Source organism: Flavobacterium sp. (genome assembly GCF_036759525.1).
Classification (GTDB): domain Bacteria; phylum Bacteroidota; class Bacteroidia; order Flavobacteriales; family Flavobacteriaceae; genus Flavobacterium.
In genome coordinates this window covers 115,344-173,014 of record NZ_DAIOUN010000002.1, presented here as the reverse complement: position 1 = coordinate 173,014, position 57,671 = coordinate 115,344, and the positions used below count along the sequence as shown (strand labels likewise).

General features: G+C 34.9%; 47 protein-coding genes and 1 tRNA gene (2 of these 48 cut by a window edge). 19 read left to right on the top strand and 29 right to left on the bottom strand.

Going from position 1 to position 57,671, the window contains the following annotated elements; translation table 11 throughout:
* The 3 genes in view from V7M80_RS02545 to V7M80_RS02535 are tightly spaced (at most 33 nt apart) and all read right to left on the bottom strand, a layout consistent with a single transcriptional unit that may run on beyond the window.
* A protein-coding gene (locus V7M80_RS02545) for a chloride channel protein (RefSeq protein ID WP_333693800.1) crosses the window boundary here: on the bottom strand, positions 1 to 439 show its 5' portion. 1,376 nt of this gene lie to the left of the window's left edge; the window shows 439 of its 1,815 coding nt (coding positions 1–439); it begins with the start codon at positions 437 to 439; the stop codon falls past the left edge of the window.
* Positions 440 to 472: 33 nt separating this feature from the next.
* On the bottom strand, positions 473 to 2,155 hold the full coding sequence (gene ggt, locus V7M80_RS02540; RefSeq protein WP_333693799.1) for a gamma-glutamyltransferase: 1,683 nt from the start codon (positions 2,153 to 2,155) through the stop codon (positions 473 to 475).
* On the bottom strand, positions 2,152 to 2,736 hold the full coding sequence (locus tag V7M80_RS02535; RefSeq protein WP_333693798.1) for an acyl carrier protein phosphodiesterase: 585 nt from the start codon (positions 2,734 to 2,736) through the stop codon (positions 2,152 to 2,154). Before V7M80_RS02535 ends, ggt begins: the two co-directional genes overlap by 4 nt.
* A 105-nt stretch (positions 2,737 to 2,841) precedes the next feature.
* Here V7M80_RS02535 and glmM point away from each other — a divergent pair, with 105 nt between their 5' ends.
* On the top strand, positions 2,842 to 4,242 hold the full coding sequence (gene glmM / locus V7M80_RS02530) for a phosphoglucosamine mutase (RefSeq protein ID WP_333693797.1): 1,401 nt from the start codon (positions 2,842 to 2,844) through the stop codon (positions 4,240 to 4,242).
* Positions 4,243 to 4,278: 36 nt separating this feature from the next.
* Positions 4,279 to 5,763, top strand: a complete 1,485-nt coding sequence (locus tag V7M80_RS02525; protein ID WP_333693796.1) for an aminotransferase class V-fold PLP-dependent enzyme — start codon at positions 4,279 to 4,281, stop codon at positions 5,761 to 5,763.
* Here the strand turns inward: V7M80_RS02525 and V7M80_RS02520 are convergent.
* Complete coding sequence (locus V7M80_RS02520; protein ID WP_333693795.1) at positions 5,760 to 6,638, bottom strand: lysophospholipid acyltransferase family protein; 879 nt, start codon at positions 6,636 to 6,638, stop codon at positions 5,760 to 5,762. The genes V7M80_RS02525 and V7M80_RS02520 overlap by 4 nt on opposite strands.
* Positions 6,639 to 6,741: 103 nt before the next feature.
* Here V7M80_RS02520 and V7M80_RS02515 point away from each other — a divergent pair, with 103 nt between their 5' ends.
* Together V7M80_RS02515 and V7M80_RS02510 are read left to right on the top strand one after the other, a co-directional pair.
* The gene (locus V7M80_RS02515) at positions 6,742 to 7,383 is read left to right on the top strand and encodes a rhomboid family intramembrane serine protease (RefSeq protein ID WP_333693794.1); all 642 of its coding nucleotides are present in this window, start codon (positions 6,742 to 6,744) and stop codon (positions 7,381 to 7,383) included.
* 72 nt (positions 7,384 to 7,455) lie between these two features.
* The gene (locus V7M80_RS02510; protein ID WP_333693792.1) at positions 7,456 to 8,142 is read left to right on the top strand and encodes an SIMPL domain-containing protein; all 687 of its coding nucleotides are present in this window, start codon (positions 7,456 to 7,458) and stop codon (positions 8,140 to 8,142) included.
* Positions 8,143 to 8,173: 31 nt separating this feature from the next.
* On the opposite strand, the gene V7M80_RS02505 is transcribed toward V7M80_RS02510, so the two are convergent.
* From V7M80_RS02505 to V7M80_RS02480, 6 genes are all read right to left on the bottom strand, one after another.
* A complete protein-coding gene (locus V7M80_RS02505; RefSeq protein ID WP_333693790.1) occupies positions 8,174 to 10,048 on the bottom strand; it encodes a monovalent cation:proton antiporter-2 (CPA2) family protein in 1,875 nt (624 codons plus the stop codon).
* Positions 10,041 to 10,655, bottom strand: a complete 615-nt coding sequence (gene kefF / locus V7M80_RS02500) for a glutathione-regulated potassium-efflux system oxidoreductase KefF (protein WP_333693789.1) — start codon at positions 10,653 to 10,655, stop codon at positions 10,041 to 10,043. Before kefF ends, V7M80_RS02505 begins: the two co-directional genes overlap by 8 nt.
* Positions 10,656 to 10,685: 30 nt before the next feature.
* Positions 10,686 to 12,032 carry an adenylosuccinate lyase gene (gene purB / locus V7M80_RS02495; protein ID WP_333693787.1) on the bottom strand — a complete coding sequence of 449 codons (1,347 nt, stop codon included), beginning with the start codon at positions 12,030 to 12,032 and terminating at the stop codon, positions 10,686 to 10,688.
* Between the two features lie 97 nt (positions 12,033 to 12,129).
* Positions 12,130 to 12,825 (bottom strand): SIR2 family NAD-dependent protein deacylase, encoded by a 696-nt coding sequence (locus V7M80_RS02490; protein ID WP_333693785.1) that lies wholly within the window; start codon positions 12,823 to 12,825, stop codon positions 12,130 to 12,132.
* A gap of 42 nt (positions 12,826 to 12,867) precedes the next feature.
* Positions 12,868 to 13,662, bottom strand: coding sequence for an anti-sigma factor (locus V7M80_RS02485; RefSeq protein WP_333693784.1), 795 nt, complete (start codon positions 13,660 to 13,662; stop codon positions 12,868 to 12,870).
* Positions 13,659 to 14,192 carry an RNA polymerase sigma factor gene (locus V7M80_RS02480; RefSeq protein ID WP_333693783.1) on the bottom strand — a complete coding sequence of 178 codons (534 nt, stop codon included), beginning with the start codon at positions 14,190 to 14,192 and terminating at the stop codon, positions 13,659 to 13,661. Before V7M80_RS02480 ends, V7M80_RS02485 begins: the two co-directional genes overlap by 4 nt.
* A 56-nt stretch (positions 14,193 to 14,248) precedes the next feature.
* On the opposite strand from V7M80_RS02480, the gene V7M80_RS02475 reads away from it, so the two are divergent.
* Positions 14,249 to 14,920: a TrmH family RNA methyltransferase gene (locus tag V7M80_RS02475; protein WP_333693782.1), complete on the top strand. Its 672-nt coding sequence runs from the start codon at positions 14,249 to 14,251 to the stop codon at positions 14,918 to 14,920.
* Here V7M80_RS02475 and V7M80_RS02470 read toward each other — a convergent pair whose 3' ends face one another.
* From V7M80_RS02470 to V7M80_RS02460, 3 genes are all read right to left on the bottom strand, one after another.
* On the bottom strand, positions 14,921 to 15,685 hold the full coding sequence (locus V7M80_RS02470; protein ID WP_333693781.1) for a carboxypeptidase-like regulatory domain-containing protein: 765 nt from the start codon (positions 15,683 to 15,685) through the stop codon (positions 14,921 to 14,923). It abuts the gene before it with no gap.
* 86 nt (positions 15,686 to 15,771) lie between these two features.
* Entirely contained in the window at positions 15,772 to 17,610 is a 1,839-nt protein-coding gene (locus V7M80_RS02465; RefSeq protein ID WP_333693780.1) for a DEAD/DEAH box helicase, read from the bottom strand.
* A gap of 146 nt (positions 17,611 to 17,756) precedes the next feature.
* Positions 17,757 to 18,332: a non-canonical purine NTP diphosphatase gene (locus V7M80_RS02460; RefSeq protein WP_333693779.1), complete on the bottom strand. Its 576-nt coding sequence runs from the start codon at positions 18,330 to 18,332 to the stop codon at positions 17,757 to 17,759.
* A 267-nt stretch (positions 18,333 to 18,599) separates the two neighbouring features.
* Here V7M80_RS02460 and rpsA point away from each other — a divergent pair, with 267 nt between their 5' ends.
* On the top strand, positions 18,600 to 20,366 hold the full coding sequence (rpsA, locus tag V7M80_RS02455; RefSeq protein ID WP_333693778.1) for a 30S ribosomal protein S1: 1,767 nt from the start codon (positions 18,600 to 18,602) through the stop codon (positions 20,364 to 20,366).
* Positions 20,367 to 20,440: 74 nt separating this feature from the next.
* On the opposite strand, the gene V7M80_RS02450 is transcribed toward rpsA, so the two are convergent.
* Entirely contained in the window at positions 20,441 to 21,160 is a 720-nt protein-coding gene (locus V7M80_RS02450) for a hypothetical protein (protein WP_333693777.1), read from the bottom strand.
* 195 nt (positions 21,161 to 21,355) lie between these two features.
* Between V7M80_RS02450 and V7M80_RS02445 the strand changes: the two genes are divergently transcribed.
* On the top strand, positions 21,356 to 21,919 hold the full coding sequence (locus V7M80_RS02445; RefSeq protein ID WP_333693776.1) for a fasciclin domain-containing protein: 564 nt from the start codon (positions 21,356 to 21,358) through the stop codon (positions 21,917 to 21,919).
* A gap of 57 nt (positions 21,920 to 21,976) precedes the next feature.
* On the opposite strand, the gene pheT is transcribed toward V7M80_RS02445, so the two are convergent.
* The 4 genes from pheT to recG form a co-directional block, all read right to left on the bottom strand.
* Positions 21,977 to 24,400: a phenylalanine--tRNA ligase subunit beta gene (gene pheT / locus V7M80_RS02440; protein WP_333693775.1), complete on the bottom strand. Its 2,424-nt coding sequence runs from the start codon at positions 24,398 to 24,400 to the stop codon at positions 21,977 to 21,979.
* 115 nt (positions 24,401 to 24,515) lie between these two features.
* Positions 24,516 to 25,421 (bottom strand): hypothetical protein, encoded by a 906-nt coding sequence (locus V7M80_RS02435; RefSeq protein ID WP_333693774.1) that lies wholly within the window; start codon positions 25,419 to 25,421, stop codon positions 24,516 to 24,518.
* Positions 25,422 to 25,792: 371 nt separating this feature from the next.
* Positions 25,793 to 26,659 carry a bestrophin family protein gene (locus tag V7M80_RS02430; protein WP_333693773.1) on the bottom strand — a complete coding sequence of 289 codons (867 nt, stop codon included), beginning with the start codon at positions 26,657 to 26,659 and terminating at the stop codon, positions 25,793 to 25,795.
* Between the two features lie 106 nt (positions 26,660 to 26,765).
* Positions 26,766 to 28,871, bottom strand: coding sequence for an ATP-dependent DNA helicase RecG (gene recG, locus V7M80_RS02425; RefSeq protein WP_333693772.1), 2,106 nt, complete (start codon positions 28,869 to 28,871; stop codon positions 26,766 to 26,768).
* Positions 28,872 to 29,138: 267 nt separating this feature from the next.
* Between recG and V7M80_RS02420 the strand changes: the two genes are divergently transcribed.
* Positions 29,139 to 31,205, top strand: coding sequence for a M1 family metallopeptidase (locus V7M80_RS02420; protein WP_333693771.1), 2,067 nt, complete (start codon positions 29,139 to 29,141; stop codon positions 31,203 to 31,205).
* On the opposite strand, the gene V7M80_RS02415 is transcribed toward V7M80_RS02420, so the two are convergent.
* A complete protein-coding gene (locus V7M80_RS02415) occupies positions 31,202 to 31,726 on the bottom strand; it encodes a DUF7935 family protein (RefSeq protein WP_333693770.1) in 525 nt (174 codons plus the stop codon). The two genes, V7M80_RS02420 and V7M80_RS02415, sit on opposite strands and share 4 nt — an antisense overlap.
* Positions 31,727 to 32,110: 384 nt before the next feature.
* Here V7M80_RS02415 and V7M80_RS02410 point away from each other — a divergent pair, with 384 nt between their 5' ends.
* The 5 genes from V7M80_RS02410 (at position 32,111) to V7M80_RS02390 (ending at position 39,033) form a co-directional block, all read left to right on the top strand.
* Positions 32,111 to 34,435 carry an ATP-dependent helicase gene (locus tag V7M80_RS02410; RefSeq protein ID WP_333693769.1) on the top strand — a complete coding sequence of 775 codons (2,325 nt, stop codon included), beginning with the start codon at positions 32,111 to 32,113 and terminating at the stop codon, positions 34,433 to 34,435.
* A gap of 200 nt (positions 34,436 to 34,635) precedes the next feature.
* Positions 34,636 to 35,112: a DUF6495 family protein gene (locus tag V7M80_RS02405; protein WP_333693768.1), complete on the top strand. Its 477-nt coding sequence runs from the start codon at positions 34,636 to 34,638 to the stop codon at positions 35,110 to 35,112.
* Positions 35,113 to 35,154: 42 nt separating this feature from the next.
* The gene (gene ligA, locus V7M80_RS02400) at positions 35,155 to 37,146 is read left to right on the top strand and encodes an NAD-dependent DNA ligase LigA (protein ID WP_333693767.1); all 1,992 of its coding nucleotides are present in this window, start codon (positions 35,155 to 35,157) and stop codon (positions 37,144 to 37,146) included.
* A 192-nt stretch (positions 37,147 to 37,338) separates the two neighbouring features.
* Positions 37,339 to 38,811, top strand: a complete 1,473-nt coding sequence (gene guaB, locus V7M80_RS02395) for an IMP dehydrogenase (protein WP_333693766.1) — start codon at positions 37,339 to 37,341, stop codon at positions 38,809 to 38,811.
* A gap of 141 nt (positions 38,812 to 38,952) precedes the next feature.
* Positions 38,953 to 39,033, top strand: a tRNA-Tyr gene (locus tag V7M80_RS02390).
* 57 nt (positions 39,034 to 39,090) lie between these two features.
* Here the strand turns inward: V7M80_RS02390 and V7M80_RS02385 are convergent.
* The 4 genes from V7M80_RS02385 to mnmE all read right to left on the bottom strand — a co-directional run bounded on the left by V7M80_RS02385 (position 39,091) and on the right by mnmE (position 45,818).
* Positions 39,091 to 40,227 carry a TlpA disulfide reductase family protein gene (locus tag V7M80_RS02385; protein ID WP_333693765.1) on the bottom strand — a complete coding sequence of 379 codons (1,137 nt, stop codon included), beginning with the start codon at positions 40,225 to 40,227 and terminating at the stop codon, positions 39,091 to 39,093.
* A gap of 106 nt (positions 40,228 to 40,333) precedes the next feature.
* Complete coding sequence (locus V7M80_RS02380; RefSeq protein WP_333693764.1) at positions 40,334 to 40,723, bottom strand: response regulator; 390 nt, start codon at positions 40,721 to 40,723, stop codon at positions 40,334 to 40,336.
* A complete protein-coding gene (locus tag V7M80_RS02375; protein ID WP_333693763.1) occupies positions 40,720 to 43,572 on the bottom strand; it encodes a PAS domain S-box protein in 2,853 nt (950 codons plus the stop codon). The genes V7M80_RS02380 and V7M80_RS02375 overlap by 4 nt, the downstream gene beginning before the upstream one ends.
* 845 nt (positions 43,573 to 44,417) lie before the next feature.
* Positions 44,418 to 45,818, bottom strand: coding sequence for a tRNA uridine-5-carboxymethylaminomethyl(34) synthesis GTPase MnmE (gene mnmE / locus V7M80_RS02370; RefSeq protein ID WP_333693762.1), 1,401 nt, complete (start codon positions 45,816 to 45,818; stop codon positions 44,418 to 44,420).
* A 140-nt stretch (positions 45,819 to 45,958) separates the two neighbouring features.
* Between mnmE and V7M80_RS02365 the strand changes: the two genes are divergently transcribed.
* Positions 45,959 to 46,798, top strand: coding sequence for a universal stress protein (locus V7M80_RS02365; protein WP_333693761.1), 840 nt, complete (start codon positions 45,959 to 45,961; stop codon positions 46,796 to 46,798).
* Between the two features lie 196 nt (positions 46,799 to 46,994).
* Positions 46,995 to 48,542, top strand: coding sequence for an AbgT family transporter (locus V7M80_RS02360; RefSeq protein ID WP_333693760.1), 1,548 nt, complete (start codon positions 46,995 to 46,997; stop codon positions 48,540 to 48,542).
* Positions 48,543 to 48,599: 57 nt separating this feature from the next.
* Here the strand turns inward: V7M80_RS02360 and dnaN are convergent, their stop codons facing one another.
* The 5 genes from dnaN to V7M80_RS02335 form a co-directional block, all read right to left on the bottom strand.
* Positions 48,600 to 49,718: a DNA polymerase III subunit beta gene (gene dnaN, locus V7M80_RS02355; RefSeq protein WP_333693759.1), complete on the bottom strand. Its 1,119-nt coding sequence runs from the start codon at positions 49,716 to 49,718 to the stop codon at positions 48,600 to 48,602.
* Positions 49,719 to 49,789: 71 nt separating this feature from the next.
* Complete coding sequence (gldG, locus tag V7M80_RS02350; RefSeq protein WP_333693758.1) at positions 49,790 to 51,454, bottom strand: gliding motility-associated ABC transporter substrate-binding protein GldG; 1,665 nt, start codon at positions 51,452 to 51,454, stop codon at positions 49,790 to 49,792.
* A complete protein-coding gene (gene gldF / locus V7M80_RS02345; protein ID WP_333693757.1) occupies positions 51,454 to 52,179 on the bottom strand; it encodes a gliding motility-associated ABC transporter permease subunit GldF in 726 nt (241 codons plus the stop codon). The genes gldG and gldF overlap by 1 nt, the downstream gene beginning before the upstream one ends.
* 45 nt (positions 52,180 to 52,224) lie before the next feature.
* On the bottom strand, positions 52,225 to 52,521 hold the full coding sequence (locus V7M80_RS02340) for a putative quinol monooxygenase (RefSeq protein WP_333693756.1): 297 nt from the start codon (positions 52,519 to 52,521) through the stop codon (positions 52,225 to 52,227).
* A complete protein-coding gene (locus V7M80_RS02335; RefSeq protein WP_333693755.1) occupies positions 52,521 to 53,354 on the bottom strand; it encodes an SAM hydrolase/SAM-dependent halogenase family protein in 834 nt (277 codons plus the stop codon). The genes V7M80_RS02340 and V7M80_RS02335 overlap by 1 nt, the downstream gene beginning before the upstream one ends.
* 106 nt (positions 53,355 to 53,460) lie before the next feature.
* Here V7M80_RS02335 and V7M80_RS02330 point away from each other — a divergent pair, with 106 nt between their 5' ends.
* The 4 genes from V7M80_RS02330 (at position 53,461) to V7M80_RS02315 (ending at position 56,619) form a co-directional block, all read left to right on the top strand.
* Positions 53,461 to 54,411 (top strand): PhoH family protein, encoded by a 951-nt coding sequence (locus V7M80_RS02330; RefSeq protein WP_333693754.1) that lies wholly within the window; start codon positions 53,461 to 53,463, stop codon positions 54,409 to 54,411.
* Between the two features lie 66 nt (positions 54,412 to 54,477).
* On the top strand, positions 54,478 to 54,981 hold the full coding sequence (locus V7M80_RS02325) for a hypothetical protein (RefSeq protein WP_333693753.1): 504 nt from the start codon (positions 54,478 to 54,480) through the stop codon (positions 54,979 to 54,981).
* Positions 54,982 to 55,098: 117 nt separating this feature from the next.
* Positions 55,099 to 56,049: a phosphoribosylaminoimidazolesuccinocarboxamide synthase gene (locus V7M80_RS02320; RefSeq protein ID WP_333693752.1), complete on the top strand. Its 951-nt coding sequence runs from the start codon at positions 55,099 to 55,101 to the stop codon at positions 56,047 to 56,049.
* A gap of 180 nt (positions 56,050 to 56,229) precedes the next feature.
* Positions 56,230 to 56,619, top strand: coding sequence for an ankyrin repeat domain-containing protein (locus tag V7M80_RS02315; RefSeq protein WP_333693751.1), 390 nt, complete (start codon positions 56,230 to 56,232; stop codon positions 56,617 to 56,619).
* 52 nt (positions 56,620 to 56,671) lie between these two features.
* Here the strand turns inward: V7M80_RS02315 and V7M80_RS02310 are convergent, their stop codons facing one another.
* A protein-coding gene (locus tag V7M80_RS02310) for an adenylosuccinate synthase (protein ID WP_333693750.1) crosses the window boundary here: on the bottom strand, positions 56,672 to 57,671 show its 3' portion. It continues 275 nt past the right edge of the window; 1,000 of the gene's 1,275 nt are visible here — the last part of the coding sequence; its start codon lies beyond the right edge, outside the window; the stop codon is at positions 56,672 to 56,674.

The window sequence follows — 57,671 nt, the reverse complement described above, 5'->3', positions numbered from 1 at the left end:
GCGACTCCAATCCAGCCGAACCACCCATCCCGACGGTTAATGAACTCGTAACAATTTGAGCATACATTTGTTTTTTAGGTAGGATACCTGACTTTTTTGCTACCGCGTACATGATTTGCGAAGTCCCTTTTTCAATGGAACCGTCTAATACTTTTTTAACTACAATTGCAGTAAGTACAATTCCAATAATGGGTAATGTACTGTTACTGTATGGCAAATGCAAAATGGAATCAATGTATTGTGCAAAAATATACACCCAGTGGGCAAATGTTTTCAATACAATTACAGCAATTGCAGCAGAAATACCTACTAAAAAACAAGCCAAATAAATAAATTGGCGAGGAGTAAGAAATGATTTTAAGTAAAAAATAAATCCTTCCAGTCTTCTGAAATTTTTTCGGATAGCGTTTTTAAAAGGTGATTTTTTACTGTTCGGCATAGACTTATTTTTCGAAACAAAATTAAAATTTAATTAGAAACCAACGGCTTTATCATCACCTCTTTTATCGGCACCGCCTTCATATTTTCCATCCGGCAAGACTAAAATAGCATCCACTTTTCCGAGAATAGGTGTGCCTTTTTCATTGATGAGATATTTTTTCATTTTTAACGATTCTAACAAATCGGATGAAAAGCTTTCCGGTTCAAAAATGACTTCATCGGGCAACCATTGGTGATGAAAGCGAGGAGCATTTACGGCTTCTTGCATACTCATATTAAATTCGGCCACATTTAAAAACGTCTGCAAAACCGAAGTGATGATGGTTGAACCTCCCGGAGTTCCTACCACCATAAAAAGCTTTCCTTCTTTTTCAATAATGGTTGGTGTCATCGAACTCAACATTCTTTTCTGAGGAGCAATGCTATTGGTTTCGGAACCCGTTAGTCCAAACATATTAGGTTCACCGGGTTTTGCTGAGAAATCATCCATTTCATTGTTTAAAAAGAATCCTAATTCGTCACAATATAATTTTGAACCATAGGCATCATTTATAGTGGTAGTAGCAGAAACAGCATTCCCAAATGGATCTACAATTGAATAATGTGTAGTTTCCGTACTTTCGGAAAATTGAACGTTTCCATGTGAAATTTCATTAGATTTGGTAGCTTCTTCAAACGAAAAAGTTGACATTCTGTTTTTTAAATAAACATCATCCAATAGTTCTTTACTCGGAATTTTTACAAAATCAGGATCGCCTAAATAGTGATTTCTGTCGGCATAAGCTCTACGTTCTACTTCCACCAAAAGTTGAATGTATTTTTCTGAATTGTGTTGCAAAGTTTGAACATTATAAGGCTCAATCATTTTTAAAATTTGACCCAGTGTAATTCCACCACTGCTAGGTGGAGCCATTGAAATGAGTTTATAATCTTTGTATTGAAAGGTAATGGGTTGCCGCCAAACGGCTTCGTATTTTTCTAAATCTTCAAGTGTAATTATTCCACCTTTCGATTGAATATAATTGACTAAAGTTTTTGCCGTTTCACCTTTATAAAATTCATCTTTTCCGTTTTTGGCTATTTGGTCTAACGTATTGGCTAAAGCAAAATAGCGAATCGTATCTTTTTCTTTAAAAACTTTGGCAAACAAGGTTTTATCACCGTTTGCTTTAACAATAGCTTCACGATATTTGTGCAATCGTTCTTCTTGTTTTTGGGTTACTACAACTCCTTTTCGGGCCAATTCAATTACCGGTTTTAAAATGGTTTCTATGGGAAGTGTCCCAAATTTTTCATGCACGGCAAAAACGCCGGCAATCGTTCCCGGAACTCCCACACTTTTAGCAGATTCGGTACTTAAACCTTTAATTACATTTCCGTTTTCATCCAAAAACATAGTTGAAGTAGCGGCCAATGGAGCTTTTTCACGGTAATCTAAACTTCCAACTTCGCCATTATTTTTTCGATACACCATAAATCCGCCACCGCCAATATTTCCGGCATAAGGATAGGCTACGGCCAATGCTAATTCGGTGGCAATCATCGCATCAAAAGCATTTCCGCCTTCTTTTAGAATTTCTATTCCAATTTTAGAGGCTTCTTCTCTTGCAGAAACCACCATAGCTTTTTTGGCAACTAATCCGGTTGGGATAATAGTTTGCTCCGATTTGCATCCCAATAAAAGCAATATGAAAAGACAATAAATAATTCTCATGTAGAAGCTAATTTTTCGTTGCAATGGATTTGTAATTCATCAAAAAAAGTGGTGAATTCTTCTTCAAATTCGGTATAAAATGCTTTAAGTTCATTTATAGATTCATGCATAGCAACTCGGTTTTTGGTTCGATGATCCATTTGAAATAAAATCATCGATAATCCTTCGATTGAAGCATAACTTACCAACCAATTTCGGGCTATCATGTAGGGCATCATTCCTTTGGTTCGATCGGTTAAGATGTCATAATGTTTGCGTAAATTTTCATAAAAATCATGAGCTACTTTTTCTAAGGATTCATTAGAATAAAGCTGCCAATTCTTTGCCAAAAAATGGTCATAAAAAATATCGATGATGACACCGGAATAGTGTCCGTATTTTTCATGCAATCGGTGTTTGCTTTTTCTAAAAATGGGATGAGCATCGGTAAAGGTATCAATAGCTCTATGTAAAATAATTCCTTTTTGAACTTCCGGGGGATAATTCAAATAATCGTTACCACGAATGCCGTCGGCCATAAAGTTGCCAAGTTGTATCAGTTCGTTTTTACCGGAAAGATAGATGTGTGCCAGAAAATTCATTTGCCTAAATTAAGAAAATATACTGTATTTTTTAAATTTTAAATCCGAAATAGAAATTTGCAATTCTTTATCTTTGTAACCCTAACATAAAATTTGAGTAGAGTAATGACACTTATAAAATCGATATCCGGAATTAGAGGTACCATTGGAGGTACTGTTGGTGATAACTTAACCCCGGTTGATGCAGTAAAGTTTGCCTCGGCATATGGAACATTTTTAAAAAACTCGCAACCCGAAAACCGTGATTCGAAACTTAAAGTTGTAATTGGTCGTGATGCCCGAATTTCCGGTCCGATGATTCATAATTTAGTAGTGAATACGCTGGTTGGATTAGGAATAGATGTAATCGATTTAGGACTTTCAACTACGCCTACAGTAGAAATTGCGGTACCGTTGGAACAGGCAGATGGTGGAATTATTTTAACCGCTTCGCACAATCCAAAACAATGGAATGCGTTGAAATTATTGAATGCAAAAGGTGAATTTTTAAGCGGTGCTGAAGGAGCTATGATTTTAGAAATTGCTGAAAATGAAGCATTTGATTTTTCGGATGTAGATAGTTTAGGAGAAATTACCGTGAATGATGCTTATATGGATATTCACATTGATGAGGTTTTAAATTTACCTTTGGTGGATGCCGAAGCAGTTGCAAAACGAAAATTTAAGGTGGTGGTTGATGGAGTCAATTCTTCGGGTGGAATTATAATTCCCAAATTATTGGAGCAAATGGGCGTAGAAGTTGTAAAATTATACTGCGAACCCAATGGACATTTCCCACACAATCCAGAACCCTTAAAAGAACATTTAGGCGATATTTGCGAATTGGTGGTAAAAGAAAATGCCGATTTTGGTATTGTAGTGGACCCGGATGTCGATCGTTTGGCTTTTATTTCAAATGATGGCGAAATGTTTGGAGAAGAATATACTTTGGTTGCCGTAGCCGATTATGTGTTAAGTAAAACCCCCGGAAATACGGTTTCCAATATGTCATCTTCTAGAGCTTTACGTGATATTACCATAAAACACAACGGAAAATATCAAGCTAGTGCTGTTGGTGAAGTAAATGTGGTAGAATTAATGAAAGCAACAAACGCTATTATTGGTGGCGAAGGTAATGGTGGAATCATCTATCCGGAGTCGCACTATGGTCGGGATAGTTTGGTGGGAGTGGCTTTGTTTTTAACGCATTTAGCCAATTTGGATGTAACGGTGGCCGAACTTCGTGCTTCGTATCCACACTATTACATGAGCAAAAACAAAATTGAATTGACTCCAGAAATTGATGTGGATGCTATTCTGATAGCAATGACCAATAAATATACAAACGAACAAATTTCCACAATTGATGGGGTGAAAATTGATTTTCCAACAGAATGGATTCATTTGCGAAAATCAAATACAGAGCCCATTATTCGCATTTACACTGAAGCCCCAACACAAAATGAAGCCGATGCCTTGGCGGTTCGATTTATTGAAGAAATCAATCAAATTGTTGCCAGAAATTAAAACATTAATATTTGTACTTTTACCAAAAAATAAATCATGGTCTCTACAGTTACAAAAACACAACTTGAACAGTATTTTGATGCTTTTCGGTCAGAAATAATTGGGATTAATCAAGAGTTTGTTTCCCCATTTGGAAAGCAAAAAATTATTTATACCGATTGGACGGCAAGTGGAAGATTATATCGTTCAATAGAGGAAAAGTTAATGCAACAGTTTGGACCCTTTGTAGCCAATACTCATACCGAGACTACCATAACGGGAACTGCTATGACTTTAGCCTATCACGAAGCCCGTAGTATCATAAAGAAACATGTTAATGCTAATTCTAAAGATGTATTAATAACCGATGGTACGGGAATGACTGGAGTGGTAAATAAGTTTCAGCGTATATTAGGTTTGCGAATTCCAGAAAATTTAAAGGAGTTTACTACCATTCCCCAAGCTTTAAAACCTATAGTCTTTATTTCACATATGGAACACCATTCCAACCAAACCTCTTGGTTGGAAACTATAGCAGATGTAGAAGTAATTCCAGCCAATTCTGAAGGATTGTTTTGCCTTAATGAATTACAAAAATTACTCGAAAAATACCAAGATCGGGTTTTTAAAATAGCCTCCATAACCTCATGTTCCAACGTAACGGGTATCCAAACCCCTTACCATGAAGTGGCTAAGCTGATGCATCAAAATAACGGTGTTTGCTTTGTAGATTTTGCCTGTTCCGGACCTTATGTAACTATTAACATGCATCCGGAAGATTCGGAGAGTTATTTGGACGCTATTTTCTTTTCTCCACATAAGTTTTTAGGAGGACCCGGAACTTCCGGGGTTTTAATTTTCAATCAAAATTTGTACAAAAACAATGTTCCTGATTGTCCGGGTGGGGGAACCGTTAGCTGGACAAATCCTTGGGGCGAACATAAGTATATTGACAATATTGAAGATAGGGAAGATGGAGGAACTCCCGGATTTTTGCAAGTAATTAAAACAGCACTAGCAATTCAGTTGAAAGAAAAAATGGGAGTTCAAAATATTTTAGATCGTGAACATGAGTTGGTTGATTATATTTTTGAGACATTGAGTTCTATTGAAAATATCAAAATATTAGCAGGGCAACACCGCAACAGATTGGGCGTTATTTCTTTTTATATAGATGATTTACATTACAATTTAGGTGTAAAAATGCTAAATGACCGTTTTGGAATTCAAACTCGTGGCGGTTGCAGCTGTGCCGGAACCTATGGTCATTTTTTATTGCATGTAGATCAACAAACTTCTAAGGATTTGGTTTGTCAGATTACTTCAGGAGATTTGATAAAAAAGCCGGGTTGGATTAGAATGTCTATACACCCAACTACAACTACAGAGGAAATTGCTCTTGTTTGTGAAAGTATTAAGCAAGTAGCCCTTCATCACAAAGAATGGAGTAAAGATTATTTTTATGATGCTAAAACCAATAATTTTCATCATAAAAATGATACTATTTGCGAAAAAGAAATGGTTAAAGCATGGTTTAACTAAAGGGATGACCTTTTGTGTTTCCACCTTTTGTGTGTCCATAAATAAAATTCGGGGGCTTCAAGAATTTGATTTTCAACTTTTTTCATGAAAAGTTCTGTAATTTTGAAATCAGGAACAGTTTTGGGATCTTCAGAAAGCCATTCAAATTCAACTTCGTAAAAACCTCTTTTAACTTTTCGAATGTGCATGAAAACCATACACATATCAAATTTTTTGGCTAACATTTCTGCTCCGGTTTGAAGCGGTGTCGATTCGCCAAAAAAGTTTCCCCAATGGAAAGCTCTAGATATTTTAGGCGACTGATCACTGGCAAATCCGTAAATACCAAGTTTGTTGTTTTTATAATTCTCTTCTATTGTTGGAATTGTTTCTTTGGTTGTAATGAGTTGGGCACCAAACTTAGCTCGTATTTTTTTTACCAATTTATCAAAATGGGGATTGGCAATTTTTTTATATATCGCAAAAGAATCATAGGCCAAATGCTTGTTAATGGAAATTGACCATTCATAACTGGCATAATGACTTGTTAATAGAGCTATGCTTTTACCTTTTGCTTCGGCTTCTTTCATTATGTCCAAATTACGAATTACAAATCGTTTATCCATTTCCGATTCTGATATGGATAAAGTTTTTATCATTTCCATGAATAAATCACAGAGATGGCTGTAAAATTTTTTTTCAATTATTAGGCGTTCAGAATGGCTATGGTGTGGGAGTGCCAATGCCAAGTTTTTCCGAACGGTTTTTTTACGATACCCAATAATTCGATACATAAAAAAGCAAATACAGTCAGAAATAAAGTAAAACACCGGAAATGGTAGTATGGAAATAAACCACAAAAGGGGGTATATTAAAACATATACTAGGAATTGCATGCTTAAAAATTTTAGCAAAGATAGGTTTTTTATCAATTCTCACTTTGTTTTAACAGGGTAGTGCCAAAGTATTCTCTATTTTTACAACACAAATTTTGATTTTATGAGTGTAGCCCTTTTAACCTTAATCGTTTCAAACTGTTTGGTAAGTTTTAAAGCTTTTGAAGATATAACTTTCTTTAGAAAATATGAGTTTCACATAGGGAGTATAAGAGCAGGAGAGCATTTACGCATGATAACTTCTGCTTTTTTACATGTAGATATTGCTCACTTAGCTTTCAATATGTTAACCTTATATTTCTTTGCACCCGTAGTTATTTTACAATTTGGAAGTCCCGTTTTTTTTCTAATTTATTTTGGTAGTTTGTTATCGGGAAGTTTATTTACACTTCAATTTCATAAAAATGAATACCATTACAGAGCCGTAGGTGCATCTGGAGCGGTTACCGGAATTTTATATTGTGCTATTTTACTTCAACCGGATAAAAGTTTATATTTGTTTTTTATACCTATACCCATTCCGGCTTATGTTTTTGGAATAACTTATTTACTGTATTCTATTTACGGAATGAAATCCCGTACCGATCATATTGGTCATACGGCTCATTTTGGAGGTGCCGTAGGAGGTTATGCTTTAACATTGTTTCAATATCCTCAACTCATCCAAGAAAATACTTTAATGGTGGTACTTTTGGCCATACCCATTTTGATTTTGTTGGTATTAGTAAAAACCGGCAAGTTGTAATGTTTTTAATTATTCTATTGCAATTGGCACACAAATTGAAAAGGTAGATTTAAATCAATACAAAAAGAAATCATGAAAACAAGAGTATTAATTCTCGTAGCACTATTATCTACTTCGCTTTGGGCTCAAGACGGAAAGTTAATTCCACAAGTCACTGTTATGGGTGAAGGTAAAATTAAAACGGTTCCCGATTTAGCGGTTTTAAGCTTTGGTATAACCCACACCGGAAAAGAAGCCAATGAAGTAAAAAAAGCCAATGATCAAGCTTTGGATAAAGTTATAAAGTTTATAAAGAAATTTGGAATAGCTACAACCGATTTTCAAACCACACAAGTTAGCTTGAACAAAAACTACCAATATGATACTAAAAAATATACCTATCAAGCAACGCAGAATTTAACGTTAACGCTTAAAGATATTTCAAAATACGATGCATTAGTTATGGGACTAATGGATAACGGAATAAATACAATTCATCAAGTTGAATTTAAGTCAACTCAAATTGAAATACTAAAAAGTAATGCTCGTAAATTAGCTATTCAAGATGCTAAGAAAAAGGCTGAAGATTTTGCTGGTGTGTTAAATCAGAAAATTGGAAAAGCATTGAGTATTTCAGATAATTCGCAGCCCATTTATCCTGTTATGATGAAAAGAACTTATGCCAACCCTATGCTGGAGTCTGATGCTGCTACAGAAACTTTGGCTATTGGAGAAATTGAAATTTCAATTTCAGTAACGGTCAGTTTTCATTTAGATTAAAAAAAAGGGTCTGTAAATCAGACCCTTTTTTTTAGGTATTTATTTGTTTTTTCAAATGTTCACTATCCCAAGCATGGTCAGAACTTGAAAAGTTGATGTGCATATCGTTTTTCAAGAGTTCTTCTTGCATTTCAATCTCATCTTTAACCGTGGCTAAATAAGCCATTTTATCATGACGTTTTGAGGCTAATTTTCGAATTGCGGCTTCATCATATTTTATAAATCTTTGACCTTGTCTGGTAGCCGAATATTTTCGATGTCCGAGTTGTGTTAGGGCGTCAACTCCCAAGTGTACCGCTGTGTATAAAGTTTCTCTGTAAATTTTGTCTACTCCATGATCTATAAGTTCGTAGGCATCAACACGATTTCTCGCTCTGGTTAAGATGTTTAGATGCGGAAAATGTTTTCTTAATAATTCTACAACACTCAAATTTACTTCCGGATTGTCTATTGCGGCAATAAAAATTTTTGCATTTTCTGCACCTGCAGCTTTCAAAAGTTCCAATCGGGTTGCGTCTCCATAATATACTTTAAATCCCATTTTTCGCAATAAATCTACGCGATCCGAATCGTGATCTAAAATTGTGGCTTTAACGCCATTGGCTTTAAGTAATCTTCCAATTGTGCTACCAAAATGACCAAAACCTGCAATTATTACTTCATTGTTTTCATCAATAAAATCGGCTTCCTTTTCATTTTTTTCTGTAACCCCAAAATAGGGATCAATCCATTTCTCATTGATAAGTAAAAGAAATGGGGTAGAAACCATACTTAATGCAATGATTGCCATGATTTGATTTGCTAAAAGCGAGCTCATAATATTCAGTTGGGTAGAGAAACTTAGAATTACAAAACCAAATTCACCGGCTTGACTCAACCCAAAAGAAAATAAAAAATTTTGATCGTTACTTTTTTTGTAAATTTTACCAATGGCAAACAAAACAATGAATTTTATCGCGGTAAGTACAGCTCCAAAAACAAATATGAAAGTAGGATTTTCCATAATCAATTGAAAATTGATAGAGGCACCAACACCTATAAAAAATAAACCCAAAAGTAAACCTTTGAATGGGGCAATATCGCCTTCTAATTCATGTCTAAATTCAGAGTTGGCCAATACAACTCCGGCCATAAAAGCCCCAAGAGCCGGACTTAAACCAACTAATTGCATCAAATAGGAAACCCCAACTACCAACAAAAGGGCGGTAGCAGTGAAAAGTTCTTGTAATCGGGTTTTGGCAATTACATGAAGTAAGGGTACAATAATAAATCGACCAGAAAAATATATAATGGCAATGGCAAAAACTACGATTAGTGTTTGTAACCAACCTGCAAAATCACTAATTAAAGAGGTGTGTATTTCAGAATTTTCACTTGTAATTTCTCCACTAATCAACAATGGAATAATAGCCAAAATGGGTATTACAGCAATATCTTGGAATAAAAGTACTGCAAATGATGACCGCCCCATTGAAGTTTGGGATAACCCTTTTTCTTTAAGGGTTTGTAAAACGATAGCTGTTGAGGAAAGCGATAAAGCCAAACAAATAACTAAATTGGTTTGCCAACTCCAATCCATAAAAATGAAACACAAAATAAAGAGGAGTAAACTACTTCCTATCAGTTGAAGCGAGCCCATACCCAGAATGAACTTTCGCATTTTCCAGAATTTATAGGGATCAAGTTCCAAACCAATCAGAAATAGCATCATAACTACGCCAAATTCAGCAAAGTGCATAATGTCTTCTCCTTTGGTACCTATTAATCCTAAAACAAATGGACCAATGATTATTCCAGCAAATAAATAGCCTAAAATAGAACTGAGTCCCATTTTTTTGGCAAAAGGAACACATACAACAGCGGCGGTTAAATAAATAATAGCCTGAACAAAGAAACTGTTATCCATGATTTTTCAATTTAAAATGAAACCAATCATTCAAATAAAAGTGAGTATTAACTTCATTGAGATCAATGTCGTTAGCTTGTAAGTGTTTGAGTAAATCGGAATAGGTTTGCCCGAATTGATTAGCCTCTTTTTCATCCATTTGATGAGTGCCATGTACCACAAAAGGTGGAAGATACTCCATTTTACATACTTTGGCAGTTTGATTAAAAGGTTCCAAAAGTTCCGGAATGGTATATCGGTCTTTTCCTGTATCGCAATAGTTTTTTTGAGCCCCACCGGTAGTGATAACTTGAAATATTTTTTTTCCTTTCAATGCATTACCTTGGGTTCCATAGGCCCAATTGTACTCCAAAACCATGTCTATCCATTGTTTGAGTAAAGGTGGACAACTATACCAATATAAAGGATGATGCCAAATGATGATATCGTGAGATTCTAATAAAGCCTGTTCTTTTTTTACATCAATATCAAATTCAGGATAAGCTTCATACAAATCATGAAATGTAATGCCTTCCAATTGAGGTATTTTAAAAACCAAGGCTTTATTAACCATTGATTTTTCAAATAATGGATGAGCAAACAAAATAAGAATTTTTGATGTTTTCATTTATAAATATTACGTGACCGGATGATTTAGTTAAATACCCAGATAATTGGATGGCGTTATTTGTAATAACTCATTTTTAATCGAATCCGATACAGTTAATGTATGAATAAATTTATGAATAGTTTGCTGATTTATAGGTTCATTAGTTCGCGTAAGTCCTTTTAAAGCTTCATAAGGATTCGGATAACTTTCTCTTCGTAATATAGTTTGAATAGCCTCGGCAACTACAGCCCAATTTTGATCTAAATCTTCTTCTAATTTAGCAGAGTTAAGTACTAATTTGTCTAAGCCTTTTAACGTGGCTTCAAAACCTATTAGTGTATGTCCAATGGGAACCCCTATGTTTCTCAAAACGGTACTGTCGGTTAAGTCTCTTTGTAATCTAGACAAGGGTAATTTAGCAGAAAGATGTTCAAAAATGGCATTGGCTATGCCTAAATTTCCTTCAGAATTTTCAAAATCTATAGGATTTACTTTGTGAGGCATGGCAGAAGATCCAATTTCGCCGGCTTTAATTTTTTGTTTAAAATAGTCCATAGATACATAGGTCCAAATATCTCTATCCAAATCAATAAGTATAGTATTGATGCGTTTTAAACAATCAAAATAAGCGGCAATATGATCGTAATGTTCAATTTGCGTAGTTGGAAACGAGTGGTGTAAACCTAGTATTTCTTCAACAAAAGAGGTTCCAAATTGTTTCCAATCTATTGAAGGGTAGGCTACATGATGAGCATTGTAATTTCCGGTTGCTCCACCAAATTTGGCTGCAAAGGGAATATTGAAAAGTAAACGCATTTGTTCTTCTAAACGTTCTACAAAAACACCAATTTCTTTACCCAATCGGGTTGGAGAGGCTGGCTGACCGTGCGTACGAGCCAACATTGGTATAGCAGACCATTCTTGCGAAAGAGACTTTAATTTTGCAACCAATTGAATCAATAAAGGTAAATATACTTTTTCAAAACTTTCTTTAACCGATAAAGGAATGGCTGTATTATTGATATCTTGTGAGGTTAATCCAAAATGGATGAATTCTTTAAAGGATTGAAGACCTAAATTGTCAAATTCATTTTTTATGAAATACTCTACAGCTTTAACATCATGATTGGTTGTTTTTTCTATTTCTTTAATTGCAAGAGCATTTTCAGTAGAAAAATTTTTATAAATAGTACGTAAGGACTCAAAAATTTCAGGGTTGATGTTTTTTAATTGCGGTAACGGAATTTGACAAAGTGCAATAAAATATTCAATTTCAATCCAAACTCTATATCTGATGAGTGCTTCTTCAGAAAAATAGGGGGAAAGCGATTGCGTTTTGTTACGGTACCTGCCGTCAATAGGAGAAATGGCGTTTAATTCGTTTATAGAGTTCATGTGTTGTGTTGTTTTGAAAAATAGTCAGATTGATTTGTGTTGCAAATATAAGTTTTATCCTTAAGAAATTATCAAATCCAAAAGGGTATTCTTCATTTTAAGTACAGTATTCTTTGAGTAATTTCTCTTTCAGAATTGCCATCCCTTCTGTACCTTTTTTGGAAATTATATATAACGGATTTGAAATTTTTATGGAGTTTAACGGATTGGGATCAATGTAAAAAATGGGTATTTCTGGCTTTGTATAGTGCATTAATCCTGCAGCAGGATAGACTTGTAACGAAGTTCCAATAACAATTAGAATATCGGCAGTTTCTGTATGTTGTATCGCTTCCTGCATGGCAGGAACTTCTTCTCCAAACCATACGATGTGTGGTCTCAAAGGATGCCCTAATTTATCAGTATCGGATAATTTTAAGTCGGTTTTCCAATCCAAAATAAAATAAGGATTGTTAGAACTCCTAACTTTGAGCAATTCACCATGTAGGTGTATTACTTTTTGACTTCCGGCTCTTTCATGTAGATCGTCTACATTTTGAGTAATAATCTGTATATCAAAATATTTTTCGAGTTCTACTAAAATTTTATGAGCTTCATTTGGAGAAACTTCCAATAGTTGTCTGCGACGTTGGTTGTAGAATTCCAAAACCAATTCCGGATTCTTTTTCCAACCTTCCGGTGTTGCTACAAGAGCTACATCGTGTCCTTCCCAAAGTCCGTTAGCATCTCTAAAAGTTTGAATGCCACTTTCTGCACTTATTCCGGCACCAGATAATACTACTATTTTTTTCATATTAAAAAATAAACCCCAATCATTTGAATGGGGTCTTGTAATTTAAACTTTTCCAAGCGTGTATAGTTGTTCAAGAGTTGGCGAAGCACTCCCGCCGGCGGGCTCTAGTGTAATACCAAAAGCTTCGGCATCACCTACATTTTCTACTTCAAAGATTCGTTTGGACTGACCTTTGAAATTGTCTAAAAGACCTATGCTTGTGGGAGTTAGCGGATTAAGTTTTAAAGCCCACACTTGATAAACATAGCCTTCAGGTGGTTCCGGTAATCCGGCTCCATCAATATACACACTTTGTGTTTCTTGATTCCAGTATACTTTAGCAAAAGAGTTTGGAGATACTTCTTGACCGGCCAATGGAATGATCGTATTTTTGGGATCTCTAATTAAAGCCAGCATTTCTTCATTCTCTGAGTTTTTGAGTTGTAAAGATTTAAATTCGGTATCTAGCTTTTCTTTTTCAGTTTCCAATCCTACAATGGTTTGCTGAGAGGTTTCATTAAGTTGGAATAAGTAAATCCCACCAAATAGAAATATTGCTGCCGCTGCCCAACCCACATAAGATAAGAAATTGGTTTTGGGTTTTGGAGTCAGAGGAATTACCTTTTCTTCCGGTTCTCCAAAAATTTGTTTTTTTATAGCTTCATAATTTTTTCCAGACAGTCGAGGAGCAATGCTACCGGAAAGGTAAACCATTGCCTTTTCAATCTCTATTATTTCAGACTTGATTTCAGGATATTCAAGAGCTTTTTGCGAAACTTCTTCGGCTTCGGTCTCGTTGAGTTTTCCGTAAACATAAAGTTCCAGAATGCCTGATTCTATGTATTCTTTTGTATTCATGATACTTGTAATAAGTTTCTTAATTCGTTAATGCAGTTTCTGTTTTGAGTTTTAACGGTTCCCAATGGAATTTCCAATTCGTCTGAAGCTTCTTGCTGTGTGTAGCCTTTGAAGAAAAGTAAATCTATAATTTTAATACATTTAGGTTTTAATTTTTTGACAAATTCTTGAATTCCAATACTGTCAATCTTGTTTATCATTCTGGAATTGTCATCTAACAGATTTACGAAATTATCGGCAGATAGGTTTTTTTGACTATTGTTAAATCCTTTAGAACGTAATTTGTCAATAGAGCTATTGCGGGCAATATTCACAATCCATGTATAAAATCGTCCTTTTGATTCATTGTAAGAATCAATGTTTTTCCAAATTTTAACAAATACATCTTGAAGCACATCTTCAGCTTCTTCTGTTTCTTTGATGTAGTTGCTAATTACGCCATACAAACTTTTGGAATACATATCATACAATAATGTAAACGCTCTGTCATCTTTTTTGTAAATTAGGGGCAATAATTCTTCTTGTGTCATACCTAGAATTTTAATGTAGCCAAGATAGGGACTTACACTTTAAAAAACAATTTTGAATGAATCAAATATTGGAAAACGAGGAATATTTAAAGTATTTAGAAAATTTTATAACTCCGGAGCGGAAACATAAGTTTTTGGAAATACTTAATAACCGAACCAAACATTTTACGGTTGCCCTTGAAGATGTTTACCAACTTCACAATACCAGTGCTGTTATGAGAAGTTGCGAAGTGTTTGGAATTCAAGAACTTCATGTTATTGAACAAAAATTTGGAAAAAAAATTGATTCAGAAATTGCCATGGGTGCTCAAAAATGGGTTGATGTTTTTAGGTATCCCGACTCAAATCGATGCATTCAAAAATTAAAAGAAAGAGGTTACCAAATTATTGCAACCACGCCCCATGATAATTCGTGTTTTTTGGCTGATTTTGATATCCAGCCCCGATCGGCCTTTTTCTTTGGAACAGAAAAGGATGGATTGTCTCAAGAAATAATAAAAAATGCAGATGGATTCTTAAAGATTCCAATGGTTGGTTTTACGGAAAGTTTAAATATTTCGGTTGCTGCTGCAATCATAATTCAGTTTTTAACTCAAAAATTGCGGAATTCAAGTGTAGAATGGCAACTTACAGAAACCGAATTGTTACAAAAAAAATTAGATTGGACTCGTAAATCAATTCGCAATATTGAATCTGTTGAAAAACGGTATTTAGATTTGATAACCTAATTATTTCTTTTTCAGGATACGATATTCTTCATAACAATCGTTTATGGCATCTAATACTTGAAGATCATTGGCTGTTTTTATAAACGATTCAGAATAGTTGCATCTTTCTAAGATTTCGGCAATTTCTTTTTTGTCTACCCCCAACATTACCGCTATGGTTTCTCGGTCAAATTTGGATGCTAGGAGATTTCGAACCGTGTCATCTTTTTTCATTTCTTTTAATTTTCTAAGCTCTCTTGGCTTTTTTCCAAAGAAATTGTAAAGCATGTCGGTTGGGTTAAATATAGAACCTAATACGCGACTAAAAGCATTTGGCGAATATTCTCCGGCCTCATACCCGTAGGGTAAACCGGAAATTCCATATCTGTAATTCTCTTTTACCGGAATTAATTTGGCATCTACTTGAAGATATCCGGTTAAATTGTAAGGAGTTACAACAACTTCTTCTAAAGCAACAGCTTTTTCAGTAAGTCTAATTTGGGTGTTTTTGGATTTTATCCAATCGTTGGTAACACGAACTCTCAAAGATTGAAAACCTACAATAGATAGATGTAATGTATCGTTTACGGCAACATCAATTTCAAAATATCCTTTTTCGTTGGTAATGGTACCTCTAACAGAATTTAAATTGATAATATGAACATTAGCTAAAGTTTGGGAAGAACCATCATCATATACCACTCCGTTAACTTTTTGATTTCTAATTTCGTTTTGGGCGGTAATTGAAAGGCTAAAAAGCCATAAAAAAACTACAAAATATCTCATAATTGACTTTGATGGTTTAAAAGTACTAAATCGTTTTAAGATATTTTGTAGTCATTGGTATTATTATAAGAAAATTAACAAAATTGTTAACTTCTTCTTGGTCTGCGATTTTTGGCAGCTTCAAATGAACGACTTGCCGGTCTTTCACTTCTGGATTCCGATGATCTTCTGGAAGAACGAGTTGGAGCATCGCTTTCTCTTCGTGTTCTAAATCCAGTTTCTTTACGGCTTCCAAAGCTTCCGGATTTCGAACCCGAACTTCTTTCGCCTCTAAATCCTCCGGAGTTTCTTCCGTTGTGATCTCTTCTTCCTCCTCCGTCATTTTTAGAGATTTCAACGTTGATTTTTCTACCTTCTAATTGCATTCCGTTTAAAATCTCCATCACTTTATCAGTATGTTCTGCATCGGTATTGAAAAACGAAAAACCTTCTTTTACATCTACCTTATAAACATCTTCGCGGCCCAATTCTAAGGTATCACGCAAAAAGTCTTTGAGTTGCATCCAATCGAAATTGTCTCTAGAGCCAATATTTACAAAGAAACGAGTTGCTCCGGATTGGTTATCTCTAGAACTTCTCTCTTCTCTACGATCTCCAGCAGATTGACTAGATAAATCGCGATTTTTTTTGTAATAATTAATGAATCGGTTGAATTCAACAGATACCATTTTTTTTATCAATTCCTCTTTGCTTAAGCCTTCTAAAACCTCATTAATGGCCGGAAGATAATTATCTATTTCGTGATCAACTTCGGTATCTTTAATTTTTGTAGCTAAGTGCAAAAGTTGAATTTCACAAATTTCAATTCCGGAAGGAATGGTTTTTTCTTCAAACTTTTGTTTGATTATTTTTTCAATAGTTGATATTTTTCGTAGTTCACTTTTGGTTATAATTACGATGGATGTACCCAATTTACCAGCTCTACCAGTCCTTCCCGAACGGTGATTGTAGGTTTCAATTTCATCAGGTAATTGGTAATTGATAACATGAGTAACATTGTCTACATCTATTCCTCTTGCGGCTACATCGGTAGCAACCAACATTTGAATTTGTCTGCCGCGAAACGATTTCATCACAGAGTCTCTTTGAGCTTGAGACAAATCGCCATGTAAAGCTGCAGCATTGTACCCGTCTTCAATTAACTTCTCAGCAACTTGTTGAGTATCTCTTTTGGTTCTGCAAAAAACCACCGAAAAAATATCCGGATTAGCATCTGCCAAACGTTTTAAGGCTTCGTAACGATCTCGAGCATTAATCAAATAAAATTCATGTGAAACGGTGGCAGAACCTGAGTTTTTGGTTCCCACTGTGATTTCTTGAGGTTCAACCATGAATTTTTTAGCAATTCTTGCCACTTCAGCCGGCATAGTTGCCGAGAATAACCACGTGTTTTTTTCGTCTGGAGTTGTAGAAAGAATACTTACAATATCTTCATAGAATCCCATGTTTAACATTTCGTCAGCTTCATCTAAAATGCAGTAGTTGATTTCGGTAATGTTAACATAACCTCTATTAATCATGTCTTGCATTCTACCGGGAGTAGCTACAATAATTTGGGCACCTCTTTTGACCTCACGAGCTTGTTCTGAAATGCTGGCACCTCCATATACAGCCACCACATTGATTCCTTTTTCGTATTTGGAATACAATTTCAGTTCGTTTGTAATTTGGAGACAAAGTTCTCGTGTGGGCGATAAGATTAAGGCTTGTGTGTTTCTGTTTTCGGCATCTATTTTTTGAATAAGCGGGAAACCAAATGCCGCTGTTTTTCCTGTTCCTGTTTGTGCAAGGGCAACTAAGTCTGTTTCACTTTCTAATAAAACCGGAATCGCTTTCTCCTGTACTTCTGATGGATTCTCAAATCCTAGGTCTTTAATCGCGAGCAGAAGCGATTCTTTAAGACCTAATTGTTCAAATTTATTCATATTTCTTTTTAAATTGGGTGCAAAGGTAAGCTTTAAAAACCACATTAACTAATGTGTTATCTAATTGATTATTAAATAAGTATAAATTAATCGATTTGTGATTTCATTAGGAAGGAGTCAAATAGCATTCATTTGGCAAAAAAAAACTATAGATTTTGAAGGAAAGCAATACATTTTTTTAGAGCAATAGCCCGATGACTAAGTTCTGCTTTTTCTTCCAGAGTCATTTCTGCAAAAGTACGGTTGGAATTATCGGGATAAAATAGGGGGTCATAACCAAAGCCTTGAGTTCCTCTTTTTTCATAACCAATGGTTCCTTTTACAATTCCCGTAAATAGTTCAGTTTTACCTTCAATTTTTAAGCAAATTACAGTTTTAAATTGGGCTTTTCTATTTGGGATTCCGTCAAGTTTTTGAAGGAGTTTGTTCATATTGTTCTCCGCATTTTGATGTTCTCCGGCATATCGTGCGGAATAAACTCCGGGTTCGCCATTTAAAACTTCAACCTCCAATCCGGTGTCATCTGCAAAACAAGGTAAACCGTATTTTTCATATACATATTCGGCTTTTAAAAGAGCATTGCCTTCAATGGTTTGTGCCGTTTCCGGAATAGTTTCAAAACACCCGATATCTTCCAAACTTAAAATTTCTATAGTATTTGGGACTAAGGGTTTTATTTCCTTGATTTTATTAAGATTAGAAGAAGCAAATACGATTTTCATTGTTTAATTTGAAATTTTACTGGGTAGTTGTTTTGTGTTTTACTTGGATTATTGAGTGTAAAAATACACTTTATTGTGTATTCATTTGATATACAACTAAAATCTTCATCAAAACTTTTGTTTAATATAAAAAATAGCTGTACTTTTGCACACCTTTTGGCGAAGAAGAGTTTCCATTGGTACTAAACAAGTTAAGTAAAACAACTTCTGCTGTTTTCTTTCGCTTTCAGAAACTCAAGAAAATACAGAATACAAATTTTTATCAGCATGTCTGAATTATTAAAAGAACAAGAAGCGTTTTTAGCAAACTTTAACTGGCACAATTTCCAAGAAGGAATTGACGCAGTAGATGAAAAAAACTTAAGAGAATTTGAAGATTTAGTTGCTAAAACCTTCATTTCAACAGATAACGACGAAGTTGTTATAGGAACTGTAGTTCGTATAACCGATCGTGATGCTATCGTTGACATTAACGCGAAGTCTGAAGGAGTTATCTCTTTAAATGAGTTCCGTTACAATCCACACTTAAAAGTGGGTGACAAAGTAGAAGTATTAATTGATGTTCGTGAAGACAAAACAGGTCAATTAGTATTATCTCACAGAAAAGCAAGAACTATCAAAGCATGGGATCGCGTTATCGCTGCTAACGAAAGCGGTGAAATCGTAAACGGTTTCGTTAAATGCAGAACTAAAGGTGGTATGATTGTAGATGTTTTCGGAATTGAAGCATTCTTACCAGGTTCTCAAATTGATGTGAAGCCAATCCGTGACTACGATCAATATGTTAACAAAATGATGGAGTTTAAAGTAGTAAAAATCAATCACGAATTTAAAAACGTGGTGGTTTCTCACAAAGCTCTTATCGAAGCAGATATTGAAGTACAGAAAAAAGAAATCATTGGTCAATTAGAAAAAGGACAAGTATTAGAAGGTGTAGTTAAAAACATTACTTCTTATGGTGTGTTTATTGATTTAGGTGGTGTTGATGGATTAATTCACATTACGGACCTTTCTTGGTCAAGAATCAATCACCCAAGCGAAGTTCTTGAGTTAGACCAAAAATTAAACGTTGTAATTCTTGATTTTGATGATGAAAAAACAAGAATTCAATTAGGTTTAAAACAATTAAACGCTCACCCATGGGATGCTTTAGATGCGAACTTACAAGTAGGTGACAAAGTGAAAGGTAAAGTTGTAGTTATTGCTGATTACGGTGCTTTTATTGAAGTAGCTGAAGGTGTTGAAGGTTTAATTCACGTTTCTGAAATGTCTTGGTCTACCCACTTACGTTCTGCTCAAGACTTCATGAAAATTGGAGATGAAGTAGAAGCGGTTATCTTGACTTTAGACAGAGACGAAAGAAAAATGTCTTTAGGTATCAAGCAAATGACACAAGATCCATGGACAGACATTACTTCTAAATATCCAGTTGGTTCTAAACACACCGGAATTGTTAGAAACTTTACAAACTTTGGTATTTTCGTAGAATTAGAAGAAGGTATCGATGGTTTAATTTATATCTCTGATTTGTCTTGGACTAAGAAAATCAAACATCCATCTGAATTCATCAACGTAGGTGAAAAATTAGAGGTTGTAGTATTAGAGTTAGACGTTGAAGGTCGTAAATTATCTTTAGGACACAAACAAACTACTGAAAACCCATGGGATAAACATGAAGATGCTTATGCTGTTGGTACTGTTCACAACGGAACTATCGCTGAAATTGTTGACAAAGGTGCAACTGTAGATTTTGGTGATGATGTAGTAGCTTTTGTTCCTGCCCGTCATTTGGAAAAAGAAGATGGTAAGAAATTGAAAAAAGGAGATACTGCCGACTTTAAAGTAATTGAGTTCAATAAAGAATTCAAAAGAGTTGTAGCTTCGCACACAGCTATCTTTAGAGAAGAAGAAGAGAAAAATGTAAAAGCGGCTGAAACTACAGCTACAAATACAAACGCTCCGGCTCAAACTCTTGGTGAAAACAATCAAATTTTAGCTGATTTGAAAGCTAAAATGGAAAAAGGAGAAAAATAATTTAGTTTCCCTTTTATAAAATGAAAACCCTTTGCTTTCGCAAAGGGTTTTTTTATGAACTAAAAATTAAAAATCTATTTATTGTAATACTTACTCAACCAAATGTTCTCGCTAAAGTTTTTTCCCTGCCAAAAGCAATAGTAAATAGAAATTCCCATAAGTGATTTAAAAATAAACAGAAAAGAGACCAATCGAAGGGTTCCTTCCGATGTTTTACCCAATGAATTAGATGGTATAATTGTTGCGATTAGCAAACTGATTACAAGAAGAAAAATAATAAAATTCCCCATGGTTTTAAAGGGTTTCATGTACCATTCACGTAATGGATTCATATCGTTACCCCATTTATGAATAAGATAATAATAGTCATTCCCAATGGGTGCAAATAATAAAGGATCGTCATAATTCTCTAATTGAAACAATTCAGCGGGAGCCATGATACGAAACCCTTGAATTTTTATCTGATGTGTTTTCTCCAAGGAATGTATTTTTGTAATAGCTTCTTCCGGTAACGGATTTTTAAAGTAATACGAATCTAAAAATCGCAAACGGTAATTGATACATAATTTTTTAATGTCATCAATATGAAAAATAAGATTTGATTCTAATTTATCAAACTGAAAAGCATTAGCAATTGTTGAAGATTTTGAAGCAATTGTATTTTTTATAATGTTTCGTTCTGCTTCATTTTCTGATAAAATCTTCTCAACGTTACGAATTATTTTTTCTTCTGAGCCTCTTCTTTGTTTTATGTATTGTAGCTCTGTGAGTAAGTTTTTCTTTTGTAATAGCATTTTTATAAAGGTTTAGTAAAATACTGAATTGAGAAATACAATTAGCTCTAATTTAAGTAATTAAATTAAAAACTTATTAGGTTAAGAGATTTTTTTTGGAAGTCTCAAAACTTAAAATTCTGTTAATACTAAAGTGGTAAAAATCCAACCTCTTTTGAATCCCGTAAATCGATGTATAACTAAAAAAAATACATTATGAAAACTAAAAGAAATTTTGCAATTTTTGCAGCAGTATTGTTTATGGGGTCTATAAATTATGCTCAAACTAAAGAAAAAACCGTAGAAGTAGGTGGGGCACCCATGTATCCGAGTAAAAACATAGTAGAAAATGCAGTCAACTCGAAAGATCATACCACTTTAGTAGCAGCTGTTAAGGCGGCAGGTTTAGTTGAAACATTACAATCAAGTGGCCCTTTTACGGTTTTTGCACCAACCAATGCTGCTTTTGACAAACTTCCTAAAGGAACCGTTGAAACTCTATTAAAACCCGAAAATATTAAAATGTTACAAACTGTTTTAACCTATCATGTTTTGTCCGGTAAATACAATGCACAAGATATTTTGGCGGCAATTAAAAAAGGAAACGGCAAAGCTCAATTTAAAACTGTGAGTGGTGGGATTTTAACGGCTACTTTGAATGGAAAACAAGTGGTTTTAGAGGATGAAAACGGCAACAAATCTAAAGTTACCATTACCGATGTGAATCAGTCTAACGGCGTTATACACGTTATTGATGCGGTTGTTACACCGAAGGCTTAATTTTTTTTGTTTTAGTTTTAAAAGAAAAGACCACAAATACTATTTGTGGTCTTTTTGCTATCTTAGGGATGCTCCAAATTCTTTTTCAAAATTGTGTTGGAGTTTTGTCATTACTTTATCAATTTGCTCTTCGGTTAAGGTTTTGGTAGCATCTTGAATACTAAAACTCAGAGCATAAGATTTTTTCCCTTCCGGTAAGTTTTTTCCTTTGTAAACATCAAACAAACTGATTTCTTTTAATAAGTTTTTTTCGGTTGATCGTGCTACCGTGTACAAATTTTCAAAAGTAACCTGCTCGTCCAATAGTAAGGATAAATCTCTTTTCACTTCGGGATATTTCGGAATTTCTTGGAATTTGATTTTATTGGAAATCAATTTTAAGATTAAACTCCAATTAAAATCGGCATAAAAAACGTCCTGTTTGATATCAAAATGTTTTAAAATTGATTTTTTTACCGTTCCAAATTCCACCAAAATGTCATTACCTAAAGCTAGAGCTATACCTTCGTTAAATACATCATTGGTTACCGGTAAAGTTTGAATTTTAGTGAAAGAAAGTCGGTTTAAAACCGATTGAACATATCCTTTGAATAAAAAGAAATCACTCGTTTTTTGACCATTTGTTGTCCATGTTTCAGGTAGACGATTTCCAGAGATAAACATAGAAAAACGTTTGTTCTCTTCATAACCTGAAGGCATTTTGTGGTAAGTTTTTCCAAATTCAAATAATTTCAAATCTGTATTTCTTCGGTTTATATTATATGATACTGCTTCTAATCCGGAGAATAGCAACGACTGTCTCATAGCCGATAAATCGGTACTAAGCGGATTTAACATCAGAACATTAAATTCGTCTCTTAAATTTTGTGATAAACTCACATAGTCAGGAGTCGTAAGTGAGTTGGCCATCATTTCATGAAATCCTAACGAATTTAATTGAGCGGCTATAATATTTTGAACTTTATAATCTTCGGTTCGGGCAGAATTGGATACCGTAGCATTTAATTTTTTAGAAAATTGAATATTATTGTATCCGTAAACCCTCAGAATATCTTCAATTACATCAATTTCACGTTGTACATCAACCCGATAGGCCGGAATTGTTAAACCTAAGCCTGCATCTGAAACGCTATTGACTTTAATATCTAATGATACCAGAATTTTTTTCAAGGTTTCCTTCGGAATTTCTTGACCAATTATTTTGTATACTTTGTTAAAGTTTAAAACTACGGTATGATCTTCAATTTTCTTTTGATATATGTCTATAATGTCTGATGTGATTTCACCTCCGGCAATTTCTTTAATGAGAATAGCAGCTCTTTTTAAGGCATATTCTGTAATGGTAGGATCAATTCCTCTTTCAAATCTAAAAGAAGCATCGGTGCTGAGTCCGTGTCTTTTGGCCGTTTTTCGAATAGAAACCGGATTAAAATAGGCACTTTCTAAAAAGATTTGAGTTGTTTTTTCGGTAACACCAGATTCTTTTCCACCAAAAACACCGGCAATACAAAGAGGTCCTTTTTCATCACAAATCATTAAATCCTCTTCATGAAGCGTACGTTCAATATCATCTAAAGTTTTGAATTTTGTTCCTCCGGAAACGGTTTTAACCAATATTTTTCCATTTATTTTCGATGCATCAAAAGCATGCAAAGGCTGACCCAGCTCATGTAAAACGTAATTTGTAACATCAACAATATTGTTCTTTGGAGTTAATCCAATGGCTTTTAAGCGGTTTTGCAGCCAGTTTGGAGAAGGTTTTACTTCTACACCCGAAATAGTAAGGCCACAATATCTGGGGGCCAATTTGATGTCTTTTACTTCTACGTCAATTTTTAAAGTTCGTTTATCTACCCTAAAGGTTGTAACCGAGGGGGTAATGAGTTCGGGATTCAAGTTTCTTTGAACAAGTCCGGCTTTCAGATCGCGAGCTACGCCCCAATGCGACATCGCATCGGCACGATTGGGAGTAAGTCCAATTTCAAAAACTTCATCGTTTTCAATATTCATCACTTTTGAAAAAAGCATTCCGGGCTGAAGTGAAGAATCTAAAACTAGAATTCCATCATGACTTTCACCAATTCCTAATTCATCTTCGGCACAAATCATACCGTGACTTTCTTGTCCACGAATTTTACTTTTTTTGATTTGAAATTCGTTTCCTTCTTTATCATACAATGTGGTTCCAATTGTGGCAACCGGAACTTTTTGTCCCACTGCAACATTGGGTGCTCCACAAACAATTTGCACGATTTCACCAAATCCAATATCAACTGTGGTTACTTTGAGTCTATCTGCATCGGGGTGTTGGATACAGGTTTTTACTTCGCCTACAACAACTCCTTGTAGTCCTCCTTTAACAGATTCATATTTTTCAACAACTTCTACTTCCAATCCCAAGTCGGTAAGTAAAGCAGCAGTTTCTTCTGATGGTAAATCTAATTTGATAAATTGTTTAAGCCAGTTGTATGAGATTCGCATTTGGATTGTAAATTTTAAGTCGCAAATATACTATTTTAAATTTTTTTCGTCTACACATCTAGATACAAAAAAAGAGGGACAATGCCCTCTTTTAAAGTAATTTTAAGTTATATAATTATTCGCAGTGATTTGCGTCTATATATTCTCCAATAATTCCGGCGGCAGCACTAACATCTGATTTTAAGATTCCATTGTTAGATGCAGGTAATACAGATACTGTAGTTACATCTAATCCAGTGAAATAAGCCTCAATTAAAGCAGCTTGTGGAGCAACTCCAGCCTCAGCACCGGTTCCGCTTAATAATAAAGCTCCTAATTGGAAGAAACCTCTCATACCCGCGTCAGAACCTTGACCAGTATTTGCATCCCACTCGGCCATACCTTGTGCTTGTGTGTAAGTTATACCACCAATAGTTAACCCATTTGCCCAAAACTCAGAAGCACCGTTGTTGTATGCCCCATTAGCAAAGAAGAAACCTTGAGAGAAAGAACAATAGTCTTCTCTTGGACATCCTGGAGCAGGAATAAGTCCTGTATTACAAGAAGTTCCGGCTTTAATCCAGCTTAAAGCTCCTTGAGCAACATCATAACCCCTATCAAATTTGATAACGATTACCCAAGAAGTTCCAGAATTGGTGTTGAATTTAATGAAATTGGTTGTGTTAGCTTGAGGGTTACATCCTGTACCAGAACCTTCTGTTGGTGACATATCAGCAGGAGCTCCATTTACAGTAGCCCAAATGATATCGCTAAAAGTAGCACTTTCTTCACCACAGTTTTTCAAATCGATGATAAAGTGACTTAAATTTTTTGAGTTGGCTTTAGATTTTGTAATTGTATATGTCCACTCTGAACCATCGGCATTTTGAGTTACCGATATATTGTAATCTGCATAAGCACTTGTAGAATTTGAACTACCTTTGGGTCCTTTGTTACCTGTGTTGTCTCCAGTACTTACATCTTCATTACTACAACTAAACATTCCGAAAGAAAGTAAAGTTAATAAAAGAATTTTTTTCATTTTTTTAAAAAATTAAAATTGGTTAGATAATTGTTAATTTGTGGCATTTGTGGTATAAATTTGTTTTGATGTATCTATATTCACGTTACAAATTTAGAGTGAGTTTGTAGTGATTGCGAATAAAATCGATGAAATGCATACTTACTCGTTAACATGTTAAAAATGTTAAATTACCCGTTCCGTATTAATTTTTAAAAGGGTATAAAATAAGGTTTATCGGGGACTTTAAACTTTAAATCTAAGTTAGAAAATATTGAATTTAATAAGGTTATATTATTGATATACAGCAATTTAAAAAAATGTAGTCAAAGCTGAGTTTTTCGGTTTTTTATGTGTGCTTTTAATTGATTACTTCAATTTTTTTTGTAGAATTAATTCAATATTTCTGTACAATTTGTTCGAATCATATCGGCAATTTTATCCGTAGGAAGGTCATTCGCATCGCTACCAAACGGATCTTCGATTTCCTCGGCAATTAATTCCAAACTCGCCAAAACATAAAATATGAAAATGACAACCGGAATAACATAATATCCCAAACTGAAAACGTATCCAAAAGGCAATGTCATAACATAAAAAAAGATGAATTTTTTGATAAAAGCACTATAGGAATAGGGAATAGGTGTGTTTTTAATCCGTTCGCAAGCTCCACAAATTTCTGTAAAAGATTGTAGTTCGTTGTTGAGTATAATTAACTGGTCACCAGTGATTTTCTTTTTATCATACAAATCGTAGGTTTTTTGAAATAAAATATGAGCAATCTGATTCGGTTTATGTTTTTGTAAATCGATTTGTATATCAGAATCTTCAAATAATAAGGTTGCGGTATCTTCTTTTTTAAGGTGTTTGTTTAAAAACGAAGCATACATAGGAATAACCTTTTTGAAAAAGTTTTTATCCTCTTCTTCTTTTAAAATAACTTTAAGTTTAAGTGAAAAATTACGACTGCTGTTTACCAATGTACCCCAAAGTTTTCTCCCTTCCCACCATCTATCATAAGCCGTATTGGTTCTGAATACCAAAAGCAAGGAAATCACAAAACCCAACATGTTGTGCATGATCGTTATGTTTTTTACATAACTGTTTTGAGACAATTTCCAATATTCCATTTCCAAATACCCTATTCCATACGAATACAGTCCTATAAAAATCATCATCGGAATTAATTTCCGAAACGTATCTGATTTGTGAAATTTGAAAATAAAAGTAATCCAGTCTTTGGGGTTGTATTGAACCATTTTGGTGATTAGTAATTAGTGAATAGTGATTAGTAATTAGTCGAAAATTAGCAATAAATATAAACTTTTTTCTCAACCTGAAACCTGAAACCTGAAACTTGAAACTTCAACTTATATAATTCCAAATATTCTTCTTCTTGCTCATTTCCATAAATATCATTCGCAAGGTTTGGTGTTCCGGTAAGGCCATCGAAGGGTCTTTTTTCAACAGTTTTATCGCTTCATGTCGGGCTAATTGTAAAATATCACGGTCGCGAACCAAATCGGCGATTTGTAAATTCAACACACCACTTTGTTGCGTTCCCATAATATCACCTGGACCGCGAAGTTTTAAATCGACTTCGGCAATTTCAAATCCGTCATTGGTTTTACACATGGTTTCGAGTCGGATTTTGGAATCGTTACTCAGTTTGTGTCCGGTCATCAAAATACAATAGCTTTGCTCGGCACCGCGACCTACACGACCGCGAAGCTGGTGCAATTGCGACAAGCCGAATCGTTCTGCACTTTCAATAACCATCACACTTGCGTTTGGTACATTCACGCCCACTTCAATCACCGTAGTCGCTACCATTATATTGGTTTTTCCGGCTGCAAAACGTCGCATTTCTTCGTCTTTTTCCGCTGGTTTCATCTGTCCGTGAACAATGGAAACGCTGTACTGCGGCAACGGAAAATCTCTGGAAATACTTTCGTAACCGTCCATCAAATCTTTGTAATCCATTTTTTCACTTTCGTTGATTAAGGGATAAACAATATAAATTTGTCGCCCTTTCGCAATTTCGTCTTTCAAAAATTTCCACACTTTCAACCGATTCGAGTCATAACGATGCACGGTTTGAATGGGTTTTCTGCCCGGTGGCAATTCGTCAATTACCGAAATATCCAAATCGCCATACATACTCATCGCCAATGTTCTCGGAATTGGGGTCGCCGTCATGACCAAGACATGTGGCGGAATGTCATTTTTCTTCCATAATTTAGAACGCTGCTCCACACCAAATCGATGTTGTTCGTCAATAATCGCCAAGCCTAAATTGTGAAATTGTACTTTGTCTTCCAACAAAGCATGGGTACCGATTAAAATATGCAATTCTCCTCTTTCCAAAGCCTCATGAATGATTTTTCGTTCGGAAGTTTTGGTTGAACCCGTAAGTAATTTGATATTGATATTCAAATCTTTAGCCAATTCCGATAAACCGTTAAAATGTTGTGTAGCCAAAATTTCCGTTGGAGCCATCAAACAACTTTGGAATCCGTTGTCTAGTGCCATGAGCATGCACAATAACGCCACAATGGTTTTGCCGGAACCTACATCACCTTGCAACAAACGATTCATTTGGGCATTACTCCCTAAGTCGTTTCGAATTTCTTTAATCACTCTTTTTTGGGCATTGGTCAATTCAAACGGTAAATGATGTTGATAAAAGGTATTAAAATGTTCACCCACTTTTTCAAACGGATGTCCTTTGATTTTGTGCTTTCGTATGAGGTTTTTGGTGATGAGTTGGAGTTGAATAAAAAACAATTCTTCAAATTTTAATCGGAATTGAGCTTTGGCTAACAACTCCTGACTTTTCGGAAAATGAATATTGAACAACGCTGCATTTTTGGGAATCAACTTCAATTCCTCCAACAAATTGGGCGGTAATGATTCTGTAAAACGTGCTTGTGTTTCCACAAACAATTGCTGCATCATTTTGTTGATGGCTCGATTGGAAATGCCTTTTTGCGTCAGTTTTTCTGTGGAAGGATACACCGGTTGCATGGCCGAACGCAGACTTTGTTTGTGTTCTTCAAGCAATTCCAATTCGGGATGAGCCATGTTAAACTGACCGGAAAAGGGGGTGACTTTTCCAAACGCCACATACGGAGTGTTAAGTTTTAAACTTTCACGAATCCATTTTTGACCTTGAAACCAAACCAATTCCATTTCGCCGGTTTCATCTACAAAAGTAGCAACCAAGCGACCTCTTCCTTTGCTTTGTTCGATGGTTTTGAGGTGAATGATTTTGCCTATAATTTGTACTTCAGTATTGCCGGCTTGCAATTCGTTGATTTTGTAATACCGCGTTCTATCGATATACCTGTTGGGAAACAACGTCAATAAATCACCATAGCGGTGGATGTTGAGTTCCTTTCGCAGCATTTCGCCACGACTCGGACCCACGCCTTTGAGGTATTCGATTGATGTTTGTAGGATGTCGTTCAACTTTAAAAACTTCAAAAATCGTTAATCGTTAATCTTCAATTGTTAATTGATAACAACAAAGCGAAGATAGTTTTTTTGTGTTGTAACAAAAAATAGAAACGATTACATTTTTAAACCATTAAGAAATTAAGGTTCATTAAGATTTTTAATAATTTAGAACACTAAAAAATTTAAATCAATTTTCGATTGTCTGTTTTATTTACACTTAGTATGCGTTCCAAACTTTGTTTATCTTTGTTTACCATTGTGTAACTTTGTGAAACAACCATGCGATATATTTTCCTTTTCCTTTTTTCCATTTCGTTCGCTCAAGAAACCCAAAAAGTGGATTTCAAAATGGTGCAGGCAATCGTAGCTCCTAATTCTATTGAAAAATCCATTTCCGGAGAAGTGATTTATCAATTTGAAGTTTTAAAAGCAATTGACACCATCGCTATCGATGCCATCAAAATGGAGTTTACCAACGTAAAAATCAATGGTAAAGCTGTGAATTTTAAAAATTCAGGTAAAGCATTGCAACTGTTTGAAGGATTTAAAAAAGGGAAAAACAAACTGACATTCAACTATAAAGCTTTCCCTAAACAAACACTTTATTTTATTGGTGAAGGCAAAAATCTCCAAATATGGACGCAAGGGCAAGGCAAATACACCAGTCATTGGTTGCCCAGTTTTGATGATGTGAACGAAAAAGTGATTTTTAATTTGTCGGTTTCTTTTGATAATCAATTTACGGTTTTGTCTAATGGGAAATTAAAAAGCGTAAATGACAATTTCAATGACAAAAGCAAAATTTGGCATTATCAAATGTCCAAACCCATGTCTTCCTATTTAGTCATGATGGCTATCGGAAAATTTGAAAAACAAACTACTAAAACCAAATCCGGCACACCGTTAGAATTTTATTTGAATGAAAAAGATGCCGATAAATTTGAAACGACTTATCGCTACACCACACAAATTTTCGATTTTTTCGAACGGGAAATAGGGGTGATGTACCCTTGGGAAATCTACCGTCAAGTTCCGGTTCGGGATTTCTTGTATTCCGGAATGGAAAACACGACTTCTACCATTTTTGCTCAAGATTTTGTAGTGGATAAAATCGGGTTCAACGATAAAACGTATATCAATGTCAATGCTCATGAATTGGCTCACCAATGGTTTGGCAATCTTATTACGGCACAATCCGGCAAACACCATTGGTTGCAAGAAGGTTTTGCAACCTATTATGCTTTGTTAGCCGAAAAAGAACTTTTTGGCGACGACCATTTTAACTGGGAATTGTATGAAATGGCTGAGCGTTTGCAAAAAGCTTCCAAATCTGATACGATTCCGTTGCTGAATGAAAAAGCGAGTTCGCTCACCTTTTACCAAAAAGGAGCCTGGGCGTTGCATTTTCTTCGTGAACAAATTGGACCGGAAAACTTTCAAAAAGCGGTGGCAACGTATTTGAAAAAATACCGTTTTAAAAACGTCAATACGGATGATTTTTTAAACGAAGTAAAAGCCGTTTCTACTTTTGATACCGAAAATTTCAAACGCATTTGGTTGGAACAATCCGGTTTTGAAGTGGGACAAGCATTGGCTTTACTACGTAAAAATGCATTTATGCAATCGTATCTCGAATTGGTTGAAAAGCAATCACAACCTTTTGAAGTCAAAAAAGATTTGTTTGCTACAATTCTAAATAGCACTGCTTTTTATCCTTTAAAAGAAGAAGTCGTGTATCAGTTGGCCGAAGTTCCAATGGAAGAAAAAGAAAGTTTATTGCGTCAAGCTTTTGCAACAAAACAAATAAAAGTACGTCAAGCATTAGCCCGTATTATGGTTGAGATTCCAGCATCCTTGCAACCGGAATACGAATCACTTTTGTTGGATGAATCGTATATTACCAAAGAAATTGCTCTAGCTACTTTATGGAAATTATTTCCCGAAAAACAACCTGTTTATTTGAATCAATCCAAAGATTGGGTGGGGTTTAATGATAAAAATTTGCGAATACTTTGGCTGACCTTAGCTTTGATGACCGAAAATTACGAGAACGCCAACAAAGTCAATTTTTATGATGAATTGTTAGCCTACAGTATTCCAAATTATGAAAGTGGGGTGCGGCAAAATGCATTAACCAATTTGTTGTTTTTGAATCCGAATGATCAAAATATTCTCAAAAACTTAGTAAATGCTACCACGCATCACAAATGGCAATTTACACTCTTTGCCCGCAATCAAATAAGAGAATTACTCAAAACGGAACGCCACAAAAAATACTTTCAGGAACTTTTACCAAGTTTAAATGTGGCGGAGCAAATTCAATTGAGAAGGTTGCTGGAAAACTAACCCATCATCGCAATCACCTCCGATTTCAAATAACTAATGGCTACTAAACTCGGTGATTGTTTGTCTAGTAAATCGCTTAAAATTGTTTCCCGAAGTTTATGGGAAGAATCAATTTTATCACTCATAGCAGTTTTTCTAATATTTTGAATAATCGTGTTTTTGGCCGTTGTAATCACGGTCCAACAGTCTTCCGTTAAGTAAATTTGTTGGGTCAAATTGTGCTCAAATTCTTGTTCGATTTGATTGATTAAGAAATTTTCATAATCGTTTTTATCGTCCGAAAACGGAGCGATACGAATCAATAATTTAGAAGGATTCACACGTTCCAAAAACAAAACCATGCGTTCATAGGCTTGCAATCGCAAAGGCAAAGCTTCTTTTTTGGTTTCTTTTATCAACAAAAACCGACGTCTGTTTTCTTCGTTTTTGGTGTGCGTTTGAAAAAAATAAAAAGCCACACCACTTGTAATTAGGGCCGGTAAAGTGTACGCTAAAAGTTCAATTATTTTGTTGGTTTCCATAGTTTTAATATTTTTTTTTAGAAGCTTTTTCCCGCTTTACGTTCCAAAATTTTTCCACAACATCTTTTTTTCTAATGGTAAAAAAAGAGCTCCCTTTAGTCGCTTTTTTTCACCAAGAAAAAATAGAAGTTGCCAAAAAATGTTTTCCACTTCAATCGGGGCTAGAACGTTTAGTGCAAAAATAGAATTTTAGTTGATATTTATGTATTAATTTTTTTAAACCTGACAGGTTTTTAAAGCCTGTCAGGTTTAAAAGCGAATTGAATAGTAGTTGATAAATCGTAACAATTTTAATTGTAATAAATCAGAAGTAAACTTATTTTTGGACTTTGAACCTGACAGGTTTTTAAAACCTGTCAGGTTTAACTACGAACAGAAATTTATATGATACAAGAATATATCAATCAACTCAACGATGCTCAACGTGCACCGGTCCTTCAAAAAGACGGCCCAATGATTGTCATTGCTGGTGCCGGCTCTGGAAAAACGCGAGTGCTTACGATGCGAATTGCTTATTTGATGAGTTTGGGTGTAGATGCGTTTAACATTTTATCCCTCACATTTACCAATAAAGCCGCTCGTGAAATGAAAAAACGTATTGCGGATATAGTAGGAAACAACGAAGCCAAAAACCTTTGGATGGGAACCTTTCACTCCGTTTTTGCCAAAATTCTTCGCATAGAAGCAGATAAACTAGGCTATCCGAGTAATTTCACCATTTATGATACCCAAGACAGTGTGCGGTTGATTGGTGCCATCATCAAAGAAATGCAACTTGATAAGGATATTTACAAACCAAAGCAAGTGTTGGGCAGAATTTCCTCCTATAAAAACTCGCTAATCACCGTTAAAGCCTATTTCAACAATCCTGAATTGCAAGAGGCAGATGCCATGAGTAAAAAACCACGTTTGGGTGAAATTTATCACAACTATGTAGAACGTTGTTTCAAATCGGGAGCTATGGATTTTGACGATTTATTGCTTAAAACCAATGAGTTGCTGAGTCGTTTTCCGGATGTTTTGGCCAAATACCAAGACCGTTTTCGCTATATTTTGGTGGATGAGTACCAAGATACCAACCATTCGCAGTATTTGATTGTTCGGGCGTTGTCTGATCGTTTTCAAAACATTTGCGTGGTGGGTGATGATGCTCAAAGTATTTATGCGTTTCGGGGTGCCAACATCAACAACATTTTGAATTTTCAAAAAGACTATGCCGATGTGCAAACGTTTCGACTGGAACAAAATTACCGCTCTACCAAAAACATTGTAGAAGCAGCCAATTCCATCATCGATAAAAACAAAACCAAACTCGACAAAGTGGTTTGGACACACAACCAAGACGGACCCAAAATAAAAGTAAATCGCAGCATTACCGATGGGGAAGAAGGTCGTTTTGTGGCTTCTACCATCTTTGAAGAAAAGATGCGAAACCAAATGAAAAATGGCGAATTCGCTATTTTGTATCGCACCAACGCTCAATCCCGTGCGATGGAAGATGCCTTGCGAAAACGTGACATTCCTTACCGAATTTACGGCGGATTATCGTTTTACCAACGCAAAGAAATCAAAGATGTTTTGAGTTATTTGCGATTAATTATCAACCCAAAAGATGAAGAAGCATTGGTTAGGGTCATCAATTATCCCGCACGTGGAATTGGGGATTCCACCATTGAAAAATTAACGGTGGCGGCCAATCATTACAAGCGTTCCATCTTTGAAGTGATGGAAAATATTGATAAGATTGACCTCAAACTCAATTCTGGGACCAAGCAAAAATTGGAAGATTTTGTAATGATGATCAAAAGTTTTCAGGTCATCAACGAAAATCAAGACGCATTTTATTTGGCGGAACATGTGACGAAAAAAACCGGTTTGATTCAGGAATTGAAAAAAGATGGCACCCCCGAAGGCATTCAACGCATTGAAAATATTGAAGAATTGCTCAACGGTATCAAAGACTTTATCGAAGGGCAAAAAGAAATAGACGGTGCACGTGGAGCCTTATCAGAGTTTTTAGAAGATGTAGCTTTAGCAACCGATTTAGACAAGGACACAGGTGATGATGACCGTGTGGCATTAATGACCATTCACCTAGCGAAAGGATTGGAATTTCCAACGGTTTTTATCGTGGGAATGGAAGAAGATTTGTTTCCAAGTGCGATGAGTTTGAACACCCGAAGCGAATTGGAAGAAGAACGCCGTTTGTTTTATGTTGCCTTGACCCGTGCGGAACATCAAGCGTATTTAACTTACGCACAATCCCGTTACCGTTGGGGAAAATTAATGGATAGTGAACCTTCTCGTTTTATTGAAGAAATTGACGACCGATATCTGGAATACGTAAGTCCGGTTGAAACAGGTTATCGTTACAAACCGATGATTGACACCGACATTTTTGGAGATATCGATAAATCAAAATTGCGATTAGCAAAACCTACCAACGGAACGCCACCCAAACGATATGGTGATGAACCGACATCTACGATACGAAAATTAAAACCGGTTTCCGGTAATGCACCCAGTGTAAATAACTTGTTTGATTCCAAATTAATTCCCGGAAATATTGTGATGCACGAACGTTTCGGAAAAGGTGAAGTACTCAACTTAGAAGGCGTTGGAGCCGACAAAAAAGCCGAAATCAAATTTGAAGTGGGTGGAATTAAGAAGTTGTTGCTGCGTTTTGCGAAACTGGATGTGATTGGATAGATTTTGTTTTCAGTCGCAGTCGCAGTTTTCAGTGGATTATTTGTATAAAAATTATCGTTAGAAATGTAAAGTTAGTTATAATTTAACCGCAATAGATGCCACAAACTTGTCATCCCGACGCAGGAGGGATCTCATAATACAATGAAGAATATATAAACAAATTAGAAACCTTAGCACCTTAGTACCTCAGTACCTTAAAAATGAAATACATCCGTTTAACCAAAGAACAATTCGAAGCCCTACACCAAGAATTTGCTAATTTTTTAGCTACACAATCCATTGATAAAAAAGAATGGGATGAAATAAAAACCAACAAACCTGAAGTAGCCGAACAAGAACTCGATGTGTTTTCGGATTTGATTTGGGAAGGTGTTTTGGCACAAACGAAATATATAGAACATTTTTCAAAAAATCATATTTTTCTATTCCATTGTTTGGAAACCGAAGTAAAATCGATTGTTCTAAAAACCTTAGAACCCGAAGTTGATTTTATGACTTCCAAAGGTTTGGAATGGATGGTCAATAATTTATTTACCGATGCCATAGACATTCATGTGGGACGAAAAGAATACCAAGGCGAACGAAATGCCGCGATTTTTGACATCATCCAACAAGGTGCAATTTTAAGTGATGGCCAATTGTACCAACAAATTGATAACATCGTAAACGCAAAGTAACCTCAGTACCTTAGCCACTTAGAACATTAGCACTTATAAAAAATGAACGTCCAAACCAAAATTCAATCCCTTCGTGAAACTCTAAACCAACACAATTACAACTATTATGTGTTGGATAAACCTACCATTTCCGATTTTGAATTTGATCAGTTATTGAAAGAATTACAAGATTTGGAAAATCAACATCCGGAGTTTTTTGATGAAAATTCGCCAACGCAACGCGTAGGTGGGAGCATCACCAAAAATTTCAATACGGTGGTACACGAACATCGGATGTATTCGTTGGATAATTCCTATTCTACGGAAGATTTGATGGATTGGGAAGTTCGAATTCAAAAGATTTTGGGTAATGTGGAATTGGAATATACATGCGAATTAAAATACGACGGTGCTTCTATCAGCATCACCTATGAAGAAGGAAAATTGACAAAAGCAGTCACACGAGGCGATGGATTTCAAGGCGATGAAGTGACCAACAACATCAAAACCATTCGTTCGATTCCTTTGCAATTAAAGGGAAATTATCCACCAAAGTTTGATATTCGAGGCGAAATCATTTTGCCTTTTGCCGGATTTGAAAAAATGAATCAGGAATTGATTGAAATAGGTGAAACACCTTATTCCAATCCTAGAAATACTGCTTCCGGAAGTTTAAAATTGCAAGATAGTGCTGAAGTAGCGAAACGTCCTTTGGAGTGTTTGTTGTATTTTATTGTGGGGAATAATTTGCCGTTTCAAACACAATTTGAAGGCTTACAAGCCGCACGAGATTGGGGTTTTAAAGTGCCTGCTCAATCCAAATTGGCCAAAAACATGCAGGAAGTATTGGATTATATTGCCTATTGGGATGTACACCGCCACGATTTACCCTATGAAACCGATGGAGTTGTAATCAAAGTCAACAGTTTGCAACACCAAGACGAATTGGGTTATACCGCCAAATCACCTCGTTGGGCTATGGCCTATAAATTTAAGTCGGAGCAAGTTTCTACGCGACTAAATTCCATTTCCTATCAAGTGGGAAGAACGGGTGCGATTACTCCGGTGGCGAATTTAGAACCGGTGCAATTGGCAGGAACGATTGTGAAAAGAGCATCGTTGCACAATGCCGACCAAATTGAAAAATTAGACATTCGTATTGGCGATAAAGTTTTTGTAGAAAAAGGAGGAGAAATTATCCCCAAAATTATTGCGGTAGCCGAGCGTGGCAATGAAACCGAACCTACGCACTACATCACGCATTGTCCGGAATGTCAAACGAAATTGGAACGCAAAGAAGGAGAAGCCAATCATTACTGTCCGAATTTTTATGGTTGTCCGCCGCAAATTATTGGACGTATTCAGCATTACATCACTAGAAAAGCGATGGATATTGAAGGATTGGGAGGTGAAACAGTTGCTTTATTGTACAACAACGGATTGATAAAAAATTATGCCGATTTGTATGATTTAAAAATCGAGCAGATTCTTCCATTGGAGCGAATGGCTCAAAAAAGTGCGGAGAATTTGATTAACGGAATTGAAAAATCCAAAGAAGTTCCGTTTGAACGGGTATTGTATGCGTTAGGTATTCGGTACGTGGGTGAAACCGTTGCTAAAAAATTAGCCAAGCATTACAAAAACATTGATGCTATTGCCACCGCCAGTTTAATGGATTTGATTTTGGTGGATGAAATTGGAGATAAAATTGCTCAGAGCGTTATCGAGTTTTTTGAAAATCAAGACAATTGCCACACGATTGACCGATTGAAAACAGCCGGTGTACAAATGGCTATTGACGAATCGAAATCTACAGTGGTGAGTGCCATTTTGGAGGGAAAAACCTTTGTGGTATCGGGAGTTTTTGAAAAATTTTCGCGTGATGATTTAAAGAAAGCTATAGAAGACAACGGCGGAAAAGTAGGAAGTTCCATTTCAGCCAAAACCGATTATGTAGTTGCCGGTGCGAATATGGGACCAGCCAAATTGGAAAAAGCCAATCAATTGAAAATTCCGATCATTAGCGAAGATGATTTTTTGGGGATGATATCCTAGCCCGTATTGCAGCGGAAATCTTTGTACCGTTGCGGTTTAGTTTTTTCTTAAAAGCGGGAAGCGACCACCGGAAGCTCTCCCGATTTTTGTAGAAAAACAAACCGGAACTAACAAAATTGTAGCGGAAAGACGGAATTGCTTCCAATCAAAAAAATACGTATATTTGCACGCAATTTAACTACAAATTGCAACATGAACGCACACACAACTAAAATCATTGGTGAGGGATTAACCTACGATGATGTTCTGCTTATTCCCAACTATTCTGAAGTTTTGCCTCGCGAGGTAAGTATTCAATCTAAATTTTCACGAAATATTACGCTAAATGTTCCTATTGTTTCGGCTGCGATGGATACGGTGACCGAGAGTTCTATGGCCATCGCGATGGCTCAAGAAGGCGGTATTGGGGTTTTGCACAAAAACATGACGATTGAACAACAAGCCACCAAAGTCAGAAAAGTAAAACGTGCCGAAGCCGGAATGATACTCGACCCGGTAACGTTACCATTGACGGCTACGGTTGGCGATGCCAAATCGGCCATGCGTGAGTTTAGTATTGGCGGTATTCCTGTAGTAGATGAAAACGGAATTTTGAAAGGTATAGTGACCAATCGTGATTTGCGTTTTGAGAAAATCAATTCGCGTTCGATTTTGGAAGTGATGACGTCTGAAAATCTCGTTACCGCTGCCGAAGGAACTACTTTGCAAGAAGCAGAAGGCATTTTGCAGCAAAATAAAATTGAAAAATTACCGGTAGTCGATAACCAATTTAAATTGATTGGTTTGATTACGTTTCGAGATATAACGAAGCTGAATCAAAAACCGATTGCGAACAAAGATAAGTTTGGTCGTTTGCGAGTAGCTGCGGCACTTGGTGTAACAGCAGATGCGTTAGAACGTGCTACAGCTTTGGTAAATGCCGGAGTTGATGCAGTGATTATCGATACGGCTCACGGACATACACAAGGGGTTGTAACGGTTTTAAAACAAGTAAAAGCGAAATTCCCGGATTTAGATGTGGTGGTGGGTAATATTGCCACTCCTGAAGCTGCCAAATATTTGGTTGAAAACGGTGCAGATGCGGTTAAAGTGGGTATCGGACCGGGTTCTATTTGTACGACGCGAGTGGTGGCCGGTGTTGGATTTCCTCAGTTTTCTGCGGTGTTGGAAGTGGCTGCGGCGATAAAAGGCAGTGGCGTTCCCGTGATAGCCGATGGCGGAATTCGTTATACGGGCGATATTCCCAAAGCGATTGCGGCTGGTGCCGATTGTGTGATGTTGGGTTCACTATTAGCCGGAACCAAAGAATCTCCAGGTGAAACCATTATTTTTGAAGGAAGAAAATTCAAATCCTATCGTGGAATGGGGTCGGTGGAAGCCATGCAGGAAGGTTCTAAAGACCGTTATTTTCAGGATGTGGAAGACGACGTGAAGAAATTAGTTCCGGAAGGCATTGTGGGTCGCGTACCGTATAAAGGTGAATTAAACGAGAGCATGCAACAATTCATTGGCGGACTTCGTGCCGGAATGGGGTATTGTGGTGCCAAAGACATACCCACTTTACAAGCTACCGGACGTTTCATCAGAATTACCACGAGTGGAATAGGGGAAAGCCACCCACACAATGTGACGATTACTAAAGAAGCTCCAAATTATTCGAGATAATATAAAAACAAGCTGAAGCAGTGTTTTGTCTTTAGATTTTACTATTCTCATTACCAAATGCTTAAAATATTTTAGGCAATTTAGCCTTTAAAACATTTGTGAAGACCAAAAACAATACTATATTTGCACTGCAATTCGCGGGGGGAGATACTCAAGCGGCCAACGAGGACGGACTGTAAATCCGTTGGGAAACCTTCGCAGGTTCGAATCCTGCTCTCCCCACAAAAAAACCTGATACATTTGTATCAGGTTTTTTTTTCTTTTTGGAATTGATTCGTATTAGTTTGCAGCTAAAAGTTCTTGTACTTTTTCACGAAGTTCGGCACCTCTTAAATCTTTGGCTACAATCACTCCATTGGCATCTAAAATAAAGATGGCAGGTATTCCTTGAATGTTGTATTTTTTGGCAATTGGATCATTCCAATATTTTAAATTGGAAACTTGAGGCCAAGTCAATTTATCGGTTAAAATTGCTTGTTTCCATTTTTCATCATCTCCTTCTTTGTCTAGAGAAACCCCAATAATTTGAAGCCCTTTGTCTTTGAATTCATTGTAAAGTGCAACAATATTTGGATTTTCTTTTCGACAAGGAGCACACCAAGCTGCCCAAAAATCAATAAGGGTTACTTTACCTAAACTTTCTTTTAACGAAATGATTTTTCCTTCGGGATTTGGAGCAGAAAAATCGGGTGCGGGTTTTCCAACAGATGCTGCACTGAAATTACTTATCAATTCGCTTAATTTTTTTCCGGGTTTGGTGTTTTTTACAGTTGGATCTAATTGTTTGAATAATTTTTCAACACGTTCAAAATTTACATTGGGTTGATAAAACATGTTTTCCAACATTAAGACACTTATGAAAGCTTTAGGATTTTTTTCGGCAAATGAAAAGTTAAGTTCATTGAGTTCGGTTTCCAAACCGGCAAACTCATTGCGAATGCTGTTCATAGTTACAGAGTCGTTTGTAGCCATAGCTTCTTGCATTTGTTGCATTTTTGCGGTTCTGAAGTCGACAATTTTTTTCTGAATAGTACCTTGTTCTTTGTTGTACTTTGCAAATTGATCATTGTTAAAAGTACCTCCAATTAAGGATTTGTTTAAACTATCTTTGTAAACGGTAATAGATATAGGTCCGTTTTCAAGAATAAATACAATTTTATCTTGAAGTTTTTCAATTTGAATGAGTTGTAATTCGGGTTCTGTAACCGTACCTTTAAACGTAAATTTACCATCTTTGATAACGGCTGTATCTTTGGCAATAAGTCCCATTCCGCTTTCATCTTGAGTTTCAAGTATGGCCAAAGTTCCATCTTCAATACCTGTGGCAGTCCCTGTGATTTCAAATTCATTTTCGCCCAATTTTGAGCAGGCGAGTAAGCTGCTGAAAACAGCTAAAGCAACTACGATTTTTTTCATTTTAAATACTATTAATTGTAGCAAAAGTATTTAAAATAAAGGTAAACCTACAATTAATTGTCATTTTTTTATGATAAAAGAAATGAGGGGGTTACTCAATTGAAAATTAACTATTTAAAACTTCTTTTAAAGTTTCAATACTTACAGGTTTGGAGAAAAAATCTTTCACATCAGTGTAGTTTTTAGCTTTACTTTTATCGGTATATGAAATAGATGAACTCACAATGTAAATGGATACTTGATTTGGAAAGGAGTCTTTAATTTTACAGTATTCATCCAAAAATTCCCATCCGTTCATAATAGGCATTTCGAGGTCGAGAAGAATAATTTCTGGCAAAAGTTGATTTGCTACTAATCTATTTTTAATTAAATTGATGGATTCAAGGCCGTCTCTCCCAATGAAAATTGAATCAGCCAATTCAAATCTTTCAATTATTTTTTGGGTAATTGTGAGATAGATTGGGTCGTTGTCAATGATTAAGACAGATTTTTTCATTTAAAATAAATTTTGAATAGTGTTTCTTCGTCTTTATTTTCGATGAGAATTTTTCCATTTAAGGCTTCAATTTGACTTTTGGCAATAAATAGTCCAAATCCGTGATTTAAATTACTGTCGTTATCTACAACATGAAAAAGGTTAAAGATTTTGTTACTGGTTTCTTTTTTATTGGTTCCTTTTTCTTGATCTGCTATTTCTAAAACAGTATAATGGTCTTCTTCGTAGGATTGTATTTTAATTTTTGGGGCTGTTTTTAAATCTTTGTTTTTTAAAATATACAATAAGAAATTTAAAATGATATTATCTAAATACGATGGGTTGTGTTCTACTAATGTTTTGTGCGACAAATTGTTGGTTACTTCGGCTTTTAAAAGAGTGATGATATTAGATAACCCAAATAAAATATTTTCAACTGCTAATTTAAGTTGAATTTTTCGTTTTTCAACATCAATATTGGTATAAATGTTCGTTATTTCGTTCAAATGATGAACCGATTCGTCTAAATCTGACGATACGGTTTTGAGCATATCCAAAAGTTCTTCTCTCTCTTTGGGTTCTACAGTAATATCTAGAAGATTAATTATAGATTGGATATTACTGGTGTGTGAACGTAAATTGTGAGAAACAATGTGAGAGAAGTTGAATAATCTTTGGTTGTGTTTGGTTACTAATTCGAGTGATTGATTTAAGTTTTTTTCAATTTGTTTCGAATTTGTAATATCGATGATGATACCGCGAATGGTTACGTTTGTTGAAGTTTCATGGGAAATGTAATTGATGATATCCCGAACCCAAATTGTTTTTCCGGAACGAGTAATCATTCTGTACTCGCAATCTAATGCATTGTTTTTGGCATTTAAATTTTTAAACTGATTGAGAATAGTATCTCGGTCTTCGGGGTGAATATGATTTTCCCAAAACTGCTTGTTATTGAGCCATTCTTCCTTGTCATAGCCCAAAATATCGGAAACTTTATCACTTATAAAACTAAAGGTTTCATTTTCAGGAATATATTCCCAAACAATTCCGTCAATTGAATTAATGAGGGCATTTAATTTTTTTTGGGATTCTTCCGAGTTGATTTGTGCCAGTTTTCTCTCCGTAATATCTTCGGTAGTAATGATTACCCGTTCTAAATTATCTTCGTATCCTGAGATGACATTCCATTGCAAATGAATGTATTTTTCTTTCCCTTTTAAAGTTTTGATTTTGGAATCGGTTTCAAACTTGGATTTATTTTTGCAAATGGTAATAATTTGTTTCTTAACTGTTTCCAGAGCATCATCGGTCATTATTTTATCAAAATGTACCATTAATTGTTCCACACTATCGGCTTCATGTAATTGGAGACAATTTTGGTTCAATCTAAGAATTTTGATTTTACTAATACATTCAAAAACTAAATCAGGGTGTTGAACCATGTAATTCTCGATATCTTTTTTGGGAAGTCCAACTAAGCCTAAATTAATTAAATGTTTTTTTACATCCGAAAAGTCTTCTTCCCAAAGCGGTATAGGTGAATCATCAAATAGACTTTTCAATCTTTTGTTACTTTCAATGATTTGATTTTCAGAATACTTTTTAACCGTTATATCTTCAATAATGGCAACATTCAAATCAGAATTTTTATTGGCATCAGATAAAGCCGATACGGTTAAATTTACCCAAATTTCTTTTTTTTCTTTAGATTGAAGTCGGATTTCTACCTTGTATTCTTGAATTTCACCAGATCGTAATTGGGATTCTTTTTCTTGAATTAAAACGTAATCACAAGCTTGCGTAATATCGGGCAACGATTTATTTTGAAGTTCTTGTGGAGTATAACCTAATATTTCGGCAAACCTATCATTTACTTCAGAAAGTTTAAAATTGGTACTATTAATTTTGGCAATACCAACTGCAGCTTTATCGAATATGGTTTTAAACAAATCTTCAGATTTTATTAACTGTCTCGATTGAATTTGCACTAACCTTCTCAATTCATGCGGTCTTTTAAAAATAAAAAAGGCAAAAGATCCTGATACCAAGGCTAATAAAATAGCTAATGAGATAGAGGGTAGTAATTCGAGCCAAATTCCATATTTTCTTTTATCAACTACATAAAGTTTCCAATTGCTATCCGAGAAATTATCGGCTTGATAATATTTTTCATTAAAATCTTTTGGTGTATCTAGGAAAAATTGTTCTTCTTGTGTTAATGGATTTACTTTAGAGAGTTGAAAATAATAACGTTCCCCTTTTATTTTATTAATACCTGATGAATTTATTAAAGATTCCAAACGAATTACAACCGCCACAAATCCCCAAAATTCCCCTTTTTTAAATATAGGAAGTCTTCCTACTATACCAATGCCTCCTTGTTTAAGATGAAATGGACCGGCAAAGTACATTTTTTTATTTTTAATTGCCATTTGTGCTTCATATCGTACTAAGGGATCTGTTTGAGAATCCAAAATATTATAGCCAATAACAGTTTCGTTACCCTCCAAGGGATAGACTTTGGTGATTACTCCATTGGGAACCAATTGAACGGCATCAATTTGTGGATTTTGTTTTAGAATTTCTTTGCTAATCGTTTCAAAATCATCAATTTCAAAATTTGTATTAGCCGTTAATGCAAGAGAAAGCGTAGCGTTTGAAGAGTTTTGAAGAGCTTGTTCAATATTTTTTTGAACTACCGTTAAGAGATTATTCATTTCCTTTTGTTTGCTTTTATGAATAATCTCCATTCGAAGCAAAACCATAAACATACCTAACATTAGAACCAAAAGACCAATCAATAGTCCTCCCAATTTGGGATGTATGACTATTCCGACTAATAAGTTTTTTGGTTTTTTAGGATTCATTTAATAGTATACCTTTTGTTAAACTGTAAAATGCAAAATTAAATTTAAGATTTGGTTTTTTACCTTAATTATCAGCATGTTAACTTTTAATTAATATTTTTTTTAACCAATTTATTCTTATTTTTTTAATTAAAAATTAAGAATTGATTGTACGAATGGTTTCAAATTATCGTATTGAATTTTTTGTTAAGCCAAAGGATTTAGTTCAATTGTATTATTGTATCCTTAAATGTCCTTGGCCTATTGGTAGAGGTTTTAGGGGTATTTATCTTGGGAAATGATACCTTTTTAGAATAAAAGGATTTTGAAAAAGGAGTAGAGTTAGAGTTGTACATAAGAGTTAAAATTTAGGGTATACAAACCTAATCATTTTTAACAAAACTCCAAAAAAAAAACCGTTTTTAAATGTTAAAATTTTAATATTTAAGTTGTAAAAAAAACGACAAAATACACTTAATTATCGATAAGAGTATTTATAAGCTTTTATTTTATAAGAAAATACAACAAATTGTATGGAAATTGTTCTACATGTTTGAAATTAAAAAAAATCTTTGATAAATGTTAAAGCTTAATAATAATGATAGAAATTTTTCTTGTATTTTTTAACACTTTAACTTACAAAATGAAATTGATTTAAGCATGATCTTTTACTACATGTAAATTCAAAATTCTTGTAATTAAAAGTTTAATGTTACAAATTGAATCTTTGTCAAGGATTTAAATTTTAATTTTTAAATCGTTTTTATCTAAATTCCCCTAGAATACCTTATAAAAATTAAAAAACCCTTGTTTTGCAAGGGTTTGTTTTGATTTTCTAGTAAATATTTTGTGATGTTTTTCTTAAATTACTTCCCAATACAGAAATTTGCAAAAATATTACCCAACAATTCATCATTGGTTACTTCTCCTGTGATTTCTCCAAAATGGTATAAAGCCTCGCGAATATCAATTGCCATAAGATCAGATGAGAGTCCGGATTCTAAGCCCCATTTCACTTTTTGAATTTCTTCCAACGCTTTCAATAGCGAATCATAATGACGCGAATTGGTGACTATTGTTTCGTTATTTCGCAACGCTCCGGTATTTACAAAAGAGAGTAAGGTTTGCTTTAGTTCATCGATACCAATGTTTTGTTTGGCTGAAATAGTTTCAGATTTCAAGTTTAAGGTTTCAAGTTGTTGTAGTAAAGTTCTAATTTCATTTTCAGACAACAAATCAACTTTATTGATAACAACAACAAGCGGTTTTAAAGGATACTTATTCTTTACTTTTTCAATTTCATGTAGGTATTCCGAACTTGAAGCCTGAAACTTATAACTATCAAACAAATACAAGATTACTTGTGCTTGCTCAATCTTTTCAAACGTCTTTTTAATCCCAATGCTTTCTACATGGTCTGTAGTTTCTCGTATTCCGGCTGTATCAATAAATCGAAATCCGATGCCGTCTATTACTAATTCGTCCTCAATGGTGTCACGAGTGGTTCCTGCAATATCAGATACAATAGCTCGTTCCTCGTTTAACAGAGCATTTAGTAGGGTTGACTTACCTACATTAGGTTCACCCACAATGGCAATTGGGATTCCGTTTTTGATAACATTTCCTACCGAAAATGAATCAATTAATCGTTTTAAAACAAATTCTATTCGGTTTAAAAGCTCTTTAAATTGTGTGCGGTCGGCAAATTCAACATCTTCCTCAGCAAAGTCTAATTCCAACTCAATTAAAGAAGCAAAATTCAATAATTCTTGCCTTAAATTAGCAATTTCATTACTAAATCCACCTCTCATTTGTTGCATAGCGATTTGATGTGAGGCCTCATTATCTGATGCAATTAAATCGGCTACGGCTTCAGCTTGTGATAAATCTAATTTTCCATTTAAGAATGCTCGCAAGGTAAATTCTCCGGGTTGAGCCATTTTGGCTCCGTTTCGCAACAAAAGTTGAATGATTTGCTGCTGAATAAAAGTAGAGCCGTGACAAGAAATTTCTACTACATCTTCACCCGTATAGGAATTTGGATTTTTAAAGACCGAAACCAAGACCTGATCTAGGGTTTTTTCACCGTCAATAATGGTCCCTAAATGAAGGGTATGCGTTTTTTGAATGGCCAAATTTTTTCCTGAAACCGATTGAAAAATAGGGGAAACGATAGAAAGAGCTTCTTTTCCCGAAAGTCGAATAATTGCAATAGCTCCCGCACCGGAGGGTGTTGCCAAGGCTACAATGGTATCCTTAGAAATCATAGATTTTATTTTTTGTAAAAGTACTAAATATTTGTTTCAGAATTGAGACAATGACATAGGGTAATGATATTTATCATATGTAATTTGAGAATAAAGCCTTAACTTTACCTTACTCAATTAACCTATTAATTATTAAATTCATGAAAAAGATATTATTCCCTACAGATTTTTCTCCTGCTGCCCAGAATGCATTTGTATATGCATTAAAATTGGCCAACGCCATAAGAGCAGAAATAATTACCCTTCATACTTATGAACTTCCTCAGTTGCATATGGGTGGGTTACCTCAAACTTTGAAAGAAGTTTACGATTCAATTGAACTTGAGAATTTTGAAGATTTTAAAGATCAAATTCCAATTTTGAGAGATTTGGCAGAAAAACATCATCTAGGCCATATTAAAATCAGTAATATTTTAAAGCATGGTGATTTGATTTGGACTATAAAAAAAGTGGCCAAAGATGAAAATATTGATTATATAGTTATGGGAACCAAAGGAGCTACTGGACTTAAAGAAACCTTTTTGGGATCAAATACCGGTAGTGTGATAACAGATGTTGATGCTTTTGTATTTGGTGTACCCGAAAACTGTGAGTTTACACCTATTAAGAATATCGTTTTTACAACTCGTTTTCGTGAAAAAGATTTAGAAGCTCTAAAACAAGTTCTGAAGTTAGCAAAAGCATTTGATGCAAAAGTACATTGTTTGTATATAAAAACTAAAAAATCTGATGTTAAAGAAGTTACTGTTCAGGATTGGAAGTTTTTGTTTAAGGGAGAACAAGTAGAATTTCACACTATAGAAAGTGAACAAGTGAAAGACTCAATTCTGAATTTTGTGAATAGCTACCAAGTTGATTTACTAACTATGTTAAATTATAAACGTGGATTTTTTGAAGAGTTATTCAAACAAAGTTTAACTCAAAAATTAGCTTTTCATGTTCAGGTGCCAATTCTGGCCATTCACGAAAGTAAAATTTAGTTAACTCAACAGTTTTCAAGCACTTACTTATCTTCATTTTATAGGGGCTTAATAGTAACTAAAGTTGATTAAGTAAGTGTTTTTTTGGATTAATAATAATTACATTCCCAATATTATTTTGTTTCATTGGGTAAACCAAATAAGAGTTTCTTTAAAAAAAAGTACTACATTAGTACTTTAATTAACTCTTAAAAATATGGAACAACAATTACCTGTAAAAAAAGGCTTTGTAGATAAAGCACTTGATTTTATTGAGAAAAAAGGAAATAAACTTCCGGATCCGGCTATTCTTTTTTTTAGTTTGATGATAGGTATATGGATACTATCAGCATTCATGTCGGGCATAACATTTTCAGAAATAGATCCACGTTCGAATGCTCCAATTGAAGTTATCAATTTATTGAGTGGTACTTCTTTAGCTGCATTTTTATCCAATATGGTAACTACTTTTACCGGTTTTGCACCCTTAGGAATTGTATTGGTAGCTATGCTTGGTGTTGGAGTTGCAGAACATGCCGGTTTTATAAATGCCGGTTTAAAAGCCATGTTGAGTGTTACTCCAAAAATGTTATTAACTCCGGTATTAATATTGGTAGCTATCGTATCTCATACGGCTACAGATGCAGGTTATGTTCTGGTAATTCCACTAGGAGGTGTAATTTTTTATGCCGCAGGAAGACATCCTTTATCCGGTATAGCTGCAGCTTTTGCAGGTGTTTCCGGAGGTTTTAGTGCCAATTTTATTCCATCTGGAATTGATCCGCTTTTGCAAGGTTTTACTCAATCTGCTGCTCAAATTATTGATAAAGATATTCAATTGAATCCTTTAAACAACTGGGGTTTTACCGCAGCTTCTACATTACTTATTGTAGTTATTGGATGGTATATCACGGATAAGATTGTTGAGCCACGTTTGAAATCGGTTGAAGTAGAAATAGATGAAACCGAAAAACCTACCATGGATAAATTGATGCCCAAAGAGAAAAAAGCATTTCTTTGGGCTTCATTGGTTATGTTAATGAGTTTGGCGGGACTTTATTTTTGGGCAGCTCCCTCCAGTTCTCCTTTACGTTCTGAAACGGGAGAATTGGCTGTAGTTACTGCTCCTTTGATGAAATCTATTGTACCTTTGATTTTTGTTATTTTCTTAATTCCGGGTGTGGTATATGGTTATGTATCCGGTACTTTTCAAAAATCAAAAGACATTATCAATAGTATGACAAAATCCATGAGCGGAATGAGTTATTATATTGTTATGGCTTTCTTTTGTGCCTTGTTTATTGATGCTTTTGCCAAATCAAATTTGGGGGCTTTATTGGCCTTAAAAGGAGCTTCAACATTAAAAGCTATGGCTTTAGCACCCGAGGTTACTATTGTGGGAATTATTTTATTGACTGCTTTTGTCAATTTATTTATTGGTTCTGCGTCGGCAAAATGGGCTTTAATTGCTCCCATAATGGTACCTATGTTGATGCAATTAGGGATTTCTCCAGATTTAACTCAAGCTTCCTACAGAGTTGGAGATTCCGTATCTAATATTGTGACTCCTTTGATGCCCTATTTTCCGTTGGTAGTAGTATATTGTCAAAAATATGTCAAATCTACGGGTATAGGAACTTTAGTTTCAATGATGATTCCGTATTCTATTGCTTTTATGATTTTATGGACGCTCTTTTTATTGGTCTATTGGAAATTAGGAATTCCTTTGGGATTGCAATCGACTTATGAATATATAGTTCCTTAATATGAAATAAAAAAGCCGCTTGATAATTCAAGCGGCTTTTTTTTGGGTTTATTTGAGTTAGTTGTTTAGCATTACGGGCATTACCAACATGGTAATTACTTCTCCTTCATCTAATCCGTCTACCGGAGTTAATATTCCGGCTCTGTTGGGCAATGACATTTCTAGTTGAATTTCATCCGACTGAAGATTGTTCAACATTTCAGTTAAAAATCTAGAGTTGAAACCAATTTGCATATCGTCACCTTGGTAATCACATGTTAGTCTTTCTTCTGCTTTGTTAGAGTAATCAATATCTTCAGCTGAAATATTTAATTCGGTTCCGGCTATTTTTAATCTAATTTGATGGGTTGTTTTGTTAGAAAAAATAGCAACACGTTTTACAGAGTTTAAGAATTGAGTTCTGTCAATATGCAATTTATTTGGATTTTCTTTTGGAATTACAGCTTCGTAGTTAGGGTATTTTCCATCAATTAATCTACACACAAGCATGTAATTGTCAAAAGAAAAAACAGCATTGCTATCGTTGTATTCTATTTTTACATCACTATCCGAAACGCCTAAAATTCCTTTTAAAATATTTAAAGGTTTTTTGGGCATAATAAAATCGGCTACTTCAGAAGCTTTAACATCGGTTCTGGAATATTTAACCAATTTATGAGCATCTGTTGCAACAAATATTAATCCTTCTGGCGAAAATTGGAAAAAAACACCACTCATTACGGGTCTTAAATCATCGTTGCCTGCTGCAAAAATGGTCTTACTGATGGCTGTTGCTAATACATCGGCGGGAACTACAGAGGCCGAAGGGTCTTCAAGAACTACAGCTTTTGGGAATTCGTCACCGGGAGCATAGGCTAAAGCATATTTTCCGGAATTGGAACTTATTTCTATGGTGCTGTTTTCTTCAACTGTAAAGGTTAAGGGTTGTTCCGGGAAAGTTTTTAAAATCTCCAACAACAATTTTGCCGGAACTGCCACACTTCCTTTACTCTTAGAATCGATTTCAAGGGTTGCAGACATAGTGGTCTCTAAATCAGAAGCAGAAACAGTTAGTTGATTCTGATCTAGCTCAAATAAAAAGTTATCTAAGATAGGTAAAGTATTGCTACTGTTTATGACACTACCTAAGACTTGTAGTTGTTTTAACAAATACGAACTCGATACTATAAATTTCATTTCGGTTTTTTATTTAATATCCCACAAATATAATCGGAACAATCCAAAGAAAAAAAGTAATTTATTAACATCTACTTAGCGTAAAGTTTCTTTCTCATGAAATGAAAACCTATTCCAAACAGAATGAGTAATACTAATGGTATGCCGATAGTTAGGATTTGAATTGTTGAATAATCTGACGCTACTTTTTCTTTATTCAACAAGGGTAGGGTTATATCCTTGTTTCTAATGTTAATAAGTCCACTATCATCTAGCAGAAAGTTCATTGCATTTATTAAAAATTCTCTATTGCCATAAATTTGCTGAGTCCAAGGATCTATACCATTATTGAGCGGTTTTTTGTTTACATAAGTATAGTTCAATATATCTCCATCCGCTATAAAAATCATTTTATTATCCACACTTTCCTCTTTGTTTTCGGTGTATTTGAAAGGAGTTATTCTGTTTTTAAATCCAGACGTAAATTTACCTTCTAATAAAACACCTAAAATTTGATTTCCGTTAGTGAAAGCATTCTCATCCAATTCTTCCATAAAATCATACAAATTAATTTCTAAAGGGCTACCAACGGCTTTAGATTGGGATGAACTTTCTAGGAGCACGGTTTTTTGAATTCCGTTTTTTAATGTGTCAAGGGTATTGGCAAATTCCAATTTTACCAAATTGATGTTTTTGTTTACAGGATGATTGTCTTTAGATTTTACAATTGGCGAATACAACCAATCTATCGGAACATCGCCTTGTTGAGATTGTGCCGTGATAGGAGTAGAAAGTAAATCTTGGACAAGTGAGGGGTTTACGCGGATTCCGTATTTAAATAGTAAATCGTCAAGATTTAAATCTCTAGGGTATGCAATTGTAGCATTTTCTTGGTTTTGAAGAGAATCAATATCCATGACAACTTTATCCATTAACCAAAGGCTTTTACCACCATTCATAATATATTGATCTACAATATATTTTTCAGAATCAGTAAAGGGCTCTGTTGGTTTGGGAATAATAAGGGCATCAAATCGTTTTAAGTTAGCTATAACTTTGGAAGGATTGTCTTGAAGTGAATCTAAATTAAATTCACCCAATTGATAGTACTCTTTCAATTCCATTAAATAATCGGCCATATATTTAGGCTGTAATTCTCCTTTGCCGGTAAGAACTGCAATTTTCTTTTTGGTTTTTGGATTTAACTTGGTTAACGCATCGGCAAATGTAAACTCTAGAAGTTGAACCGATTTATTGATGTTTTCTGATGGCGAATTTCCAAAATTGTTGACCAAAAGAGGAACTCGTACCGATTTTTCACCTCTATTGGCAATAGCCCAAGGAAAAATCTGAATCAATTCTTTTTTTCCTTTTTTGGTGCTGTTTATGTTGGTAGGCGTAAAGCCAAGTTTGATTAACTCAGCACGGTATTGTTCTGCTTGACTTTCATCTTCTAGTGGATTGGTAAATTGGACTATCAAATTGGAATTGTAGGCTTTAAATTCCTCAACGAGCTGTCTGGTTTCATTTTGAAGGCGTTTAAACTCCGGCGGAAAATTTCCGTCCAAAAAGATATCTATAAATACCGGTTCGTCTATACTTTGAATCAATTCAATAGTCGATTGGGATAAAGTATATCTTTTATCGTGGGTTAAATCAAATCGTTTGTAAAAAAAACTACCAAGTACATTAAGCAATACAAGGATAGTAAGTATAATAAATACAGAAAAAATTGGTTTTGAGATACGGTTTTTCATTAGTTTCTGTGAGTTTTTAATTTGATAACGGTAAGAGAAATAAAAAACACGGACACACTGACAAAATATATTAAATCACGGGTATCCAAAACGCCACGGCTAATACTTTTGTAATGGTAATCCATTCCAAGGGCTAAAATAGTTTCATATAACGCACCAAACATGGGGGCAATACCTTCAAAACCAAAATAAAATATGAAACAAATAAAAACAGAGCTTATAAAAGCAACTATTTGGTTTTCTGTAAAAATGGAACAAAAAATACCAATTGAAGTGTATGCTGTAATCAAAAACAACAAACCTATGTAAGAACCCATTGTACTTCCACTATCAAAACTACCTTCCGGAAATCCATATTTAGAAATTACATAAACATAAAGTAGAGTAGGCAAAAGAGCTAAGAATATTAAAACAAAGGCACCACCAAATTTACCCATAACAATTTGAACTTCGTTTAGCGGTTTGGTGAGTAAGAGTTCAAGAGTTCCTTGTTTTTTTTCGTCCGAAAAACTTCTCATGGTAATGGCTGGAATTAAAAAAAGAAGTATCCAAGGGGCCAAAAGGAAAAACGGACTCAAATCGGCGTAACCACTGTTTAAAACATTAAAATCGCCTTCAAAAATCCAGAGAAAGAGACCATTTAAAATCAAAAATAGGGCTATAACCAAATAACCTATAGGTGAACCAAAAAATGTTTTTATTTCTCTAAAAAGTAATGCCTTCATAGTGCTAAGTTAATTTTATATGTAAAATGCATTTTTGATAATCTATCAAGGTAATGCTACCAATTTATTTACACTCCAAGCTTCCGGTTTGGCATTAAAAAAAACTTTGGTTTCCTGCCAAATGGAGTGAAAAAGCTCTGAATTTCGATAATTTTCTAAGTCTTGTTCAGATTCCCAATAACTGTAGGTAAAAAAAAGTTCGGGATTTTCAATGTCTTGATACAATTCCAATAAACGGTTTCCCGGAGCATTTCGTATTTTTTCTTTGATTTCTTCAAAGTTTTTTAAAAAATCGGAAATACGTTCCGGTTGAAATCTTAATTTTACAATACGTACAATCATTAGGATTCTTTAAAATTAATGGTAATAACATCTCTGTAACCTAAACCCAATAAGCTAGATGCACTTCCCACCGTATGAGGATTACTTCTAAATAAAGCAATTTCCAGAAAACCGGCTTCGTTAAATATAGCCAATTTTTCACCTTCAAAATATTTTAAGGGAAATTTATCTGATAAAGCTACAGAGGAATAATTGGGTAAAATAGTTTTCAGGGGTTTTGGCTTTAAATCAATCTCATAAGGCCTGCCTTTTCCTAATTCTAAAAATTGTTTTTTACTAATATTTACTACAACATTCCCAAAATGGTCAATGTAAATAATATTCCCTTTGATTGTGTTTCCGTCTTTTGAAACAATAGGTTGCAAATCGGTAATGGCTTTTAAAGCCGAAATTTCCTTTCCAATTACATTTAAATTACCTCCTTTTGCCAAATGACATGCCACAGTTTTAAAAACATCCAAATCTGTCGCATCTTCAGGCAATCTGTCATGTATGTTAATTGCCACTATTTTTTGTGGAACAAAACGTTGAACCAACATGCTTAAAATACCATTATCTGCACAAATAAAATAATGGTCATTCCATTGCATGGCAATATGTTCATTTTCAATGGTTCTTTCAGAATCAACCCCAATGATGTGTACAGTGCCTTTGGGAAAACTGCTGTAGGCTGCTTGAATTATGTAGCTTGCTTGAGCTGTATTAAAAGGGTCGATGTCGTGTGAAATATCAATAATATTCGCTTCCGGAAACTCAGAAAGAAGCTTTCCTTTCAAAGCTCCAACAAAGTGATCTTTCAACCCGTAATCGGTAGTTAATGTAATTATTGACATCTTTTTGTTTATAACTATTCGTAATGACTACGACATTTTTACTTAAATTTGAGAGATGCAAATCTAATAATTAAAAACCTATTTTTTAATTTTAATACTTCTGCTTTTGAACGAAAGAATAATTGAACTTCATGACATTGCTCCAAAAGAGTTTTGGGGTGCTCAAGATACACATCTTGAAACAATTAAAAAATACTATCCAAAGTTAAAAATAGTGGCCAGAGGAACTACACTCAAGGCCTACGGCGAGAAGGAAGTATTAGATGAATTTGAAAATCGATTTAACAGATTGATGCTTCATTTCACACGTTACAATAATATTGATACCAACGTAATTGATAGGGTAATTCAAAGCAATTCTCAAGAAGAACAACAAATGCCGGACCATGATAAAATTTTGGTTCATGGCATAGGAGGGAAGTTGATAAAAGCGATGACCCCCAATCAGCAAAAGATGGTGGATTTGATTCATAAAAATGATATGGTATTTGCTGTAGGTCCAGCCGGAACCGGTAAAACCTACACAGGCGTTGCTTTAGCCGTTAAAGCTTTGAAAGAGAAACAAGTAAAGCGAATTATTTTAACTAGGCCAGCCGTAGAGGCCGGTGAAAATTTAGGATTTCTTCCCGGTGACATGAAGGAAAAATTAGATCCGTATATGCAACCTTTATATGATGCTTTACGAGATATGCTTCCTCCTCAAACTTTGGAGGATTATATCTTAAAAGGAATTATTCAAATAGCTCCATTGGCTTTTATGAGAGGGCGAACACTTGACAATGCCTTTGTAATTCTGGATGAAGCACAAAATACAACCCATTCGCAAATGAAAATGTTTCTTACGCGTATGGGCAAAAATGCCAAATTTATCATTACAGGCGATCCCGGACAAGTAGATTTACCCAGACGTACCATTTCTGGACTCAAAGAAGCTTTGCTTATTCTAAAAGATGTTGAGGGTGTAGGTATTTTGTATTTAGATGATAAGGATATTGTAAGACATCGTCTGGTTAAGAAAATCATTGATGCCTATAAGAGTATTGAAAATCACGATTAAATTTTTTCTTACAGATTTGGCATGTTTTTTGCCGGAAGATATTTATTAACTTCAAATCGTAAACAAATGAAAAAAGTAATTTTAGTATTCAGCTTTTTAATTGCTACTATTTCTAATGGGCAAGAATTAGACATTACTCCTCAAAATTCATGGTTTAAAGCCGGAATCAATGCCGGTATCCCTATTGGTGATGCTGCCGATTTCTCTTCGTTTACTATTGGTTTAGATTTAAGAGGTCAATATTTGGTTAATCCCCATTTTGGAATTGGTATTGCTTCTGGATATACTCATTTTTTGGGTAAAGATGGAGCAGATGATTTTGGAATTATTCCGGTTGGGGGTTTTGCACGTTATTATTTTAAACAAGAAGGTTTGTTTATTGGGTCTGATTTGGGATATGCATTTTTGACAAATGTAGATCAAAATTCAGGTGGTTTTTATGTAAATCCCCAAATTGGTTACCATAATAAAAAATGGAATATTTATGGGTATTACCAGCACACTTTTGCCGAAAACAGTACCGATATTCAAACAATTGGTATTGGGGCTACCTATAACATTATGTTTTAAAATCCAATAGGTTTTATGTGTAGAGGACAGCAATAGCTGTCCTTTTTTATTTTTATAAAACTATGAATAAAAAGTGAGTTATAATTTTTACTTTTGCACTTCTCAACAACACAACTCATGAATACACTAACTTCAACAAATTTTCACTTTCCCGGACAGAAATCGGTTTACCGAGGAAAAGTAAGAGAAGTCTATACAATTAATGACGAACTCTTGGTTATGGTTGCAACAGATAGACTCTCTGCTTTTGATGTTGTCATGCCTAGAGGAATACCGTATAAAGGCCAAATTTTAAATCAGATTGCAACCAGATTCATGCATTTGACCTCTGATATTGTCCCAAATTGGCTCATAGCTTCACCCGATCCCAATGTTGCCATTGGGTATTTATGCGAACCTTTTAAAGTAGAAATGGTTATTCGAGGTTATTTATCCGGACACGCTGCAAGAGAGTATGCTCAAGGAAAACGAATTTTATGTGGCGTTACATTGATAGAAGGACTTAAAGAGAATGATAAATTGCCCGAACCAATAATTACACCTACTACTAAAGCTCCAAATGGTTCTCATGATGCTGATATTTCAAGAGAGGAGATTTTAAGTAACGGTATAGTATCTGAATCAGATTATATTCAATTGGAAAACTATACTCGTTTATTGTTCCAAAGAGGAACTGAAATTGCAGCTCAAAGAGGTTTGATACTAGTTGATACTAAATACGAGTTTGGTAAAACTAAAGAAGGTAAAATTGTATTAATTGATGAAATTCATACTCCCGATTCTTCTCGCTATTTTTATAAAGAAGGATATCAAGAAAGGCAAGAGCAAGGGATTGAGCAAAAACAATTATCTAAAGAATTTGTTCGTAGATGGTTGATAGAAAATGGTTTTCAAGGAAAAGAGGGTCAAAGTATTCCTGAAATGTCCGATTCTTATATTGAATCGGTTTCTGATCGTTATATTGAATTGTATGAAAATATAATTGGGGAAAAATTTGAAAAAGCAGACATCTCAGATATAAATCATCGAATAGAAACGAAGGTATTGGAGTTTTTAGCCCAAAACTAAATTTTAGAAGTACTAAATAAATGGCCACGCAACTAGCGTGGTTTTTTTGTTTTGTTAAAAAATTGTTATAATATCTTGAGGCTGTAACAAATAGCTGTTCAGGTCGTCTATTACTTTAGAATCGATTCTAAAATCATCAATCAATCAATCAATCAATCAATCAATCAAAAAACGAACAGTATGAAAAAATCAATTTTTTATTTGGGAATAGCTCTATTAGGAATTGTTACTCCTTCGGTAGCTACAAATTCAAACAGTAACTCAAATCATGAGACAAATGTTTATGCAAAATATTACGGAACGCCCTTGTGTGTGGCCATCAGTAAAGGCGAATTAGATTTGGTAAAGAAATTTATCGAATATGGTGCAGATATACACGAAAAAACAAATGGATTAACGCCATTGATGTATGCTGCCCGATACAATCAATTAGATATTGTTAAGTTTTTAATTTCCAAAGGAGCCAATCCAAAGGAAACAGATTCACGTGGTTTTTCTGTATTAAATCATGCTGAAAACTCAAGAGCAACAGAAGTTGTAGCTTATCTAAAAACTTTGGTACAATCCTAAATTGAGTTAGTTATAAGGTGAAAAATCCCATCAATTGATGGGATTTTTTTATTTAAGGTTTTAGAATAGTTTGTGTTCTATCGGGGCCAACAGATACAATTCGAATGGGTACCTCTACTTCTTTTTCAATAAAATGAATGTATTCTTTGAGCTCCATAGGAAGTTCGTCATAGCTGGTCATTCCTGTTAAATCAGCTTGCCATCCTTTGAATTCGGTGTAAATAGGGCTCAAAGTTTCATTGTCTATAGAATAGGGGAAATGTGATATAATTTCGCCGTTGTATTGATATGCGGTACAAATTTTTAAGGTTTCAAACCCCGAAAGCACATCGCCTTTCATCATGTACAACTCGGTTACCCCGTTTACTTGGATTGCATATTTTAAAGCTACTAAGTCCAACCATCCGCAACGTCTGGCACGACCTGTAACAGAACCAAATTCGTTTCCAATGCGAGCCATAGCTTGACCGGTTTCATCAAAAAGCTCGGTGGGAAAAGGTCCGCTTCCTACACGTGTAGTATAGGCTTTGAAAATTCCAAAAACATCTTTTACTCTATTGGGAGCTATACCCAAACCGGTACAAGCACCGGCTGCTGTTGTATTTGAGGAAGTAACAAAGGGATAGGTTCCAAAATCAATATCAAGTAAAGACCCTTGAGCTCCTTCGCACAGGATTGTTTTGCCTTGTTTTAGTGCTGTGTTTAAATGTTCTTCACTATCAATGAATGTTAGAGTTTTTAAAACGTCTATCGCTTTAAAAAATTCTTCTTCCATTTCGCCTAGATTGTACTGCAAATCTACATCGTAAAACTGTATCATTGCTTCGTGTTTTTCAGCTAGAGCTCTATATTTTTCTATAAAATCAGGTTGTTCAACATCGCCCACTCGAAGACCATTTCTTCCGGTTTTATCCATGTAAGTAGGGCCAATTCCTTTTAAAGTTGAACCAATTTTTGCTTTACCTTTTGAAGCCTCTGAAGCAGCATCCAAAAGACGATGCGTGGGAAGAATAAGATGGGCTTTTCTTGAAATCAACAATTTGGATTTGACA

Excerpts from the sequence above, each read along its gene's own strand:
- V7M80_RS02320 (WP_333693752.1), top strand. The coding sequence starts at position 55,099 with ATGAATACACTAACTTCAACAAATTTTCACTTTCCCGGACAGAAATCG.
- V7M80_RS02430 (WP_333693773.1), bottom strand. The coding sequence starts at position 26,659 with ATGGTTCAATACAACCCCAAAGACTGGATTACTTTTATTTTCAAATTT.
- V7M80_RS02450 (WP_333693777.1), bottom strand. The coding sequence starts at position 21,160 with ATGCTATTACAAAAGAAAAACTTACTCACAGAGCTACAATACATAAAA.
- V7M80_RS02510 (WP_333693792.1), top strand. The coding sequence starts at position 7,456 with ATGAAAACAAGAGTATTAATTCTCGTAGCACTATTATCTACTTCGCTT.
- V7M80_RS02505 (WP_333693790.1), bottom strand. The coding sequence starts at position 10,048 with ATGGATAACAGTTTCTTTGTTCAGGCTATTATTTATTTAACCGCCGCT.
- V7M80_RS02410 (WP_333693769.1), top strand. The coding sequence starts at position 32,111 with ATGATACAAGAATATATCAATCAACTCAACGATGCTCAACGTGCACCG.
- V7M80_RS02335 (WP_333693755.1), bottom strand. The coding sequence starts at position 53,354 with ATGTCAATAATTACATTAACTACCGATTACGGGTTGAAAGATCACTTT.
- ggt (WP_333693799.1), bottom strand. The coding sequence starts at position 2,155 with ATGAGAATTATTTATTGTCTTTTCATATTGCTTTTATTGGGATGCAAA.
- V7M80_RS02405 (WP_333693768.1), top strand. The coding sequence starts at position 34,636 with ATGAAATACATCCGTTTAACCAAAGAACAATTCGAAGCCCTACACCAA.
- dnaN (WP_333693759.1), bottom strand. The coding sequence starts at position 49,718 with ATGAAATTTATAGTATCGAGTTCGTATTTGTTAAAACAACTACAAGTC.
- gldG (WP_333693758.1), bottom strand. The coding sequence starts at position 51,454 with ATGAAAAACCGTATCTCAAAACCAATTTTTTCTGTATTTATTATACTT.
- V7M80_RS02340 (WP_333693756.1), bottom strand. The coding sequence starts at position 52,521 with ATGATTGTACGTATTGTAAAATTAAGATTTCAACCGGAACGTATTTCC.
- V7M80_RS02360 (WP_333693760.1), top strand. The coding sequence starts at position 46,995 with ATGGAACAACAATTACCTGTAAAAAAAGGCTTTGTAGATAAAGCACTT.
- guaB (WP_333693766.1), top strand. The coding sequence starts at position 37,339 with ATGAACGCACACACAACTAAAATCATTGGTGAGGGATTAACCTACGAT.
- ligA (WP_333693767.1), top strand. The coding sequence starts at position 35,155 with ATGAACGTCCAAACCAAAATTCAATCCCTTCGTGAAACTCTAAACCAA.
- V7M80_RS02420 (WP_333693771.1), top strand. The coding sequence starts at position 29,139 with ATGCGATATATTTTCCTTTTCCTTTTTTCCATTTCGTTCGCTCAAGAA.
- kefF (WP_333693789.1), bottom strand. The coding sequence starts at position 10,655 with ATGAAAACATCAAAAATTCTTATTTTGTTTGCTCATCCATTATTTGAA.
- V7M80_RS02375 (WP_333693763.1), bottom strand. The coding sequence starts at position 43,572 with ATGAATCCTAAAAAACCAAAAAACTTATTAGTCGGAATAGTCATACAT.
- V7M80_RS02380 (WP_333693764.1), bottom strand. The coding sequence starts at position 40,723 with ATGAAAAAATCTGTCTTAATCATTGACAACGACCCAATCTATCTCACA.
- glmM (WP_333693797.1), top strand. The coding sequence starts at position 2,842 with ATGACACTTATAAAATCGATATCCGGAATTAGAGGTACCATTGGAGGT.
- purB (WP_333693787.1), bottom strand. The coding sequence starts at position 12,032 with ATGAACTCTATAAACGAATTAAACGCCATTTCTCCTATTGACGGCAGG.
- V7M80_RS02415 (WP_333693770.1), bottom strand. The coding sequence starts at position 31,726 with ATGGAAACCAACAAAATAATTGAACTTTTAGCGTACACTTTACCGGCC.
- V7M80_RS02475 (WP_333693782.1), top strand. The coding sequence starts at position 14,249 with ATGAATCAAATATTGGAAAACGAGGAATATTTAAAGTATTTAGAAAAT.
- V7M80_RS02535 (WP_333693798.1), bottom strand. The coding sequence starts at position 2,736 with ATGAATTTTCTGGCACACATCTATCTTTCCGGTAAAAACGAACTGATA.
- V7M80_RS02480 (WP_333693783.1), bottom strand. The coding sequence starts at position 14,192 with ATGACACAAGAAGAATTATTGCCCCTAATTTACAAAAAAGATGACAGA.
- V7M80_RS02445 (WP_333693776.1), top strand. The coding sequence starts at position 21,356 with ATGAAAACTAAAAGAAATTTTGCAATTTTTGCAGCAGTATTGTTTATG.
- rpsA (WP_333693778.1), top strand. The coding sequence starts at position 18,600 with ATGTCTGAATTATTAAAAGAACAAGAAGCGTTTTTAGCAAACTTTAAC.
- mnmE (WP_333693762.1), bottom strand. The coding sequence starts at position 45,818 with ATGATTTCTAAGGATACCATTGTAGCCTTGGCAACACCCTCCGGTGCG.
- V7M80_RS02520 (WP_333693795.1), bottom strand. The coding sequence starts at position 6,638 with ATGCAATTCCTAGTATATGTTTTAATATACCCCCTTTTGTGGTTTATT.
- V7M80_RS02490 (WP_333693785.1), bottom strand. The coding sequence starts at position 12,825 with ATGAAAAAAATAGTAGTATTATCTGGTGCCGGAATAAGTGCAGAAAGT.
- V7M80_RS02435 (WP_333693774.1), bottom strand. The coding sequence starts at position 25,421 with ATGAAAAAAATTCTTTTATTAACTTTACTTTCTTTCGGAATGTTTAGT.
- V7M80_RS02465 (WP_333693780.1), bottom strand. The coding sequence starts at position 17,610 with ATGAATAAATTTGAACAATTAGGTCTTAAAGAATCGCTTCTGCTCGCG.
- V7M80_RS02315 (WP_333693751.1), top strand. The coding sequence starts at position 56,230 with ATGAAAAAATCAATTTTTTATTTGGGAATAGCTCTATTAGGAATTGTT.
- V7M80_RS02485 (WP_333693784.1), bottom strand. The coding sequence starts at position 13,662 with ATGAATACAAAAGAATACATAGAATCAGGCATTCTGGAACTTTATGTT.
- pheT (WP_333693775.1), bottom strand. The coding sequence starts at position 24,400 with ATGCGAATCTCATACAACTGGCTTAAACAATTTATCAAATTAGATTTA.
- V7M80_RS02385 (WP_333693765.1), bottom strand. The coding sequence starts at position 40,227 with ATGAAAAAAATCGTAGTTGCTTTAGCTGTTTTCAGCAGCTTACTCGCC.
- V7M80_RS02525 (WP_333693796.1), top strand. The coding sequence starts at position 4,279 with ATGGTCTCTACAGTTACAAAAACACAACTTGAACAGTATTTTGATGCT.
- gldF (WP_333693757.1), bottom strand. The coding sequence starts at position 52,179 with ATGAAGGCATTACTTTTTAGAGAAATAAAAACATTTTTTGGTTCACCT.
- V7M80_RS02325 (WP_333693753.1), top strand. The coding sequence starts at position 54,478 with ATGAAAAAAGTAATTTTAGTATTCAGCTTTTTAATTGCTACTATTTCT.
- V7M80_RS02470 (WP_333693781.1), bottom strand. The coding sequence starts at position 15,685 with ATGAGATATTTTGTAGTTTTTTTATGGCTTTTTAGCCTTTCAATTACC.
- V7M80_RS02515 (WP_333693794.1), top strand. The coding sequence starts at position 6,742 with ATGAGTGTAGCCCTTTTAACCTTAATCGTTTCAAACTGTTTGGTAAGT.
- V7M80_RS02460 (WP_333693779.1), bottom strand. The coding sequence starts at position 18,332 with ATGAAAATCGTATTTGCTTCTTCTAATCTTAATAAAATCAAGGAAATA.
- V7M80_RS02365 (WP_333693761.1), top strand. The coding sequence starts at position 45,959 with ATGAAAAAGATATTATTCCCTACAGATTTTTCTCCTGCTGCCCAGAAT.